Genomic DNA, 57,671 nt, shown 5'->3' with positions numbered 1-57,671 from the left:
CAGATGTCCCGCCATTTTTATCATCTGATATCTCACCAGATTATACGCCAGTAATACCCCCCACAGTTCCTGCTCCACAAGCTCCGGCTTTTTACTTCTCAGCGTCAGCCTGCTCAGCTGCATCGTCTGTTTTATCTCCCTGTATCCCAGTTCGATCTCCCAGCGATGACTGTACAGGTCTGCCATTTCTCCACCGGGGTAACGCATGGCGTCCGTCATCGACGTTAGCAGATGGACGACTTTTCCTTTGCGCGTCACGGTCAGCAAACGAGCTGTCATCTCATTTCCCAGACCCGGCCACTTTTTTCGTGCCTGTGGACTGGTTTTCAGCTTCACCAGATGGTCGCCTTTACCCAGTTTTCCGACCTCTTCATACTGAGCTCCCTTTCTGAGAGCAAGCATCCAGTGGCGGTGCTCTCCCGCCTGGCTCCAGGCATTTAACAGCCCCAGTGAGTAATAGCCTTTATCCATTAACGTCAGGGTGTTATCTCCGGTTTGCTCTATAAGTTGCTCAGCGAGCTCATTTTCGCTGTTTTTCATTGTGCCGAAGGCAGCTGCCGTCAGCAGATGGCTGGTCAGCTCCATCTGACAGACCATTTTTACCTGCGGGTAGAGTCCTGGTTTCCCGCCATGCGTCTGGCGGGGGAAGGCGATATCGTTTTCTGGCGTGTCCGGTGTTCGCCAGAACACACCATCGATGGCCAGCAGGGTCAGGCCGCACCAGTGCGGATGCGGCGTGGCGTTATGCCAGAGCTGCGCTGTTTGCGTGAACACGCGGCGGACGGCCTCGCTTCGCAGACGCTGACGGGCCTGGATCACAGCGCTGGGTGCGACAAAGGGACGACGGCCCGGCAGCATGATGTCCAGCCGATTAACGAGCTGATGGAGGGGTTCTTTACGTTCAAGGGCCATACCGACGATACACCAGACCATCATTTCCAGCGGCAGACGACGTTTGCGCAGGGTGACGGTGCCGGCTTCGGCAAGACAGCGGGAAATGAGTTCCGGGTTCAGATAATCACCCAGAGAAGTCAGCGGGTTACGCAGAGAATCGTAACGGGATACCAGATCAAGAGCCTGTCCAATGTGCATAAAAAAATCCGGAAACGGGTGAGCATTTCCGGATTCTTACACAGCCACTGGATCGGTCAACCGATCCTTAACTGACTGGCATTACAGCTCAGGTTGCCGTTTTTTTTTGCCTGAGTTTATTCTTAGAAAGGAAGAATAAAGCAGAAAAACCAAGAGTGGTCTCAGAACATCCTTTCATTAATGACATAGCCTCCCCCCTCTCTCAAGCACTTCCCGTCGATTCCTGCGGGCAGTTCACAAATTACGGTTTATTCACAGAAAGTGACAAAATAAGGGATGAAAATCACCCTTTTTGCCACAACTCGCGGTATGCTGAAACTATCCAAGACGGACATAGGCAGAGAGGTAAGTTTTATGATTATCAATATTACCAGCAAGCAAATGGACATTACTCCCGCAATACGTCGACATGTCGAAGACCGTCTTTCTAAACTGGATAAATGGCAAGCTCACCTGATCAACCCACACATCATTCTGTCAAAAGAACCTCAGGGTTTCGTTGCAGATGCAACAATCAGTACGCCAAACGGACCGTTGGTCGCCAGTGCCAAACATGAAGATATGTATGCCGCCGTCAATGAGCTCATCGCCAAACTTGAGCGTCAATTAAATAAGGTGCAGCATAAAGGGGAAGCCCGTCGAGCGGCAACAGGCGTCAAAGATGCCAACCTGCAAATTATTCAGGAAGAGTAATTTCACCTATTCCTGTTACCTGACGCGCCGTTAGGCGCGTCATTCAAAATCGCTCCCGGCAATTTGTATTGACAGGATGAAAAGTCAGCAGTTACCTTAGTTACCATGATTCCAATTTTGACGCATCTTCATTACATGACTGGATCAATATGACCCCTTCGCCGTTCTTCTTCGTATTCTTTTTTATCTTCCGCTGATTTAGGAGGCGATTCGTCACAAGAATAAGAATACGAAGACGAACAAAAAGCCTCCTGTTCTCAGGAGGCTTTTTTTATGGTAGGCAAACATCGTCTACCGTGTGGGGCCGACGCTATGCGTTGTTAAAAACCGATGGCAGCCATTCATGTCCATCACCCTGCTGGACGTCACTGGCGACGTTAAAAAACGCTCTGGCGTTTTTTCTCTTGGAAATTTTTATATAAGAAACGGAAAACAGGTAACAGCATAATGACTGATAATCCACTACTGGTATTACGCGAGCACATCAGCGAGCTGGACTTAAAACTGCTTGAGTTATTGGCTCAGAGACGTGAATTGTCGCTTGACGTCGCACGCAGTAAGCTGCACTCTCACCGCCCTATCCGTGATAAAGAACGCGAGCGTGATTTACTCGACAAACTGACCGCTGCCGGGGAAAAACATCACCTTGATGGTCACTACATCACCCGCTTGTTCCAGTTGATTATCGAAGACTCCGTACTGACGCAACAAGCACTTTTGCAGCATCATCTTAATCAGACATCTCATTCTGCCCGGATTGCTTTCCTCGGACCTAGAGGCTCATATTCTCATCTGGCTACGCGTCAATACGCCGCCCGGCACTTTGAACAGTTCATTGAATGCGGCTGCCAGAAATTTCAGGACATCTTCGATATGGTGGAAACGGGTCAGGCCGACTACGCCGTGCTGCCGATTGAAAATACCAGCTCGGGTTCCATTAACGATGTCTATGACCTGTTGCAGCATACCGGCCTATCCATTGTTGGCGAATTGAGCAATCCGATTAATCACTGTGTTTTAGTGGCAACCGAAACCAGTTTGGATCAAATTGAGACCGTTTATAGTCACCCCCAACCCTTTCAACAGTGCAGCCACTTTATCAGTCGCTTCCCCAACTGGAAAATCGAGTACTGTGAAAGTACCGCCGCCGCCATGGAAAAAGTGGCGGCGCTTAACTCGCCACAAGCCGCGGCACTCGGCAGCGAAGCCGGTGGCATGCTCTATCAGTTGAAAGTTCTGGAGCATAATCTGGCAAATCAATCGCAAAACATCACCCGCTTTATTGTTCTCGCTCGTAAATCTATTGACGTATCAGAGCAGGTTCCGGCCAAGACCACGCTGATTATGGCAACGGGTCAACAATCCGGGGCATTGGTTGAAGCCCTTCTGGTGCTGCGCGACCACGGTATTGTGATGACCAAGCTGGAGTCGCGTCCGATTAACGGTAATCCATGGGAAGAGATGTTTTATATTGATGTGCAGGCCAATCTGCGTAGCGAAGCGATGCAGAGCGCGTTGAAAGAATTGGCGTCTATAACGCGTTCTCTGAAAGTCCTGGGTTGCTATCCAAGCGAGAACGTGATTCCCGTGGACTTGAACGAATGAAAAAAACGCCACCCCGGCAAACAGCGGGATGGCGTCTTTATAAGTTAAAAGAACTTTGGGTGACTACTGTCGGATATCGTTAGCCTGACGTAGTAATGTCCGGCTTTCAGACTGGAACCGGTTTGCATAGTCACCAAACCAATGTTCAACTTTTTTGAAGCTGCTGATGAACTCGGCTTTATCAGCGTGCTCCAACAGTTTTATCGCCTCACCGAAACGTTTGTAATACCGTTTAATCAGCGCCAGATTGTTCTCAGAAGACATAATGATATCAGCGTACAACTGCGGATCCTGAGCGAACAATCGTCCCACCATAATCAATTCCAGACGATAGATCGGTGATGAAAGCGCCAGCAATTGCTCCAACTGTACATTCTCTTCCGCCAGATGCAGACCATACGCAAAAGTTGCGAAGTGGCGCAACGCCTGAATGAACATCATATTCTGATCGTGCTCCACGGCGCTGATGCGATGCAAACGCGCTCCCCACACCTGAATCTGCTCCAGCAGCCACTGGTAGGCTTCAGGCTGGCGGCCATCACAATAGACAACAACCTGCTTGGCCAGACTGCCGCTGTCAGGCCCGAACATCGGGTGTAACCCGAGCACAGGCCCCTGATGGACAGCCAACATAGCTTGCAGCGGTGCATTTTTTACCGATGCCAAATCAACAAGAATGCAATCATCCGGCAGCTTAGGCAGACGCGCGATCACATGTTCGGTGACATGAATCGGGACACTAACAATGACCAGTCCCGCATCAGACAACAAACTTTCCGCCTGAGGCCAATCGTCCCGCTCCAGAATCCTGACCTGATATCCAGACAACGTTAGCATCTTCTCAAACAACTTACCCATCTGACCACGCCCACCAATAATAACCACCGGGCGAAGTGACGGACATAACGTTTTGAATCCTTTGTCATTTTCACTGGAATAAGACTCTCGCATGACTCGGCGCAAGATATCCTCAATCAGGTCAGGCGGGACTCCCAGCAACGCCGCCTCTTTACGACGCGAGCTGAACATCGCCGCCTCACGGTCGGGAGCATAGATCGGCAAACCATACCGACTTTTGACCTCACCGACTTCCGCCACTAAACGTAACCGACGTGATAACAGCGTTAAAAGCTCTCTATCTACCTCGTCTATCCGATCACGCAATGCGGTCAGTTCAGCTACCATATCTTGTTACTCTCCTGAATGTTTTACTCTTGCGCCAAGTTCCTGATGTACTGAACGCAGCAATGCTTCTGTGCTTTCCCAACTGATGCAGGCATCCGTTACGGACACGCCATAGCGCATGTCGGAACGAGGCTGCTCGGAAGACTGGCTACCTTCATTGAGGTGGCTCTCCAGCATTAAACCAATAATAGAACGACTGCCAGCCTTAATCTGCTCAATGGCAGACTCAACCACAAGAGGTTGACGACGGTAATCTTTATTGGAGTTGCCATGGCTACAATCTATCATCAGGGCGGGTTTCAGTCCCGCTTCTTGCATCTGCTTTTCACACTCGGCAACATCTTGCGCACTGTAATTCGGCTTTTTACCACCACGCAAAATCACATGACCATCCGCATTACCCTGAGTCTGCAACAGACAGACCTGACCGGTCTGATTAATCCCCACAAAGCGGTGTGGCATGGCCGCGGCTCTCATCGCGTTGATCGCCGTTCCCAGACTGCCATCCGTTCCGTTTTTAAAGCCGACCGGCATTGACAGGCCAGACGCCATTTCACGATGCGTTTGCGATTCAGTCGTGCGCGCGCCAATCGCAGACCAACTGAATAAATCCCCTAGATATTGAGGACTATTCGGATCCAGAGCTTCGGTCGCCAGCGGCAAACCCATTTTCACCAGCTCAAGCAGTAGTCCGCGGGCGATATGCAGACCTGCTTCTACATCAAATGACCCATCCATGTAAGGATCGTTGATCAGGCCTTTCCAACCGACTGTGGTTCGTGGCTTTTCAAAATATACCCGCATGACAATGTACAACCTGTCACTCAATTCATCGGCAAGCGCCTGCAAACGACGGGCATATTCCAGCGCCGCGTCAGTATCATGAATAGAACAAGGTCCACAAACAATCAGCAGACGTTCGTCTCGGCCGTGAATAATATTGGCAATCGTTTCACGTGCCTGAGCTATTGCCACTTGTTCATTGTTACTGAGGGGAAACTTGTCTTTTAACTGTTCCGGGGTGATAAGTACCTGTTCTGCGCTGATATTAATGTTATTAAGTGAATCTTTCTGCATGATCATGTTCCTGACGACTCTGCTGATGTAAATGTGAATGACAAACGCAATCTACGCGTGATGTTTACACCATAACATGAGCCGTAAATATTTCAATACACATATGTAAATTTAAAATTACCATTAGGAAATCACGACGCCAAAACGAATTTACATCCACGCTCATGCATTCCAATCGCTCACACAAATAATGCTAGAATCATGACAACAAGGGGGAAAAATGCTGAAAGCAATAATCATTGACGACGAACAGCTGGCACGGGAAGAACTGTCTTTGCTGCTGGAGAACGAACCAGATATCACTATCATCGCTCAGTGCAGCAACGCCCTTGAGGCGATACCCGCGATTCATCGCTTGCAACCTGACGTGATCTTCCTTGATATCCAGATGCCTAAAATCAGTGGGCTCGAATTGGTTGCGATGCTGAACCCGGAAAACATCCCCTATGTAGTGTTTGTAACCGCGTATGATGAATATGCCGTTCGCGCTTTTGAAGAACATGCGTTCGATTATTTGCTCAAGCCGTTGGATGCCCAACGACTTTCCAAAACCCTGAATCGTCTACGTCGCGGCATTAGTGTAAATAAAAATTTACACATCATTGCAGCCCCCTATCTCCGTCATATTCCTTGCACCGGACATAACCGGATTTTTTTACTCAAAGTCGATGAGGTCGAATACGTTAGTTCTGAACTAAGCGGTGTGCATGTTGTGGGCGTAAGTCAGTCGGGTTACACACAGCTGTCCCTGAAGACACTGGAAGAAAAAACGTCTTTTGTACGGTGTCACCGGAAATACATGGTGAACACTGAACTTCTGAAAGAAATTCAACTGATGGAAAACGGCGCAGCAGAAGTGCTAACGCATACGGGAAAACATATCCCTGTCAGTCGGCGTTATTTAAAGCTGCTAAAGGAAAAATTGGGTATCGCCTAAAAGCGAAACGCTTTTATCATTGAACCATCTACTCATTAAAGGTTTCAAGATGAAATACAGTTACTTTTTAGCTGTAATTCTTTTTATGGTCGGTTGTCAAAGCAATCGCCCCTCCCTTCCTCCGAGGGAAGAAACCGTCTTCTGGTATCACGCGGGCTATAATGATGCCGTATCCGGTATGGTCGTTAAAGATAACGGCACGCTACAAGAGTGGTTTGGCAACCCCGAAGTTGACCGTGACGCCTATTTACGTGGCTACAGTGTGGGGCAGACAGCCCTCTGCCATACCGAAAACATGATAAAATGGGGAAGAGCAGGAAAAAATTTTCCTGCCAGTTGCGATGGCGCCGCTGATGCTGAGCAATTGCGAACCCAATGGCGCCAAAGCATGGAGTAGAGACCTGCGAGCATTAGTCACCGTACTTTTTCCTTGTTACCGTCTATACTACCTGGAGCAGCCAGAGTTTAGTGATAAAATTCAGAAATATGCTAACGATAACAGCATACCGGCATGCAACAATAACAAAACTCGAACCATTACTAATGGAGTAGTAATATGTCAGAATCAGGCCAACCTTCCTCCTCTGTATTTCTCTTTCATCGGGATAAGACGTCAGATGACGACATTGATAATCTGCTGGCATCAGAACGGGACAGGATACGTCAATCTGGCCCACTCCCTGGTGCCACGGTAGAGCAGCAGCTTGCCATACTGGAAGAGCTTACAACTTTTGATCTAGGCCGTTTTTTACTGAAACACCGCGTATTGAATGCTTACTGGACCCACTATTTGGTGACTTACCGCAGTGAAGACACTCAATTATCCGGTCAGCTTGAAACGTTACTTCTTGAGCAACTGCCAAGCGTGCTGGCAACCCGCGAAAGATTTGGCATTTTTCAGCAGCAGTTACAAAAACTGATGTCTACCGGTATTGTGATGGCATCAGTTCCCTGCGGGTTTATGGAGGATTTATTACTGCTTGACTACACACACCATCAGGATGTGGCGCTGATTGGCGTAGATCGGGACCCGCTAGCGCTGAAAGGCGCACTTCAACTGGCGAAATATCAAGGTCTGGAGAAACGATTGTCACTTCATTGCCATGACGCCTGGTTGCTCGATTTGGGAAAGCGTGTTGATGTGATAACCAGCAATGGCCTTAACATTTATGAGCCTGACGATGACCGTGTTACAGCATTGTACCGTGCTTTTTTTAATGGATTGAAACCTGGCGGTACGCTGGTGAGTAGCTTTATGACCCCCCCACCGCAACTCACCGCTGATTCCCCCTGGACAGATGCGGCTCCAGACATGCTTGCTCTTCAACACCTGCTTTTCACACGCATCCTTGATGCAAAATGGACAGCATTTCGCACATATTCACAAACACAGACCCAACTTGAAAAGGTGGGATTCAGCGACATTCAGTTTATCAACGATCGCATGAGAATGTTTCCAACCGTCGTTGCGCGCAAGCCCGACTAAACGTCTTCTGTTAATCCATTAGTTATCAATGGGTAGCCCTTATCGACCAGAGTAAACCCGTTACCATTGTGGTGTGTATCGCCGGTGCGAATGAACATTAAAAAACAATAAAGGGTTTAGTCATTGACTAAACCCTTTATTCATAACCACTTTCGGATGTTGCGAAAACGCGCTCTTAGTTAAGACGCTCTTTAATACGGGCAGACTTACCAGTGCGTTCACGCAGGTAGTACAGTTTGGCTTTACGTACGGCGCCACGACGCTTAACAGCAATGCTGTCAACGACAGGAGAATGTGTTTGGAAAACACGCTCTACACCTTCGCCGTTAGAAATCTTACGAACAGTGAATGCAGAATGCAGACCGCGGTTACGAATAGCGATAACCACGCCCTCGAATGCCTGCAGACGTTTTTTGCTACCTTCAACAACCCATACCTTCACTTCTACGGTATCACCCGGACGAAATGCAGGTACGTCCTGCTTCATCTGCTCTTCTTCAATTTGCTTAATAATGTTGCTCATAATATGTCTCTTACCCTAGGTAAACTGATATTTGTGTTCGCCTGGCGTACCAGAGCGACCACCTAATACTCAATGCTGCCCAGACTGATATTCACATTGGAACTCAGCCAGCAACGTTACTTGCTCGTCAGTCAGAGCTAGGCTTTTCAGAAGTTCAGGTCTTCTAAGCCAGGTTCGGCCCAGCGACTGCTTCAAACGCCAGCGACGAATCTCAGCATGATTTCCTGACAGTAACACTGCCGGGACATCCATGCCTGCCAACACCTCGGGACGAGTAAAGTGTGGGCAATCCAGCAATCCATCAGCAAAAGAATCCTCTTCTGCCGAAGAGTGATGACCCAGAACACCCGGTATAAAGCGGGAAACCGAATCAATCAGCACCATTGCTGGTAGCTCACCACCACTGAGTACGTAATCACCGATTGACCACTCTTCATCGATTTCGGTTTTAATTACGCGTTCATCAATCCCCTCGTACCGACCACAAACCAGAATCATTTTCTGATTAGCAGCGAGTTGACGCACGCCTTGCTGATCTAATTTTCGGCCCTGAGGTGATAAATAAATCACTCTGGCACCGTTGCCTGCCGCTGCTTTTGCTGCATGGATCGCATCCCGCAAAGGTTGCACCATCATCAGCATTCCAGGGCCGCCGCCATAAGGGCGATCGTCCACGGTGCGATGCCGATCGTAAGCGAAGTCTCGCGGACTCCAGTGCTGTACGCTCAGCAGGCCATTTTTAACTGCCCGGCCAGTGACTCCGTAATCAGTAATTGCGCGGAACATCTCTGGAAACAGGCTAATTACCCCAATCCACATTGTCTCGTTCCACTTAGTATACTGGTCAGCTGAGAGTTCAAAAACCAGGATCCCAATCTACTTCGATAGTCTGAGCAGAAAGGTCAACATGCTTGACAACCTGTTTAGTGAGGAACGGAACCAACCGCTCCTTGACCCCGAACGCATCTTTCAGATTGGCTTTTATTACCATCACATCGTTTGAACCGGTTTCCATCATATCAATGACTTTACCCAGTTGGTAACCCATTGAGGTCACGACCTGACAGCCAATAAGATCCTTCCAATAGTAATCACCTTCATCCAACTCAGGCAGTTGCGACGAATCTACGACAATCTCGCAATTAGTCAGTAGATTGGCCGCATCACGATCGTCGACGTCTTTAACCTTGATGATAAGATCTTGGTTATGATGTTTCCAGCTTTCAATCTCGACAAGCTGCCAACCACTTTTTGCCTGGATAAGCCAAGGTTGATAATCAAAAATGCTTTCGGCATCTTCGGTGGATGAAAACACTCTGAGCCAACCACGGATGCCGTAAGTCGATCCCATTTTCCCCAATACAATAGGGTTAGCAGGTGCTTTCGGACTAAGTTGCTTGCTCATTGCCACCACCGCAACAGATTATGCTGCTTTTTTAGCGTCTTTGATCAGCGAAGAAACGCGATCAGACACTGTTGCACCCAGACCAACCCAATGCTCAATGCGGTCCAGATCCAAACGCAGAGCTTCTGCCTGACCGGTTGCGATCGGGTTGAAGAAGCCTACGCGCTCAATGAAGCGACCATCGCGCGCATTGCGGCTATCGGTCACGACGACTTGATAGAACGGGCGTTTTTTCGCGCCGCCACGTGCCAAACGAATTGTTACCATAACATCCTCTTTAGTGAATAAAACAACCGGGCCCCATCGAGGAACGGGGCCCAGTGTGTCATATAAAAAGCCCCAAAATTTTACTCATTTTGGCGCAGAATGCAATCTAAAGCGTAAAAAGCCGATGATAGCGAATATTCACTGTCAGATTATCACGCTTAACGACCCGGAAATCCCGGCGGCATCATGCCTTTCATTCCTCGCATCATCTTAGCCAAACCGCCGCTCTTCATTTTCTTCATCATACGCTGCATATCATCAAACTGCTTCAGAAGGCGGTTGACGTCCTGGACCTGCATCCCCGATCCCATCGCAATACGTCGTTTCCGGGAACCTTTAATAATCTCAGGCTTGGCTCGCTCCTGACGCGTCATGGAGTTGATGATCGCTTCCATACGGACCAGAACTTTATCATCCATCTGGGACTTCACATTATCGGGCAATTGCCCCATTCCCGGCATTTTGCTCATCATGCTGGCCATACCACCCATATTGCGCATCTGTTTGAGCTGTTCCAAAAAATCGGTCAGATCAAAACCGTCGCCTTTCTTCAGCTTTTTCGCCAGCTTTTCTGCCTGAGATCGATCAACCTTACTCTCAATATCCTCGATCAGGGAAAGCATATCTCCCATCCCAAGAATGCGGGAAGCAACACGTTCAGGGTAGAAAGGTTCCAAGGCATCGTTTTTTTCACCTACGCCCAGGAATTTAATTGGCTTGCCAGTGATATGACGAATAGACAGTGCGGCACCGCCACGAGCATCACCATCTACCTTGGTCAGAACCACGCCGGTTAACGGCAGTGCTTCATTAAAGGCTTTTGCCGTGTTCGCCGCATCCTGACCGGTCATGGCATCGACAACAAACAGTGTTTCCACCGGTTCTATCGCCGCATGCACCTGCTTGATTTCATCCATCATAGCGTCATCGACATGGAGACGTCCGGCGGTGTCCACTAACAGCACATCATAGAATTTTAGTTTGGCGTGCTGCAAAGCACGACTAACTATGTCAATCGGTTTTTCCTGCGCCGTTGAGGGGAAGAAATCGATACCAACCGTTCCCGCCAGTGTTTCAAGTTGTTTAATTGCCGCAGGGCGATACACGTCCGCAGAAACAACCAGTACTTTTTTCTTCTGCTTTTCTTTGAGAAATTTACCCAGTTTACCGACGCTGGTTGTTTTACCCGCCCCTTGCAAACCGGCCATCAGGACCACTGCGGGCGGCTGTGCAGCAAGATTCAATTCCGCATTGCTCTCACCCATCGCACTGACGAGTTCATTTTTGACGATCTTGACAAACTCTTGGCCAGGGGTCAGGCTCTTATTGACCTCATGCCCCACCGAACGTTCTTTGACGCGGTTAACAAATTCGCGAACAACGGGTAAGGCAACGTCAGCCTCCAGTAATGCCATGCGAACTTCACGCAGCGTTTCTTTGATATTGTCTTCAGTCAACCGCCCGCGGCCGCTGATATTGCGCAATGTGCGCGATAGTCGATCGGTTAAATTTTCAAACATATCTCATGCCCAACGAATGACAAGCCGCCAGCGCGACGCGAATGGCACGGATTATAGCACGAAAGCGGTGGCGATCTCAGCGCTTCAGATGGAGAACAGAGTTGGTGCCTATGGAGACTAACGTTATACTGAATGTTCATTTTACTAGTTGATATTTAATAACCTACTTGTATGTCTGTTTTCGCTATTGTGGCTTTAGTCGCTTACACACTCAGCCTCGGACTGATTATCCCCAGTTTGCTGCGCAAGAACAGTGCATACCGTCGGCTGGCAATACTTTCGGCCAGTATTGCGCTTATTTGCCATGCGGTGGCGCTTTATCAACGCATTTTCGACGTCCAGACTGGCCAGAATCTTAGCCTGTTAAACATCGCTTCTCTCGTCAGTCTCATCATCTGTACCGTAATGACTCTCGTTGCCTCACGTAACCGTGGATGGTTTCTACTCCCAATCGTTTATACATTTGCATTAATTAACCTGGTTTTTGCCAGCTTTATGCCGGGAGAATTCATTACTCATTTGGAAGCGACGCCGGGGATGATGCTCCACATTGGCTTCGCGCTATTTTCTTACGCCACCTTGCTTATTGCCGCGCTTTACGCGCTACAGCTTGTCTGGCTGGACTATCTGCTGAAGAATAAAAAACTGGGATTTGCCGCCGATATGCCGCCGTTAATGGGGATTGAGCGAAAAATGTTCCACATCACTCAGGTCGGCGTCATCCTGTTAACCCTGACGCTCTGCACAGGCCTGTTCTACATGGATGATCTGATCAGCAATAAAGAAAATCTGCACAAAGCCGTGTTTTCCCTGTTTGCCTGGTTCATCTATATCCTGCTGCTCTGGGGTCATTATCATGAAGGGTGGCGCGGACGCCGGGTAGTCTGGTTCAGTCTGCTGGGCGCGCTGCTATTGACGCTTTCCTATTTCGGCAGCAGAGTCATACAGCATTTCGTCGCCGTTTAAACGCTGGACAAGTAGCCCCTATAACTGGGTATTGAATGACGGTAAAAAAAAGAGCCGACTTCAGGCTCTCTTTTTTATTCTAGCTTGCGTTGAACCAGGTATTTACTAGATATGGAGTTCCGCCAGTTTATCTTTCGGCAGCGCCAACTCGTCATTCTGGTTAATACCAATATCATGTTCCAGAATATGCCTTGCAATTTCCTGAGCTTCCGCCAAAGAATGCATCTCATAGGTTCCGCACTGATATTCATTGAGCTCAGGGATTTTCCGCTGGTCTGTCACTTTCATCACATCGGCCATGGCTGCTTTCCAAGCTTCGGCAACACGTTGCTCTTCTGGCGTACCAATCAGGCTCATGTAAAAACCGGTGCGACATCCCATAGGCGAAATATCGATAATCTCAACACCTTCGCCATTCAAGTGATCGCGCATGAAGCCAGCAAACAAATGCTCCAACGTATGAATGCCGCGCTCTGGCATCACTTCCAAGTTAGGGCGACAAAAGCGCAGGTCATAGACAGTGATGTTATCGCCATGAGGGGTTTTCATGGTTTTTGCAACCCTGACAGCAGGCGCTGACATACGGGTATGATCTACAGTAAAGCTATCGAGCAACGGCATAATGCCACCTCCTCATAGAAAATTTTATTTTTCCTCGTTTCCGGGAAACTTTTCTTTTTCATGCGGGTCTGAACTACTGAAAGACGCGCATTTATTATCATCCCTATTTAGATATGTTCATTTGGCCGCATTTATTGCGGCCTTTTCTTTTTCAGTGTGCAGCAAGATACGTTTCAAAGCTCATTGTATCTTCCGCCTCAATCTGCCGCTGACGAAGCCAGGAACGCTCACACTCCGCTATCAATCTCTCTTCTGTCAAGACTTGCAGCGGCTCACTGCTTAATATTTTACGGTATTCGTCCGCAAGATGAAGACCTACGCCACTACTATCTTCTTTTTTCATCAGTTCAAGCAACCGGCCAGAGAATGTACTTTCAGGATCATCAAACCCCGTGATCAGCTCACCACAAACCTGCTGATAGCAAGGTTGTATGTTCCCATCATCCAGCACTTCTGCAACGCGGCGTAAATCGGCAAACAATGCTTTTCCAACATCCGCAATGGGCTGTTGGACGCTGTCACATCCCATGCCAACTGTCTGTCCCGGCTTGCGACCTTCCAGGACTATCCGGCTCCAGTTTTTACGCGTACATGCCAACTCATCCGTGCTCATTTCAGGCGCATCAGCCAGAGCACACCAAATCAGGAACAAATCAAGAAATCGTACCTGACTGGCGCTAATACCCGTTGGTGAGAAAGGATTAATATCCAGCGATCTCACCTCAATGTATTCGATCCCTCCACGCAGCAGCGCATCGGAAGGCGACTCCCCTGCGCGGGTAACTCGCTTCGGTCTAACTGGTGCATAGAGTTCATTTTCGATCTGCAATACATTGGTGTTCAACTGCAAATATCGTCCTTCTTTCTTCACCCCCATCTGAGCGTACTCTTCAGAAGGCGTTTTTATCGCGCGCTTCAGCGCAGCAACATAGGTATTCAAGTCATTAAATGTAATGCCAAGATTACTTTGTGACTTATTAGTATAGCCCAAATCGCTCAGCCGCAGCGATGTCGCATACGGCAGATAACACATGCCTTTATCCGTACGCTCAAATGGCAACAACGTTTCCCGCCCTTGCAGGAAAGACGAACAAACGGCAGGAGAAGCCCCAAACAGATAGGGAATGACCCAGCCGAAACGGTAGTAATTGCGAATCAAACGAAAATAACCGGACGAAATCTTCTCTTTGCCACTTTCAACGTCGCTGATGCCCGCTCCAGCCTGCCAAAATGACAACGGCAACGAAAAATTGTAATGCACACCAGAAATTGTCTGCATCAGAGCGCCGTAGCGATTCTTTAGCCCTTCACGGTAAAGCGTTTTAAAACGCCCGATATTGGATGAACCATATTGCGCCAACTCAATATCCTGCTCCGCAGCGATAAAACACGGCATGCTCAATGGCCACATCCGCTCATCGCCCAAATTACGGGCAACATGGCGATGAATATCGCGCAAAAACGTCAGCAAATGGTCAATATCGTTATCAACCGGGGTAATAAATTCCAGCAATGCCTCAGCGAAATCCGTTGTAATCCACGGATGCGTTAACGCCGAACCTAACTTCTCAGGGTGACCTGTTGTGGCAAGATGTCCATTCGCCAATACGCGCAAAGTTTCACGCTCAATTCCACGCTGTATACCATTCACGGCATGTGGATGTTTTTCCAGCCAGAAAAGCGCCTTTGATATATCCGGGATCAAATCGACCTCCCGTTGTTAAAATGTAATGTTTGTAAGCATAATTGAAACTTGGCGCCACTCACCAGGCCTTATATCGACCCGCTAATGCCACCAGGCAATACCTTGTAAGGTTATCCCTGTCAGGACGATATAGCGCAACACCTTTCCGATACCAATGAAAACCGCCGCACGCATACATGGCATACGCAACCAACCCGCCAACACGCATAATAAATCGCCAACTACCGGAACCCAGCTAAATAATAGCGCAGCCGGACCATAGCGCTGTAGCCAGCCTATCGCCATTGTATATCCCGTCTGCTGTTTTGGCTGAGGCAGCAAGCGCCCAATAAAAATATTTGTTACCCCTCCCAGGGTATTGCCCACCGTTGCCATAATGATCAACAAGATGGGGCTGGCACTGTCAGAAACCAAGAGAGTCACAAGCAATACTTCCGAGCTTCCGGGCAAGAGTGTCGCACTCAGAAAACTACTCCAGAAGAGAGAGAATAAGGCCCAGAATTCAGTCACAGTTTACGGACATCTACGACTGCCATATTCGCACGCCTGGCAGCCTCAATACCATAATCAGCATCCTCAAACACGACACAATGCGCTGGTGCGACAGCGATAAGCTCGGCACAACGCAAAAAAGTATCGGGAAAAGGCTTGTGGTTGATGACATCGTCGGCACCGACGACTGCATCAAAATAGTTGCGCAACCCAAGATGTTTCAAAAGCCTGTCGGCCATACCATGAGTACTGCCTGTCCCAACCGCCATAGGACGACGTCCCTGATAATGTTTAACGATATCAATCAACGGCAGTGGTTTTACCGTATCCAGCAGCATTTCTGCCACAACCGCTGTTTTTTCATCAGCCAGCTTATACGGATCGATATTGGCCTGGTTACGGTCGATAATAAACTGGGCGATACGCCAGGTAGGTGATCCATTCAATGCTGTCATGACAGCCGCATCATATTTCATGTCGTACATCGCCAACACCTGCTCCCACGCCTTATGGTGTGTTGGTTCTGTATCGAGAATGGTGCCGTCCATATCAAAGATCAGCCCTTGATAACGATCGTACATCATGACTCCATATTCACTGAATAAAGAGGGCCTACTTTATCGCAAAGTAAAAACGTTGTCGCTCACTCAATAACCATTTAATAATCAGGTCATTATTGATGATATAATGGCTTATGTTCTACCGCATCTTGCCCAGAAAACGCAGCAAAAACCATGAGAGAACACAGAACACCGTTATGCTATTTCGATATCAAAGAAAACGATTCTATACATTCAGTAAGAAAACATGAAATAACGGAGTTCGTTTTTCAAAACCACAAGAATGGAAATTAAGAAGAGGATTGCTTTAAATCTTTTATGGTGCATCCGGGAGGATTCGAACCTCCGACCGCTCGGTTCGTAGCCGAGTACTCTATCCAGCTGAGCTACGGATGCAAATGGCGCAGAGATTGAGTTGCCTGATTGAGCGAGGCAAAAAACTTGCTGTAAAACTGATTGATATACCCCAAAATGGTGCATCCGGGAGGATTCGAACCTCCGACCGCTCGGTTCGTAGCCGAGTACTCTATCCAGCTGAGCTACGGATGCACAGATAATTCTTCGTACGGGTGCAGAGTTTGCTTGGCACTGCTAAAAAACCTGACATTTGAATGGTGCATCCGGGAGGATTCGAACCTCCGACCGCTCGGTTCGTAGCCGAGTACTCTATCCAGCTGAGCTACGGATGCAATCAAATGGCGGTGAGGGAGGGATTCGAACCCTCGATGCAGCTTTTGACCGCATACTCCCTTAGCAGGGGAGCGCCTTCAGCCTCTCGGCCACCTCACCTTACGCTACCTATAATCACTGTTAAGAAGTTCTCGTCAGTGCTCGCCGGTACTGCGTGGCGCACATATTACTTTCCAGGACTTATAAGTCAAATAATTTTTCCCAACTTATGTTTGTTTGCGCAATTCGCATCCAAGAAGAACGAATTCACGACAAAAAGTGCATTTTATCAACACAAAAACAGATGCTTATCCTGCGATAGAAAAGATAATTAAAGAAGGAAGAGCGTGGTGATAAATAGACGAAGGGAAAACGGGAAAACAATAGCGTCTCGTGTCAGCGAGACGCATTGCCAATCAATACGAAGTCGGCTGAGATTTCTCTGCCTGAATTCGTTGATAGATCTCTTCTCGGTGGACAGAAACCTCTTTGGGCGCATTAACACCAATCCGCACCTGGTTACCTTTTACCCCAAGCACGGTAACCGTTACCTCATCGCCGATCATGAGGGTTTCGCCAACTCGACGAGTCAAAATAAGCATTCTTTGCTCCTTGAAAGATTATAAAGAGTCGGGTCTCTCTGTCTCCCCGTCATTATCCATCATGTGCCGTGAAAACGTAAACCTAGACGATGGTATAACCACCCCACCATCACGCTCCTAGTTTGTCGCTACTGTTAGTTTAGTCGATATAAGTAGCTTGTGTGACCTGCTCCCCGTTGATTAATACACACCGATGTTAGTAATGTCTTCATAAGTCACATGAGGACGTCACCATGAAGAAGCGTTTTTCCGACGAACAGATCATCAGTATCCTCCGCGAGGCCGAAGCCGGGGTTTCTGCCCGGGAACTCTGCCGCAAGCATGCTATTTCAGACGCCACCTTTTACACATGGCGCAAGAAGTTTGGCGGCATGGAAGTCCCCGAAGTAAAGCGACTCAAGTCCCTTGAAGAGGAGAACGCCCGTCTCAAGAAGCTACTCGCTGAAGCCATGCTGGATAAGGAGGCGCTTCAGGTGGCTCTGGGCCGAAAGTTCTGACGACAGACCAGAAGCGGGAAGCCGTGGAAGTCATGTGTGAGACAACGGGTCTGTCGCAACGTCGTGCCTGCAGGCTGGCAGGCCTGTCCCTGTCAACCTGCCGTTATTCGGCCCAGCGTCCGGCTGCTGACGCGCAGCTATCCCTGCGCATCACTGAGATTGCATTTGAACGCCGCCGCTTTGGTTACCGGCGTATATGGCAGCTTCTGCGGCGTGAAGGTCTTTGCGTTAATCACAAGCGGGTTTACCGCATCTATCACCTTAATGGCCTGAGCGTAAAACGCAGACGGCGTCGTAAAGGGCTGGCGACTGAGCGGCTTCCGCTCCTGCGCCCGGATGCACCGAACCTGACCTGGTCAATGGATTTTGTCATGGATGCACTCTGCAGCGGTCGCCGGATTAAGTGCCTTACCTGTGTGGATGATTTCACGAAGGAGTGCCTGACGATCACCACAGCATTCGGGATTACAGGCGTGCAAGTGACACGCATTCTGGACAGCATTGCGCTGTTTCGTGGCTACCCTGCGACGATAAGAACCGATCAGGGCCCGGAGTTTACCTGCCGCGCTCTCGATCAATGGGCCTTTGAGCATGGTGTTGAGTTGCGATTAATCCAGCCAGGTAAGCCAACTCAGAACGGATTTATTGAGAGCTTTAACGGTCGCTTTCGGGATGAGTGCCTGAATGAGCACTGGTTCAGCGATATTCTTCATGCCCGGAAAATTATCAATGACTGGCGGCAGGACTATAACGAGTGCAGACCTCATTCCTCGCTGAACTACCAGACACCGTCTGAATTTGCAGCAGGCTGGAGAAATGGAAAATTAGAAGGTAAACAAACCGATATTACTAACTGATCGTTGTATCTAACACTGGGGGCAGGTCATGTGCCTTTGTTATCACAACAAGATACTCAGCACATCCGGCTTCAGAATTTCCAAAGGCGACATACTGTTCATCTTGCTTGCCGGATACCTTTCCAACAAGACAAAAACGCCATAACCAATTTTTCAGCCATGGCGTTTTGTTGGGTAACACGAATGTTAATTTACAGCTTGTCGGTAACCCAGGCTTCGACACTGGCTAATGCGCTAGGTAGCGCCACCGCGTCAGTACCGCCCGCCTGAGCCATATCTGGACGGCCGCCGCCTTTGCCGCCGACCTGCTGGGCGACGAATCCTACCAACTCTCCAGCTTTCACGCGGTCGGTCAGATCTTTCGTCACGCCAGAGATCAGGCTGACTTTACCCTCTGCCGTCGTTGCTAACACAATGATGGCCGACCCTAACTGATTTTTCAGGTCATCCACCATGGAGCGAAGCAACTTGGCCTCCACATTATCCAACTGAGTGACCAACAGTTTAGTGCCGTTGATTTCTTTCGCTTTACCCGAAAGAGAAGAACTTTCCTGTGCAGCGTGTTGAGCTTTCAGTTGTTGAAGCTCTTTTTCCAGTGTACGAGTCCGCTCTATGACAGAACGGACTTTGTCACCCAAATTGTTGCTATCGCCTTTGAGAAGCTGAGCGATGTCCTGCAAAACATCACTTTGGCGATGTAACGCGGACAAGGCCTTTTCACCCGTCACAGCTTCAATGCGCCGAACACCAGCAGCAGTACCGGATTCGGAAACGATCTGGAACAAACCGATGTCGCCCGTACGATTGGCGTGCGTTCCACCGCAGAGTTCGATAGAGAAATCACCCATGATCAACACACGAACATGGGCGTCATATTTCTCGCCGAAAAGCGCCATCGCACCCTTATCTTTCGCATCAGACAGCGCCATAACATCGGTTTGTACCGCGAGATTACGACGAATCTGTGTATTGACGATATCTTCGACCTGACGGATCTGCTCAGGTTTCATCGCTTCGGTATGAGAGAAATCGAAACGCAGATAGCTGTCGTTAACCAACGAGCCTCTCTGCGCGACATGATTGCCTAAGACCTGACGCAGTGCAGCATGCAGCAAGTGAGTGGCGGAGTGATTCAAACGAATACGGTCACGCCGCTCACTATCAACAATAGCATCTACGCTATCATTAATACGCAGAGTCCCCAGAGTCAGCTTGCCAATATGACCGATAGCCTTACCATATTTCTGGGTATCCTGAACAGCAAAGCTCGCATTGGCGCTTTTTAATTCACCTTTGTCACCAACCTGCCCACCAGATTCACCATAAAATGGGGTTTCACCAAGAATAACAACGGCCTCTTCGCCCGCTTCAATCTGATCTACCGCTTTGCCATCGTGATAGATCGCAATAACGGTGGATTGCTGGCGTGTCTGCTCATAACCACAAAATGGGGTTGATGCATCCACGCGAACAACATTGTTGTAATCGACACCAAAGCCACTGGCTTCACGGGCACGCTGACGCTGAGCTTCCATCGCTAGGTCAAATCCTTTCTCATCAACCTTCAAACCGCGTTCACGACACACATCAGCCGTGAGATCGATGGGGAAACCATAGGTATCATAAAGTTTGAAAGCCGTTTCGCCGTCCAGCGTGTCACCGGACAGTTTTTTGATCTCATCATCCAGCAATGACAAACCACGCTCCAACGTCCGGGCAAACTGCTCTTCTTCCGTTTTGAGCGCTAGCTCAACCTGCGACTGCTGTTTTTTTAGTTCAGTCGCCGCAGAACCCATGACCTCGATTAGCGGTGCGACCAGCTTATAGAAAAATGCTTCCGTCGCCCCCAGCATATTGCCATGACGAACAGCGCGGCGAATAATACGACGCAGAACGTAGCCACGGTTTTCATTGGAAGGTATTACGCCATCGGCGATCAGGAAAGCACAGGAGCGAATATGGTCGGCAATAACACGTAACGATTTATTGTCCAGGTCAGTCGTACAGACTGTTTTGGCTACCGCAGCAATCAGCGTCTTGAATAAATCGATCTCATAGTTCGAGTTCACATGCTGCAACACAGCAGAAACTCGCTCTAACCCCATTCCGGTATCAACAGAAGGCTTGGGCAACGGCAGCATCGTACCGTCAGCCTGACGGTTAAACTGCATGAAAACGAGATTCCAGATCTCAATATAACGATCGCCGTCTTCATCATGGCTTCCTGGCGGGCCGCCGGCGACATGGTCGCCATGATCGTAGAAAATTTCAGAACACGGACCACAAGGGCCGGTGTCGCCCATCTGCCAGAAATTATCTGACGCAAAGGGTTCGCCCTTATTGTCTCCAATGCGAATGATGCGCTCATGTGGGATGCCGATTTCATTTGCCCAAATATCATAGGCCTCGTCATCCGTGGCGTATATCGTTACCCACAATTTCTCTTTTGGCAGGTTAAACCACTTTGGTGCGGTCAACAGTTCCCATGCGTAATGGATTGCATCCTGTTTAAAGTAATCGCCAAAACTGAAATTACCCAACATTTCGAAGAAAGTATGATGGCGCGCGGTATAACCAACATTTTCCAAGTCGTTATGTTTACCACCCGCCCGCACGCAGCGCTGCGAAGTCGTCGCTCTTAGATAGCCACGTTTATCCAGTCCCAGAAACACGTCTTTGAACTGATTCATACCCGCATTAGTGAATAACAGGGTTGGGTCGTTATTCGGCACCAGGGAACTGCTATCAACAACCTGATGTCCCTTACTGTGGAAAAAATCGAGAAACGCTTGACGGATCTCAGCGGTGCTCTTGCTCATAATTGTCCTGGAGTCAAACTAAAAGAACAGATCGCGGGCAAGGTTAGTGCAGCATGCTGGCGCTACCGTGCAACTCACGAACAAAAAGTGGGAATAAGATAAATTTTCTTCGATGGGAAGTAAAATCCCGTATGCATCAATCTGAAAAATTCGCATAAACGAATTGGATTTCTTCATGAAAAAAACCACGATATAGCAAATATCGCTGCAATTTTACTTTTTCTTTCCATTCTACAGGTAGAGGATACCCGAATTTTCGTTCTGCTACCGACTTTGCCAGCTCACACCAGTCAATATCACATTCATTAAAAGCGGCGACAATCGTTCCTTTGTCGATACCTTTTTGGCCTAATTCCGTTCTGATACGCTGTGCGCCATATCCCTTACGGCTGCGACTGCGGATATAACGATGGGCAAAACGTTCATCATCCAGCCAGCCATGTTCGGTACAGTAGAGTATGGCTGATTCGATTTCTTCGACAGAAATGTTTCCGGTTACATCATCTGAACCGGTTTCTGTCGGTGCAAATTTACGCAGATACGCCGCAAGCTTGCGGCGTATCTCAGCTTCACTATGTTCGCGAACAGCAAGCACGTTCATTGCATAACGTAATGGTTTACTCACTCACCAATCCGTAAGCAACGTTATGCCACATGAGTCTCCGCACATTAAAACTCTTCGCGCCCTTCCCCCGCCACTTCTTCATCGTAATTCTCGCCGACAGCTGCAGGAGAGGATTCATTACCTTTATGCAGCAGCATTCCACGCAGTTTCTTATCCAGTTCAGCAGCAACGGCAGGGTTTTCTCTCAGGAAATTGCAGGCATTCGCTTTGCCCTGGCCGATCTTTTCACCGTTATAACTGTACCAAGCTCCCGCTTTTTCAATCAGCTTGTGCTTAACGCCCAAATCAACCAGTTCACCGTGAATGTTGATCCCCTCACCGTACAAAATCTGGAATTCAGCCTGTTTGAAAGGCGCCGCCACTTTGTTTTTAACCACTTTCACACGGGTTTCGCTACCGACAACTTCCTCACCCTCTTTGATGGAACCAATACGGCGAATATCCAGACGCACGGAAGCATAGAATTTCAGCGCATTACCGCCTGTAGTGGTTTCAGGGTTGCCGAACATGACACCAATCTTCATACGAATCTGGTTGATGAAAATCAACAGCGTATTGGCCTGTTTCAGGTTACCCGCGAGTTTACGCATTGCCTGACTCATCATCCGAGCGGCAAGCCCCATATGCGAATCACCGATTTCACCTTCAATTTCCGCTTTAGGCGTTAGCGCAGCAACCGAGTCGACAATGATGACATCCACTGCGCCAGAACGTGTCAGCGCATCACAAATTTCCAGCGCCTGCTCGCCGGTATCCGGCTGAGAACACAGCAGGTTATCAATATCAACACCAAGCTTTTTAGCGTAAATCGGGTCCAGCGCATGCTCGGCATCAATAAACGCACAAGTTTTACCTTCACGCTGGGCCGCGGCGATAACCTGCAAAGTCAGCGTGGTTTTACCTGATGACTCCGGGCCATAAATCTCAACGATACGGCCCATCGGCAGCCCCCCCGCTCCCAATGCGATGTCCAGAGACAGAGAACCGGTAGAAATTGTTTCAACATCCATTGAGCGATCTTCGCCCAAACGCATGATAGAACCTTTACCAAATTGTTTTTCGATCTGGCCCAGCGCTGCCGCCAGAGCCTTTTGTTTGTTCTCATCAATAGCCATTTCTACTCCTGTCACGCGGCGTAAAGCTGTCTCTACGCGGTCGCTTAATCATGGATTGTCGAATTAATCACTGACATTATACTGTATACACATACAGCATCAAGGTTATTTTTGCAGAAACTCATCCAACAACGTTTGTAATGCAAAGCGCACCGATTGCAAGCGCACGTCATTTCGGTCTCCGCTGAACAACACCTTACGGGTGACGGTGAATCCCTGACTGTCGGTAAAACCGAACCAGACTGTCCCGACGGGCTTTTCAGCAGAGCCTCCATCAGGGCCGGCAATACCACTGACCGAGACGGCAAAATCCGCTCTGGCTGCGCGTAATGCCCCCGCCGCCATCTCCCCAACCACTTCGGCACTCACCGCACCATATTGGGAAAGCGTGCTTTCATTAACGCGCACCAAATCCTGTTTAGCCTGATTACTGTACGTCACAAAACCATAATCAAACCACTCAGAGCTGCCAGCAACATCGGTGATAACTTTCGCCAACCACCCGCCTGTACAGGACTCCGCACAAGTAACCTTTGCACCACGCGCCTTGAGGCGATCGCCAACCAGACTGCTTAACTGTGAAATGTCAGTTTCCGTCATTGCCGAATCATCTTAATGAGGAGGGAATGAATAAGGGTAACACTTTTCCTTATAAAAGCGGGTTTGACGCCTGATGTGCGATGCCCACCGCAAAGGAAAAAAGACGTTACATAAAATTGAGCCTGTTGATGCTTAGCCTTTTTATAAAAACAGCAACGCAATGTCTAAGCGCCCCAGACGACTCCCTGCAAGACACAAACAGAAGTACCTGACTCCACCTAATGTGTCTTCTGACTTTGCTTCATCGCCAATATCAGTCAGAATGCATGAAAAATGCCCTTTAGGGCTAAAAATCCATAGGGAGGATTTCTGGTGCGCCCCTCTTTTCTTAAAAATATTGGCATCAAAAACGGAAAAGATTCAGATGAAATTCGCAGCAGCATCACGATTGATCGTTCTGCGGAAACGCTGTTTGCGCTCTGGCGCAAACCGGAAACGTTGCCAGTGTTGATGAATCATTTTGCGACCATCGACATTCTAAATAACACCGATTCGCGCTGGCGTGTTAACACGCCGTTTGGCGCCCTCATTGAATGGCAGGCACGGATCGTTGATGAAAAAAGTGGTGAGTACATCCACTGGCGCTCCCTCGAAGGCGCTCGTATTCCCAATGAAGGCCGACTGTCGTTCAAATCCGCGCCGTCAGGCACAGGCACCGAAGTCACGCTGATGATCCGCTTCGATCCCCCCGGCGGTTTTCTGGGGAAAAAAATCAGCCAGATGTTCGATATATTGTCCAAGGATATGCTGACAAAAACGCTTCAACGCTTCAAAAATCTAGCTGAAAATGACGGTTCCGCTTGAAAAGGTACAGCATGGCGCCACCTTTTCCCTCATGGATGAACATCTTTAATATTGCATGGTTTTCTATCTTTCAGAGGAATTCAAATGCTGGAATTGATTCAAACTATCGGTCTTGGTTTAGTCCTTATTTTACCTCTCGCGAACCCCCTCACAACTATCGCCGTGTTCTTGGGACTGACCAAAGACATGAGTCAGGGCGAACAGAATCGACAAATATTTCAGACTTCATTGTACGTTTTTATCATCATGACCGTCGCATTCTATGGCGGTCAGTTAGTGATGAATACTTTCGGTATTTCGATTCCTGGCTTGCGCATTGCCGGGGGATTGATCGTGGCGTTTATCGGCTTTAGCATGCTTTTTCCCCAGCAAAAACCAGAGCACATCCCTGAAGTCAAGAGCAAGACGGATGAAATAAATGACAGCCGCGTGGCCAATACAGTCAATATCGCTTTCGTCCCTCTGGCAATGCCCAGCACGGCCGGTCCGGGGACAATAGCCCTTATCATCAGTACTGCTTCACAAATCAAAAGTGGTGTCGACCTTACGCCCTGGGTTGTTATGGTCGCGCCCATACTGACCTTTATGCTGGTGAGTTTTATCTTGTGGCTGACGCTGAAGAGTTCTCATCTGATTATTAAATTGGTAGGAAAAGGCGGCATCGAAGCAATTTCGCGACTAATGGGTTTTCTACTGGTATGCATGGGTGTTCAGTTCATTATCAATGGCACGTTGGAGATCGTGAAAAACTATCATTGAATTAAAGCTTGCGCCTCTGAAACCTTTTATTTCAAATAATCATATGATTATCTAAGCGTGTCACTCGTTACCATTAAGGCAATACGAGTCTTCTTTTTTTATAAGATCACAGTGTTTATTTCAACATATTACAGGCACAAAGACTGATTTATTACTTTATCCGTTATTTTCGAATTTAAGATAAAAAAATCCCGCACAAGGCGGGAAAGGTCATTCTAATGACAAGGGTGATTAACACAACATTCACAGGGAGGTAATGTATTGACAAGGAGTAAATAAAATATAACAAGGAAAGTGTATAGTATTGTCATCGACAGGTAAGGTTAATCGAACGGATGTAAAACAACATTAGTAATATTTGATTTCCAGCACATCTCTATTTAATTATTTTCACTGAAGTAAGTCGGGGCGCCATCTGAAAAGCGGGTGGGTAAGTAATATAACCCTCGCCCTACCATAAAATAATCGGCAAAAAACTTGCCTTATCTCTGTCACTCACCAAGGCTTAAGTATTGAACCTGAAATCTGACAAACTCTGCTACGCAGAGAAGGAGAAAAAGAGATGAGCACCTTTACTACACAAGATGGCACACAGATTTATTTCAAAGACTGGGGCGCGGGCAAACCTATTCTTTTTAGTCACGGCTGGCCGCTTGATGCCGATATGTGGGACTACCAACTCAATTATTTCGCTGAACGCGGTTACCGCAGCATTGCATTCGACCGCCGTGGTTTTGGGCGTTCCGGGCAGCCTTGGGCAGGCTACAATTACGATACCTTTGCTGATGATATCAACCAGTTAATCCATCATTTAAACCTTCAGGATGTCACACTGGTTGGTTTTTCAATGGGCGGCGGTGATGTAACGCGCTATATCTCCCGCTACGGGACAAAATATATTGATGGCCTGGCACTGCTTGGCTCCGTTACGCCGATTTTTATCAAAACGGACGATCATCCCGAGGGCGTTGAAAAAAGCGTATTTGATGATATCAGGCACGGGCTGCGTAAAGATCGCGCCCAGTTTATCAGCGACTTTACAACCGCCTTCTATGGCCTGAACAAAGGAACTGACGTGTCACAGGGCGTGCTGACTCAAACACTGAATATTGCGCTACTGGCGTCACTGAAAGGCACAATAGATTGTGTTACCGCCTTTTCCGAAACGGATTTCCGCCCTGACATAGCAAAGATCGATGTTCCGACGCTGATCATCCACGGCGATGCCGATCAGGTTGTTCCATTTGAAGCCACCGGTAAGCTTGCGGCGGACATGATCAAACAAGCACAATTGAAAATCTACGAAGGCGCGCCTCACGGCTTTGCCGCCACTCATTCCGACCAGTTGAATCAAGATTTGCATGCATTCCTGAAAAGCCTTTGAATTCATGCCCCGGCGAACACCGCAGGCTCTGATATTGTTTGCCGGAAACCATGTGAGCCGCCTTTTATGCTTTTTCACCGTTAACTAAACTTTTTAAGTTACATAATAATGAAAACAGCACGAAGAAATAAATTTCAAAGTCCACAGAGGGTGTTAAGACAATGAATACTTCACTCTGAATGCATCGGCCACGCTAATTTCAGGGTTAGATAGCATGCTATTTATCGTATGTTCAGCCGTGTATTATTCAGGATCAATATAACTTATCGGCAGACAGAACAATCAAGGCTCTTAGCTTTTACAATACTGCACCGAAGCAGATAAGACATCCTGTATCATTTCGCTTCGCGTAATGACCATAAAAATCAGCATCACGCGTGGGCGCAATAACACTGACGGCTTCTTGACGGCATTCGATTTAACAGCGCACCACTGGATAACATCCCCTCTGAGCGCGGCATTAAATGCTGAAACATCACCATGCCGTCTTCATAACGAGTATAGGCAATGTTAAATGCCGTTTCATACTCAATGCGCGGTATCCGTCGTGACATAGCGCGCAGTCAAACATCATCATTCGATGCTAAGCATCAGAGTCGCTATCCGAAACGTTCAGATTCAGTGCCCCGTTCCTATCGCGGGAAATATAGGTCGGAATACCTTTCGCAATATTGTTCCTAATCGCTGCCTTTATATTGATAGACGCGCTCGCCGCTCTGGTTTGCCAGAAAGGTCCGCGCTGCTGACTGTCGGAAAACTGGAGCGCTTCGGCACAGGTGCCGCAGGTGCGCTTGGTGCCTACGATACGGTCAGATTCCAGCATTCTGCCCGTGGCATTTTCAAACGCCCGTTTTATCCGATGCTCGGCGTGCAGGTCAATTTGCTGCCCGCCTTCATTGAAGTGAAAATTTTCCGAAGATACCCGAAAACGTCTCGCGACGATGGCTTCAAGCACGGGTTGCGCGTCCGGGGGCCAAACTGAACGGTCATTAAGCATTTTCTCAAGCCGCATTGCATGGCGCAGCCATCGATCATTAGTATCCGGATTGCTTTTTGCTGCCTGAAGTTGTTTTTGCAGTTCCCCTTGCAACCCATTCTCGTTCAACAACATTCTCATTTTACGATTTGTGCCGCGCGCATTTGAAGAAATCCATATTTCGTCGCTCACACGGTCATAGTACGCCTGAACTTCCATTCCGCTGGTAAAAGCGTTCAGCATTACTGAACTCAGCCAGCGCAGTACCTGACGCTCTCGCTCACCGGCATAGGAACGCGGCGCTTTGATGAGCGACGCGCTATTGGCGTACGCCGATTCCAGTGCGCGTGGCCCGCCAGATAAGCGTCCGACCGAACCGGTGATGAGATGGGTGACATCAACTGTTTTCTCCTTATACTGCTGCGAGACCGTGATCCGATGCACCTGCCGTCCCGGTACGACATTTGAAGACCGGTTGTCCGCCGATGCTTCTCGTGGTTGACGCTGATTCACCAGGATATTGCGCCGCTTACTTGGTACTTCGTCAGCAGCAGCCTCCATCTTACGCTTGGGACCGATAAGACGCAGCGACCGTATCGCTTCACGTTCAGAGTAATCGCTGTCAACCACCCGCAAGCGGGCTGGTTCGCCGTCCGATTTACGCCGCAGCACCGTAATAGGCTGTGAACTGCCTATTGGCGTAATAGTGTGACGGGTAATACCAAATCGTCTATCCGCCATATCGCCGGGATTTTTATCGCACAGTTCATTCAAGTGCCGGATAAACACCATCGAGTCAACCGCATCGCCCATCGATTGCGTACGCCGAAAACGCGCCCACTCGTCAGCCAGTCGAGGCGCGAGATGTTTTTTCCATAAGTTTAGCTGATATCTATCTCTGCGCTCTTTGCGCGGCCCCGATAACACCTTTGATGCAGAGTTGCGGCGTGAATCGGCCATCTGGTCGAGAGTTTCTTCTAACGAGGTTTGCGAAGCTAATCGGATATCCGCCAGGCCGCCAGACGCATCAAGCCTACGCAGAACCTGCACTGCGTTCGGCGTACCGGGCACCCGGATCGTGAACAATCGGATGTCCGCCACGTCGGTTTTCTGACCTGAACCACGCTTTTCCTCCTCGATAGTCAATTTGTACAAGGTATCGAGAAAATGGCTGCCCGTTACATCGAGTTTGCCCGGCAACTTCCGGTAAGCGGCGTATAATGGCTGAAACTCTTGCCTACGTTTGTTGCTAATCCATAGATCGCTTAGATGCGGATGATTCGTTGATTTGCCACGCGCCGCAGCCGCTAAGCCATAAGACTGGAATGCACTTTTTTCCATCTGCGCCATCAGTCCGCGTAACTCTTTTTCATCGTCTGGCCGACTCAGCCGACGAAGATCGCGTAATTCGCCACCGGTATCACGACGCAGCACATAAACGTTGTCCTCACTTCCCGGTACGAAAACAGAATAGAGCCGAATATCGTCACGCTCCGTGGGCAGTCGCACGTTATTAAGCGGCTGAGCGGCATCTGTTAGTTGACGGATCACTTTTAGGAAGGCCGGCCCGGATAAGGAGCGGTTATAGGCCGATAACAAACCGCCAAACTCTTCGCGCCGCTGCTGACTGTCATGCCACAGATCTTTTTCTACATTCGACTTAGCATTCTTCCGAGTTGAACTGCTTTGCGCCTCGCCCGCCTCTACACCTAGCGGTGGCCCGTTAGTTCCCTGTGGTGCTTCCGACAGGTTCCGAATCGACAACCGTTTTTTATACGGGCGATCCTCATCGCGTAATTGGGATGTGCCAAACTCCACGACAGAATGCACTGTCGTCTGTTGCGCAGCAAGGCGCTGCGCCGCCGATCTTGTCAATCGTCTTGTCTGGTTACCCGATGTGCTTTGCCGTCCCTCGCCTGATGGTCCGCCAACGTCCAATAGCCCTATTCTTGATCCTACCCTCATACACATGACTCATTTGAATTCGCGAAACCGCCTGTAAGTGTTGAGTGTTCCGACACAGTAAAACGTTGCATAACATGACGACATTGTGATGAATGAGAGTCCTCCGCCCCAACAACATTTCCGAAATTCGTCAATGGCAGAATCCGTAAAAGAGAGTATCGTCTCAATGCGGTAGCAACGTGTCCGCAACGAGAAATATTTTTGCGAGTTTTTCCAGCTCCGGGGCAAGCATGTACGAAAGCACCACCAATATGTGTAGCGAATACGTCCTGCTCTGCCGTCAAACCTTTAACCTTTGATTAGTTATGCTCGAGCGCTTACATGAAGCAAAAAACCGGAATAAAAGAAGGAAGAAATGGTATAACTTATTGATTTAATGGTAATAAAATGAACAATGCCTGTTGTTTATTTTATTGATTGTATTACTTAATACTCTGTTTCATCTTGATGATACACCCAATGGAGTTTGCGTCCTGTTTACGAGAGCATTTTGTAGCCGACTTAATACTTCATCCTGAACGCTTCGGCTATCATCCCGATCTTGTGCATAGGGTTATTGTTACGCGCCATTTTATGCGCTTCGGGTTTCAGGATGATAATCAGCAGGCATGGGGACCCATCGCACCTTGGCAGTATACCAAATGAGCCTGATCGCTGGTTCGTTTGAACTGACGTTAAAACTTAGGAAAAGGGGCATCCGCATCGGCAAGGTGAATGTGAGCCACCTGCTCTTCTTTTACCAAAGGATAGGCACGGTCATCCATCATAGGGTGCATCACGACCAAAGGTATCTGGCAACACACCGTCCTTTTTATAGGACAGAAAATCCGCCGCCAAATCATCAAGCTCTTGCTGGCTCAATTGTTGACGGATCAGCGTTGACTTGAAAATGCTGATGCTCATTCCGTGACTCGCTCAGAATCCTTGCCAGAGGCGTTTTGTAGCAGTTTCTGCCCATTATGCGCAATATCACTTAACGTTCAGCCGACGGCCTGAAATGTACAACGGTATGAACCCTGACCTGCTTCTCTTCTAAAAGATCGATCAGCTCTTCAAACACTTTTGCACTGACCATGTAGCCAGCGGGTCGGTTGTTAGAGAGAACGGCAACCGGTTCATCAATAAAATACTTCGCTGGGTTTTTTCTCAACTCTTTAATATTGATAAATTTTTTATGCGAGAATGCGTTCCATAGATTACCTGAAAGCGTCTTTTATTACATACATCATAATGCACATCAAAGCATATATCGAAGTGGTAGTGTTCAAGCATCTCAGAACCAAAAGGCCGAGCATCTCGAACAGCCCGGCTGAGGCTGCAACAGCGGGCTGATCTTCTTGATGCTAACCGGGATGGGATGGTTTGGCGGTTTGAGTTTGGGCAGAAGGGATAATCAGCCACATTGATTTCTTTTCTGATCGCATTTGGGCTTTGCTTCGTTTGCTTCATCGTCTGGGCAAATTTGCGAGCCGTTTCGCGTGCCTGATCAATATTGGCAAAATCAGATACATTTCCAATCGCGGCTCTGATAACTTCCTGTGGTGCTTTGCCTCCGGTAGCTGTTCTTTGACCGGTATCCATACGGTGCTGGATGATGTAGGTTTTTTCGTGGCGCTGTACACCAAAGCCTATGGGTGAACCACGCTGGTTATCGGTGATAACATAGGGTTTTCGCCCTGGGTTGGGAACGTAGATGATATGCCCTTCGGGATCGAAGGCTGGCTTCACATCAACAGATAACTTATTAATTAGAATAGATTAATTGAGTGTCGCTTTCATCAATGCAATCCAAATGTATATCACTCAGGCAGGATGGATATCACATCTTATCTAGTATACAAATTTATGGAGTCAGGTGGGTTTTTAACGATTTTATAAGCGGCCACCTGAGTTAACAGATAGAGTAAAAATCGAGTAAAATCAATATGAATGAAGCCACAGACAAGGACTTCACCGCCCACACGCCGATGATGCAGCAGTACTTTAAGCTGAAGACACAACATCCTGAAATTCTGCTGTTTTACCGTATGGGTGATTTTTATGAGCTGTTCTATGACGATGCCAAACGGGCATCTCAGCTTCTGGATATTTCCCTGACCAAACGCGGCGCCTCTGCCGGTGAGCCTATTCCTATGGCGGGCGTTCCCCATCACTCCGTCGAGAATTATCTTGCAAAACTGGTGCAGTTGGGCGAATCGGTCGCCATTTGCGAGCAGATCGGCGACCCTGCCACCAGCAAAGGACCGGTAGAACGCAAAGTGGTGCGCATCGTGACGCCCGGCACCATCAGTGACGAAGCGCTGTTGCAGGAAAAACAGGACAACCTGTTAGCCGCCATTTGGCAGGATGAGCGTGGGTTTGGCTATGCGACGTTGGATATCAGTTCCGGTCGTTTTCGCGTCACCGAACCCGCCGACCGTGAAACGATGGCGGCCGAACTGCAACGAACTAATCCGGCTGAACTCCTTTATCCCGAATCGTTTGAATCCATGCCGTTGATCGAGCAGCGTCACGGGTTGCGCCGCCGTCCGTTGTGGGAATTTGAACTGGATACCGCCCGTCAGCAGCTCAATCTTCAATTTGGTACGCGCGATCTCACCGGATTCGGCGTTGAGCAGGCGAAGCTGGCGCTGCGCGCAGCAGGTTGCCTGCTGCAATACGCCAAAGATACTCAGCGCACCTCACTGCCGCATATCCGTGGCATCACCATGGAGCGTCAGCAGGATGGCATCATCATGGATGCCGCCACACGGCGTAATCTGGAACTGACTCAGAATCTGTCCGGCGGAACGGAAAATACCTTAGCGGCGGTGCTCGATTGCACCGTGACGCCGATGGGTAGCAGGATGTTGAAACGCTGGCTCCATACGCCCAGCCGGGATATTGCCGCGTTAACGCAGCGTCAGCAGGCCATCAGCACGCTACAAGCGATCATCCCGACATTGCAGCCTTCTCTGCGTCAGGTGGGGGATCTGGAGCGTGTTCTGGCGCGTCTGGCGCTTCGTACCGCCCGACCGCGCGACCTGGCGCGCATGCGTCATGCTTTCCAGTATTTACCCGATATCCGTGCGCAGTTGGCTCCGTTGGAAACGGACGCTACCCGCCAGTTAGCCAGCCAGATTGGGCAATTCGATGAGCTGCGGGATCTGCTTGAACGCGCCATTGTCGAGACGCCGCCGGTGCTGGTTCGTGACGGCGGCGTGATTGCGCCAGGTTACCATGCCGAACTGGATGAGTGGCGAGCGCTGGCCGACGGCGCCAGTGATTATCTCGACAGGCTCGAAATCCGCGAGCGGGAAAAACTGGGGCTGGATACGCTCAAAGTCGGTTTTAACGGCGTACATGGCTACTACATTCAGGTCAGCCGCGGCCAAAGCCATCTGGTTCCCATACATTATGTACGTCGACAGACGCTGAAAAATGCCGAACGCTATATCATTCCTGAACTGAAAGAATACGAAGACAAGGTGCTGACCTCCAAAGGCAAGGCGCTGGCATTGGAGAAAGCCCTCTATGATGAGCTGTTCGATCTGCTGCTGCCCCATCTGGCCGAACTCCAGCAAAGCGCGGCGGCGCTCGCCGAACTGGATGTGCTGACGAATCTGGCGGAGCGGGCGGAAACGCTGAACTACGTATGTCCGGCACTCAGCGATAAACCCGGCATCAGGATTGTCGGCGGCCGCCATCCCGTGGTGGAACAGGTTCTCAGCGAGCCTTTTATCTCCAATCCGCTATCACTTTCCCCTCAGCGCCGTATGCTGATTGTTACCGGTCCAAATATGGGCGGAAAAAGTACCTATATGCGTCAGGCGGCGCTGATCGTCCTGATGGCGCATATTGGTTGCTTCGTTCCCGCCGATCAAGCCGTTATCGGCCCGGTGGATCGCATTTTCACCCGCGTCGGCGCGGCGGACGATCTGGCCTCCGGTCGTTCAACCTTTATGGTGGAAATGACGGAAACCGCCAATATCCTGCATAACGCAACGGAACACAGTCTGGTCCTGATGGACGAGATCGGCCGAGGAACCTCAACCTATGATGGTTTATCGTTAGCCTGGGCCTGTGCCGAAAATCTGGCTAATCGCATCAAAGCCATGACGCTATTCGCCACCCACTACTTCGAGCTGACCAACCTGCCTGAAAAAATGGAAGGCGTGGTCAATGTGCATCTGGATGCGAGGGAACATGGCGACACGATCGCCTTTATGCACAGCGTTCAGGACGGCGCCGCCAGCAAAAGCTATGGGTTGGCGGTAGCGGCATTGGCGGGCGTGCCGAAAGAGGTTATTAAACGGGCGCGCCAAAAGCTCAAAGAGCTGGAAACGTTATCCAACAACGCCTCTGCCAGCCATATTGATGGCGCACAGTTGGCATTGCTGGGGAATGAAGAACCGTCGCCTGCGCTGGAAGCATTAGAGTCGATTGATCCAGACGCGTTAACGCCGCGTCAAGCATTGGACTGGCTGTATCGGTTGAAGAGAATGATGTAAGCGGGACGATTTCAAAAAGGCGCTGAGCCTCTCAGCGCCTTTATCATTTCACAGACTTATTCCACCCGTAGATCACCGCGCCCTTACGTATCCATTTCCACGCTATTTCGCCCGCCTTTTCATCATCCCGGCTATTTCCGGGCAAGTTGCCAGTCGGCAAAAGTGATTTCCAGACTATTCTTATCATCTGACAACCAGATCGTGCCCTCCTGCAACGTCGCCTGTAGCGTCATGTTACGCTGGGCCAGCGCAGCAAGCTGGGTCAGTTGGCAATCGTCGAGAAAACGAACGGTCAGGTTTTTATACCCGGCGATTTTATCGGCAATGTTTTGCCGCCACACCTGCCCGGCGCGGTCGCTGTAGGCATACAGAACGACAGAGCGGGATTGGTTGCAGGCTTTTTTCAAGCGTCTTTCATCCGGCAAACCCAGCTCAATCCACAACTCCAGTTCCATTGTGTCATTACGCAACCAGATTTCCGGCTCATCGTCGGCGCTTAAGCCTTTGGTGAAACGCAAATTTTCATCCGCATGGCAGATCCAGGCCAGCAAACGCAGCATCATCCGCTGCTCTGTTTCCGAAGGGTGTTGGGCGATAGTGAGGCTGGCGTCATGGAAAAAATGGCGATCCATGTCCGCGATATTAATCGTTGCCTTGTAAACCGTTGCTTTTAATGCCATCTGTTACCTCATATTTATCCAACCACAGTGTACTTGAGTTCGTACTATCCTCACAGTAAAGGTGACGCTTACCGCGTAACGGATGGATTGGGGGAACGGAGGAGTACTGATATCCTGATGGTGCCTATGCTATAGTCGTCTAATTAAATAGAGCTTATCTTCGTAGGCATACAATATCCGTACATTCAAAGTGATGATGCGTGAATGTCTACCGGGTTGAGCTTTCAAGGGAGGATATAGTGCAACAATACTGTGAATTAGTACGCCGCTTATACGCAGAGATCGGCAGCGGCGATCTGGGCTATATACCCGACACGCTGGGTTGTGTGTTGAAAACCCTGGATGAAATTGCCGCGAATACGGCATTGCCATCCTCTGTCAGGGAACAGGCGGCCTATGCCGCCGCTAACTTATTGGTGAGCGATTATGTCAATGAGTAACGAATATCAACCCATCAACTGTGATGATTACGACAACCTGGAAGCAACCTGTCAGCAGAATTTAACGCTGACGCTGGAACTCCGCAGCGGTGAGATCGTTACCGGTAAAGCCCGTGATATGATCTCACGTAAGCATGTGGAATACCTGGTGGTTGAAGATGCGGGTTCAACACGCGAACTGCGGCTCGATCACATTGTCAGCTTCAGCCATCCTGAAATAGGAAAAGTCGTCGTCAGCGAATCTTGACGCCCGGCATGCTTTTCTTCAAAACGGACAACCTGTGACACTCCTCCGGTTGTCCGTTTTCATTTCAGCCTTCGGTATGAGCCGCTTCGCTTTTACGCCAGGCAATATGCCAGCAAGGTTCATTTTCTTGCGCCTGACCTTCGCGCGTAACAAACCAGCCAAGCGCCGCGATCGGTTGCTCACCATAAAACACCAGCGGTGTCCTGTCGCGCCACCAGGGGGGCACGCCAAGTTCCTGCCATAGTTTCTTGATGTGTCGCCCATGCGACCGGCCAACAATGCGGATCGTTCCCCTGGCGTAAAAACGGATGCTGACTGGCTCCTCTGCACGCGGCGGGCGAATGGCGGTTCCGTCCTCTGCCAGCGCCAACGATCCCAGACCTTCCGGCAACAGCAGCGCCCCAGATAACGGCTGCCACGGCAAAACACAGGTTTTCAGTGACGACATTTGCGGCAACACATAGAGATGCTGGCGAAAACGCCGGATTTGCCATTGACCGAGCTGTAACACAGGCTCCGCATCCTGACGGCTAGCCGCCACCTCATGCCATAAACGGTGTAATTGATCCCGTGTCGGCATCGGCACGCCACGTTCCGCCAGCCAACGACGCAATAATGCAAAGCGACGCGCCGGGCTTAGCGCCAACACCCCCGCAATACTCAGCGCGCCATCAGGCCGGCACAACGACTGTAGCGATTCGGCCAACAGTTCATCCAGCAGTAGCTCCTGCTCGGCGCATAGCTGCGCGCTGCGCGCCACGGCCGCAGAGAAATGCGGCCAGCGCTGCGTCAGCAGCGGCAGCACCCGGCAGCGCAAAAAATTCCGGTCAAAGCGCTCATCCTGATTGCTGCTGTCTTCAATCCAGCTCAGTTGATGCTGCACGGCATACTGCGCCAGTTGCTGACGTGAAAACCCCAGCAGCGGCCGTAATAACGTATGCCCGCCAACCGTCGCGCGAGCGGCCATGGAGGAAAGCCCGGCCGGTCCGCTGCCGCGCTTGAGCGCCAGCAAAAAAGTTTCACTCTGGTCGTCAAGGTGCTGCGCCGTCAGCAAGACCTCATCACTTTGCAAATGGGCCAGCAAAGCCTGATAACGCGCATCCCTCGCCGCCGCTTCAACTCCGCCGTTTTGCGTCTCAACCGTCACGGGCAGCGAAGCAAAAGGCACCTGCCACAGTTGGCAGGCGCGTCGGCAATGTTCCGCCCAGTTATCCGCCTGCGCATTCAGACCGTGATGCACATAGGCGGCCCGGATAACTCCGCCACGGCGCTGGCGCAAGGCGGCCAGAAGATGCAGCAACACACTGGAGTCCAACCCACCGCTATACGCCAGCAGGATGTGCCGATGACCCGCGGTACTTTCAGCCACCGCGTCGAGCAAGGTTTCCGCGATGTTCACGGCTTAAGCCTCATACAGTTCCAGGGGCAATCCATCGGGATCGCAGAAAAAAGTAAACCGTCGTTGCGTTTCAGGATCGATGCGCACCGGTTCGCAACTCACACCGGCATGGGTCAGCGAAGCAACAGCCTGCTCAACGTTCTCGACGGCAAACGCAAGATGTCGCAGACCGCACGCCTCAGGCTGGCTGACCCGCGGCGGCGGAGAAGGGAACGAAAATAGCTCTATCAGATAACATTCATTTAACGCCAAATCCCCTTTCCAGGAGTCCCGCTCTGCCCGATAGACCTCATTAATCAGGGTAAACCCGAGAATATCGCAATAGAATCTTTTGCTGCGCGAATAATCGGCAACAATGATAGCAATATGGTGAACACCGCCCAGCTTTAACATAACGCGACCCTATTCTGTCCCACGGATTGATCTATATCATTTGATGCTAAAGATTTTATCATTCTCTTCACTCGAAACGATTCACCTCACAGACCCCCCTATCCCGACTGCTGATACAGTTCACGTTTTAATCCCAGGCTCAGCAATAACAATCTAAATCAATAAAAAGGAGTCGGTATGTTTGACCCACAGATGTTTTTTTTGGGTAGTTCCCCGTTAATTGTCTTGATCTTGATGATCCTATGGTTGAAAACACCTGTGCACTATTCCGTTCTGGTTGCACTGGGCTTGACGCTGATTATTGCCGGTTGGTACTGGCAGTCATCGCCATCAGACCTGCTGCTGTCATCACTGTACGGCGCAACCAAAGGACTGTGGCCGATTGTAATCGTGATACTCGGCGCAATCTACAGCTACAACCTGATGCAGAAAACCGGCGCCATGGAAGTACTAAAAAACACGCTGGCCACCATCAGCGACGATCCCCGCATTCAGGTTTTACTGATTGCCTGGTGTTTCGGCGGGTTTCTGGAGGCCGCCGCGGGGTTCGGCACCGCCGTCGCCATTCCAATCAGCCTGCTGATTGCGTTGGGTTTCAATCCGCTTAAGGCCGCCATTGCCTCGCTGGTGGCCAATACCGTGCCAACCGCTTTTGGCGCCGTGGGTATTCCGGTAACGATTCTGGCGCAGCAAACCGGCCTGCCGGTAACGGAGCTTGGCGGCATGGTGATCATTCAGCTTGCGCTATTCAATCTGCTGCTGCCGTTTGTCATTATCGCCATTACCAATGGCGGTATTCGTGCGCTGCGCGGCGTGGTATTTATCACGCTGATGTGCGGGATCGCCTCGCTGGTGCCACAGTATCTGGTCGCGGCATACATTGGCGCCGAACTGCCCGCTTTCGCCGGCAGCCTGGTCAGCATCGCCGTCGTCATGTGGCTGGCCAAACGCCGGCCTCCCGTTCAGGCCGCCGAACAAGCGCCGCCAAAGACGACATACCGCCGCGGTGAGATGTTACGAGCGGGTTCGATATACCTGCTGACCTTTATCTTTATCCTGCTGTGTTCTCCGCTGTTTCCCGCGCTGAAGCAGACCGTCGGCCTGATTGCCTCACAGTTCCCTTTGGCGCTGAGCACCGGGCAGACGCTGCTGCTGAAAATCGAATGGCTGGGCACCCCCGGCGTACTGATTATTCTCGCCACGTTGACCGGCGGCGCGATTCAGGGCGCGCGGCCAGGCGCCATGCTTGACGTCCTGTGGCGCACCGTCGTGCAACTAAAAAACGCCATCATCGCCATTTGCGCTATCGTCGCCATGGCAACGGTGATGGACACCAGCGGCATGATCGGCGATGTCGCCAACTCGCTGGTGGCGATCACCGGACGCGGCTACGTCTTCATTGCACCGCTGATTGGCGCGCTGGGTACTTTCGTCACCGGCAGCGACACCAACTCCAACGTGTTGTTCGGCAAGCTGCAAACCACCGCGGCGCAACAAATAGGCACCGATCCGCTCCTGCTGGCGGCGGCCAACACCTCTGGCGCAACGGGCGGGAAAATGATCTCGCCGCAGAGCATCTCGATAGCCGTATCAGCAACACGCCTGGAAGGGCAGAGCAGCGCCATTATGTCCGGCGTGTTGCGCTATTGTCTGATCTACATCGTCATTCTCGGGTTTAAGGTCAGCGCCCTGTACTATTTTTTTTATTAGGCCGCCAAACAACATAAGCACTTTGAATTAGATAAAAATACAGCCAAAAAACTTATCAGCCCGGCTAACGTTTAACTGTTGTCAATGGAGCAAACGTCAATGAATATCAATTTTTATGTCACCTGCCTTGGTGATGTCTTAAAGGCCAAGATGGCGCGTGACACGGTGCTGCTGCTTGAGCAGTTGGGCTGTAACGTATTTTTTCCCGAAAAGCAGGGCTGCTGCGGCCAGCCCGCGCTGAACAGCGGCTATGTCGAGGACGCGAAACCCGCCATGAAGTCCCTGATCATGGCGCTGGAAGAAAATGATTATCCGATTGTGTCCCCGGCCGGCTCCTGTACCTATGCCATCAAAAGCTATGCTGGCTACCTGAGCGATGAACCAGCGTGGGCGCAGCGCGCGCAGGCCGTGTCCGCACGAATGCAGGATCTTACCTCGTTTATCGTCGATGTTCTGGGCGTGGTCAATGTGGGCGCTCGCCTGCCCGGTAAGGCGGTATACCACCCATCCTGTAGCCTGTCCCGTAAGCTGGGCGTCACCGATGCGCCGCTTACGCTGCTAAACCATGTAGAAGAACTTGAACTGATGCCGTTTGAACACCAGGAAACCTGCTGCGGTTTCGGCGGCACCTTTTCGGTCAAGATGGCCGAAATCTCCGGTGAAATGGTCAAGGAAAAAGTGCGGCATCTGACGGCGCCGCAGCCGGACTATCTGATTAGCGCCGACGTCAGTTGCCTGATAAATATCGGCGGCAGGCTAAGCCGGGAAAACCATTCCGTCAAGGTGATGCATATCGCCGAAGTATTGATGAGCCGATAAGGGGGCCGCTGATGTATTTGAAAACCAGTAAAGTCGATTTCAGGCCGCGCATCAATGCGGAAATGCAGGACAATATCATGCGTCGCAATGTTTCCATGGCGCAGGAGCGCATCGGCGGCAACCGGCAAAAGATGGTGGAAGAACTGGGTAACTGGGAACAATGGCGCGATCAGGCGGAACAAATCCGTAATCACGTACTGGAAAACCTGGATGCCTATCTGTACCAGTTGACAGAAAAAGTGAACGAAAATGGCGGACACGTCTTTTTTGCCCGCACCTGCGAACAGGCCACCGACTATATTCTGAAGGTCGCGCAAGCCAAGCAAGCCAAAAAGGTGGTGAAGTCAAAATCCATGGTCACGGAAGAGATTGGCATGAACCAGGTGCTCCAGCAGGCGGGCATCACGGTGGTGGAAACCGATCTGGGCGAATATATTCTCCAGTTGGATGAAGATCCGCCGTCACATATCGTCGTCCCCGCTATTCATAAAGACCGCCACCAAATCCAGCGCATATTGAAAGAACGCTTAGGCTACAGCGGCCCGGAAACCCCGGAAGCGATGACCCTATTTATCCGCCGGAAGATCCGTCAGGATTTTCTGACCGCGGAGATTGGTATTACCGGCTGTAATTTCGCCGTCGCCGAAACGGGGTCGGTCTGTCTGGTGACAAATGAAGGCAATGGGCGGCTATGCACCACCCTGCCGAAAACCCATATCGCGGTGATGGGCATGGAGCGTATTGCGCCCACTTTCGCCGAAGTCGACGTCTTGATCACCATGCTATGCCGCAGCGCGGTAGGCGCCCGCCTAACCGGTTACAATACGTGGCTGACCGGCCCGCGTCGGGAAGACGACATTGACGGCCCGGAGGAATTTCATCTGGTCATCATCGATAACGGACGCTCTCAGGTGTTGGGGTCCGAATTCCGCTCGGTCCTGCGCTGCATCCGCTGCGGCGCCTGCATCAATACCTGTCCGGCCTATCGTCACATCGGCGGACACGGTTACGGTTCAATCTATCCCGGCCCTATCGGTTCCGTACTGTCGCCGTTGTTGGGCGGCTACAAGGATTTTAAAGATCTGCCTTACGCCTGTTCACTCTGTACCGCCTGTAACCAGGTGTGTCCGGTGAAAATCCCGCTGGCGCAGTTGCTGCTCAAACACCGTCGCGTCATGGCGGAACAGGGGCTCACGCCCAAAACGGAGCAACGAAGCATAAAACTCTTCAACTACGCCAACGCCCATCCCGGTTTATGGAAAGTGGGCATGGTGATGGGCGCCAAAGCCGCCGGGTGGATGATTAAGGATGGTAAAGCGCCATTTAATATTGGGGCGCTGGGTGCATGGACGCAGGCGCGCGACTTGCCGGAAGCAGATGGCGAAAGCTTTCGCAGCTGGTTTAAACGTCATCAGTCCGAGGGGAAAAAATAATGCTTAATCAACAAAACCGTGACGACTTTTTAGCGGAAATTGCCACACAACTTGGCCGGGAAGTGCGTCATAGACCCGTTTGCGCCATCACAGAGACGACGTTGCTGGCGCAAACGCGCCTGACGGAGCTGTCGCCGGATCAACGCTGTCAGGCATTTGTCGATTTCGCCCGAACCACCCTCAAGGCCAACTGTGTAGTGACATCGGCAGAGGCGTTACAGGAAAATCTGTTGGCGCTGTGCGAAGAGTACGGCCAAACGCCCGTGATCGTGAGCGGTGACGCGCGTCTGGAAGAACTGGGCATTACGCAGACTTTGCAACAGCATTACAACGCGCATATCTGGCACCCTGCGGCCCAGGAGGAGAATATTCGCCTTGCCGAACAAGCGAAGATTGGCGTGGTCTACGCTGAAGCGGGGCTGACGGAATCTGGCGGCGTGGTGCTGTTTTCCGCGCCAGAGCGCGGTTGCTCGATCAGTCTGCTGCCTGAGTCCTCTATCTTTGTGTTGCGCAAAAGCAACATCCTGCCGCGTGTGGCGCAGTTGGCGCAGCGATTACACTCTATGGCGCAAAACGGTGAACGTATGCCCGCCTGCATCAATCTGATTGCCGGTCCCAGTTCCACGGCGGACATTGAATTGATTAAAGTTATCGGCGTACATGGGCCGGTGAACGCGGCCTATCTGATTATTGAAGACTGCTGATGTAACACAACCAGTACCCATGAAAAAGCCCGCCATCCAGTTGTTGGATGACGGGCCTGTGTCAATCATTGCCGCGGTAACGGCGGACTATCAGCAGTAGCCGTAATTCATCAGGCGCTGATACCGACGGTTAAGCAGTTCTTCTTCGCTCAGACCGTCCAGAGCATGTAGATCGGTCAGTAATTGCGCTTTCAACGACTCCGCCATCGCTGCAACGTTACGATGCGCCGATCCCAACGGTTCAGGGATAACACTATCAATCATTTTCAGTTCTTTCAGACGCGGGGCGGTAATGCCCATCGCTTCAGCAGCCAGTGGCGCTTTGTCCGCGCTCTTCCACAGGATAGAAGCGCAGCCTTCCGGGGAAATAACGGAATAGGTGCTGTATTGCAGCATATTGACTTTATCGCCAACGCCTATGGCCAGCGCGCCGCCTGAACCTCCTTCGCCAATAACGGTACAGACAATCGGCACGCGCAATGTCGACATTTCACGCAGGTTACGGGCAATCGCCTCGGACTGGCCGCGCTCTTCTGCGCCGACGCCGGGATAAGCACCCGGCGTATCAATAAAAGTGAGGATCGGCATCTTGAAACGTTCAGCCATTTCCATCAGGCGCAGCGCTTTGCGATAGCCTTCCGGCGCGGGCATTCCAAAGTTTCGACGGATTTTTTCTTTGGTTTCACGCCCTTTCTGATGACCAATAATCATCACCGGACGACCATCCAGACGCGCAATCCCACCGACAATCGCTTTATCATCGGCATAGGCGCGATCGCCCGCCAACTCATCAAAGTCGGTAAAAATATGTTTGATGTAATCAAGCGTATACGGACGCTGCGGATGACGCGCCAACTGCGCGATCTGCCAGGCGCCCAGATCGGAGAAAATTTTACGCGTCAGTTCAACGCTCTTTTCACGTAGCCGCTGGACTTCTTCGTCCAGATTAATATCTAATTTTTCGTCTTGACGGCTGACTGCGGTCAGCGAGTCAATTTTCGCTTCCAACTCTGCAATCGGCTGCTCAAAATCAAGAAAATTCAGACTCATAGTATTCCCATATTAGTCAAATTCCAGTTCCACCTGCTCATTACCCACGAGTGCGCGCAGCTCATTGAGCAACGTATCGGTCGGCGTGATTCGCCACGCGGCGCCGAAGCGCAACCTTGCGCGCGCATCTTCCCGCTGGTAATAGAGATGCACTGGGATCGTCCCCGAACGATGGGGTTCCAACGATTGGCGGAGACGGTTTAATAGCTGGTCATCAATTTGCCTATCGGTCAGCGAGATAGCAAGCCCGCGCGCATATTTTTCCCGCGCTTCGCTGATGTCCATCAATTCGCGGACGGTCATTTTAAGCCCGCCGCTAAAGTCATCAAAGCTGACCTGTCCGCTGGCGATCAGGATACGGTCTTTTTCCAACAAATGCTGATATTTTTCCAGCGCATCGGTAAAGAGCATAATTTCAAGGCGGCCTGAACGATCGTCCAGCGTACAAACGCCAATGCGGTTTCCCCGCTTGGTCACCATGACGCGGGCGGCCAATACCAGCCCGACGGCCGTGGTCATTTTTCCCCGCTCCGTCGGGTGCATATCTTTCAAACGCAAGCCGCTGGCATAGCGTTCGATTTCCTTAAGATACTGGGTGATCGGGTGGCCGGTCAGATAGAGCCCCAGCGTCTCCCGCTCACCGTCCAGCACCACCTGCTCCGGCCACGGCGGAACCGTGCTGTAGGATTGTTCAACCTGCTCCGGCGCGTCCGCCAGCACGCCAAACATGTCGACCTGGCCGATCGCCTCCGCTTTGGCATGCTGATCGGCAGCCTTCAGCGCGTCGCCCAATGAATTCATCAGCGCGGCACGGTGTGGACCCAGGCGATCAAACGCCCCGGACATGATCAGCTTTTCCAGTACCCTGCGGTTCAGCTTCTTGATATCCGTCCGGGCGCAGAGATCAAACAGTTCCTTGAAATAACCATCCTGATTACGCGCCTCGATAATGGCTTCAATCGGGCCTTCACCCACGCCTTTGATCGCCCCGATACCGTAAACGATTTCACCGTCATCGTTAACGTGGAAATGGTAAAGCCCGCTGTTAATATCCGGCGGCAGGATTTTTAACCCCATCCGCCAGCATTCGTCAACCAGTCCCACCACTTTATCGGTATTGTCCATATCGGCGGTCATCACCGCCGCCATGAATTCGGCGGGATAATGCGCTTTCAGCCATAGCGTCTGATAGGAAACCAGCGCATAGGCCGCGGAGTGTGATTTGTTAAAGCCATAACCGGCGAATTTCTCCACCAGATCGAAGATTTTGACCGCCAGCTCACCGTCAATGCCCCGTGATTTGGCGCCTTCTTCAAAACCGCCGCGCTGCTTGGCCATTTCGACCGGGTTCTTTTTACCCATCGCCCGGCGCAACATGTCTGCCCCGCCCAGCGTATATCCCGCCAGAACCTGAGCAATCTGCATCACCTGTTCCTGATACAAAATAATGCCATAGGTCGGTTCCAGCACCGGTTTAAGCGACTCATGCTGCCATTCGATATCAGGATAGGAGATGGCCTCACGGCCATGCTTGCGGTCGATAAAATTATCCACCATGCCGGACTGTAGCGGGCCAGGGCGGAACAACGCCACCAACGCAATCATATCTTCAAAGCAGTCAGGCTTCAGGCGCTTAATCAAATCTTTCATGCCGCGCGATTCAAGCTGGAATACCGCAGTGGTTTCCGAGCGTTGCAGCATGTCGAAACTCTTCTTGTCATCGAGTGGGATCGCGGCGATATCTATCGGCTCCAGCCCTTGCTTCGCCCGCCGCGCGTTGATCATTTCCAACGCCCAATCGATGATGGTCAGCGTTCTCAGGCCGAGGAAGTCGAACTTCACCAGCCCGGCATATTCAACGTCGCTTTTATCAAACTGGGTAACCGGATGGTTACCTTCCGCATCGCAGTACAGCGGTGCGAAATCGGTGATTTTGGTTGGCGATATCACCACCCCGCCGGCGTGTTTACCGGCATTACGCGTTACGCCCTCCAGCTTGCGCGCCATATCAATCAGGGCCCGGACTTCCTCGTCGGCCTCATAAATTTCAGGCAGTTGGGGTTCGGCGGCGAAGGCTTTTTCCAACGTCATGCCCGGATCGGGCGGCACCAGCTTGGAAATACGATCGACAAAACCATAGGGATGGCCCAGTACGCGGCCCACGTCGCGAATAACCGCTTTCGCCGCCATCGTACCAAAGGTAATAATCTGTGAAACCGCGTCACGACCATACATTTCCGCAACGTGCTCAATCACCAAATCGCGTTTTTCCATACAGAAATCGACGTCAAAGTCAGGCATGGACACGCGTTCCGGGTTAAGAAAACGTTCAAACAGCAGGTCGAACTCCAGCGGGTCCAGGTCGGTAATTTTCAGCGCATAGGCCACCAGCGATCCCGCGCCAGAACCCCGTCCCGGCCCCACTGGAACGTTGTTGTCTTTGGACCACTGGATAAACTCCATCACGATCAGGAAGTAACCGGGGAACCCCATCTGGTTGATAACACCGAGTTCAATGTCCAGACGCTCATCATATCCAGGACGTTTTTGCGCCCGAATTTCCGGGTCGGGAAACAGAAATTCTAGACGCTCCTCCAACCCCTCTTTTGAACGTTTAACCAGATAGTCTTCCGTGCTCATATCCCCGGTCGGGAATTTGGGCAGGAAGTATTCGCCCAAGCGGATAGTCACGTTACAACGTTTGGCAATTTCGACGCTGTTGATCAGCGCTTCGGGGATGTCGGCAAATAGCTCGCACATTTCATCTTCAGTGCGCATATATTGCTGCGCGCTGTAGTTGCGGGGACGTTTAGGATCGTCGAGCGTATAACCGTCGTGGATGGCGACCCGGATTTCGTGCGCATCAAAATCATCTTCACTGATGAAACGCACATCGTTGGTGGCGACCACCGGAAGACCGTGCTTCGTCGCCAGTTCGACCGCCGCATGCAGATAGCTTTCTTCGTCGGGCCGACCTGTGCGGATCAGCTCCAGATAATAACGATCGGGGAAGTGTTGCTGATAAAACGCCAGACAGTGCTCGGCCTGCGTCTGATTGCCACGCAACATAAACCTGCCGACATCGCCGTGACGACCGCCCGACAACAGAATCAGACCGTGCTGATGTTCAATAAGCCAGTCGCGATCGAGGGTTGGACCGGCAGCGCCATAGCCCCGTTGATAAGCGCGTGAAATCAGCAGAGTTAAATTCTGGTATCCCTCATTGTCCATCGCCAGTAGCGTGAGATGCGCCAGTTCATCGCCCAGATCTCCATTCGCGACGAACACATCGGCGCCGATAATGGGTTTAATACCCGCCCCGTGCGCGCCACCATAAAATTTCACCAGCCCGCACAGGTTGGTGAAATCGGTAATCGCCAGAGCCGGCATCCCCAGCGCCGCCGCTTTTTTTACCAGCGGCCCGACTTTAGCCAGCCCATCGATCATGGAATAGTCACTGTGAACACGTAGGTGAACAAAACGTGGTTCGGCCATCGCCAGATCCCAAAATTTATCAGTAGGTCGACGCAACAGTCAGTTTACCATCGCGTCGATAGTTAATGGTGCACGCGTCTTACGCCAGTCCTAATGCCCGTTTTACCGGCGCGAAACTCCGGCGGTGGAGCTCGGTTGCGCCTAAAGCCGCCAGTTTCTCTAAATGAAACGCGGTTGGATAACCTTTATGCTGTGCAAAACCGTACGCGGGAAAGCGTTTATCCAGTTCCACCATCTCGCGGTCGCGGGTGACTTTCGCCATGATCGACGCCGCACTGATTTCCGCCACCAGACTATCCCCTTTTACCACTGCCTGGGCAGGCATGGCGAGCGCGGGACAGCGATTACCGTCGATCAGCACAAATTCAGGGGTGAGGGTCAGTGCAGCCACCGCTCGCTGCATCGCCAACATGGTGGCGTGAAAAATATTCAACCGGTCGATCTCTTCAGGCTCGGCCCGTCCCAGACTCCAGGAGAGCGCTTTCTCTTCGATTTCAGCATAGAGCGCCAATCGGCGCTTTTCACTCAGTTGTTTTGAGTCAGCCAAACCGCTAATCGGCCGGGATGGGTCAAGAATAACCGCCGCGGTAACAACCGCGCCGACCAACGGACCGCGTCCCACTTCATCAACACCCGCAATAAAACGCGCCTGCGGGTAGATAAACATTCCACTCATGATTTCACTAATTCCAGTACGGCCTGAGCCGCCTGCTCATCCGCGTTACAGCGAATCTGTCGGTGCAGCGCCAAAAATGTGGTTTGCAGCTCGGCGGTCTTGCCCGCATCCGTCAACCAGGGCAGCAGCGCCTGCGCCAGTTTATCCGGCGTACAGTCGGTCTGAAGCAATTCGGTAACCAGTTCGCGCCCGGCCAGCAGATTGGGCAGCGATACCCACGGCGTTTTTACCAGCCTCTGCGCCAGCCAGAATGTAAAGGGCTTCATGCGATACCCCACCACCATCGGACATTTTGCCAGCATACACTCCAGCGCGGCAGTTCCTGACGCCAGTAACGCGGCATCGCTGGCAATCATCGCTTCACGCGCCTGACCGTCCAGAATACGCACCGCTAAATCAGGCGCAACACTGTTTTTTATCCGTCCAAACTGTTCACGACGCTTACTGTTGACCAGCGGCACCACGATTTCCAGCGCGGGAAATCGCTGGCGCAGCAGCGCTGCCGTATGAAGAAAATCCGCGCTCAGCATTTCAATTTCCGCGCCGCGACTGCCCGGCAACAAGGCCAGACACAACGCATCCGGCGCTATTCCCAATGCGGCTCGCGCCGCCATTTTGTCTGGATGCAGAGGCATAGCATCCGCCATAGTATGACCGATAAAACGGCAGGGAACATTGAAACGATCGTAAAACGCTTTTTCAAAAGGAAGAAATGCCAGCACCAGATTGGTCGCTTTACCTATTTTGAAAACGCGCTTTTGCCGCCACGCCCACACGGACGGGCTGACATAATGGAGAGTATTAATTCCACGCTGTTTCAGGCGGCCTTCCAGCGTAATATTAAAATCAGGGGCGTCAATCCCGACGAAAATATCAGGCTTGAGCTCGGTGAAGCGCCGGGTCAAGTCCCGACGAATTTTGAGCAAACGAGGCAGTCGCTCAAGTACCTCAACGATACCCATAACGGCCAACTCTTCCATTTCATACCAGGCTTCACAACCTTCCGCCTGCATACGAGGCCCGGCAACGCCGACAAAACGCGCATCCGGCGCCTGAACTTTCAGCGCGCGAATCAGACCTGCGCCAAGAATATCGCCGGAGGTTTCTCCGGCGACCAATCCGATAATCAAAGGACGTTTTGACATAGATTAACGGATGATTCCGCGGGTAGAGCGTGAGAAGAAATTGATAAACGCCTGAACAGCCGGATGTTGCACCGCCAGCGCTTCGATCTCCGGTTTTACCTCATCCAGCGTTTTACCGCTGCGGTAAATCAGTTTGTAGGCATTGCGGATGGCATGCAGGGTTTCTTTCTCAAAACCACGGCGCTTCAGCCCTTCAATATTCAGACCAAACGGCGTGGCGTGGTTACCTTGAGCGATCACGTAAGGCGGAACATCCTGTGCTACACCAGAACAACCGCCAACCATGACGTGCGCGCCGATAATACAGAACTGATGCACCGCCGTCATGCCGCCGATGATGGCAAAATCATCAACGGAAACGTGGCCGCCCAGCGTGGCGTTATTAGCAAAAATACAACGGTTGCCAATAACGCAGTCATGCGCGATATGCGTATTGATCATCAGCAGGTTATCGCTGCCGACTTTAGTCAACCCACCGCCTTGCTCAGTGCCGCGGTGAATCGTGACGCTTTCACGAATACGGTTACGATCGCCGATCTCAACGCGAGTCGGCTCTCCCGCATACTTCAGATCCTGATTCACTTCGCCAATTGAGGTGAATTGATAGATTTCATTATCGCGGCCAATCTTGGTGATGCCATTAACCACAACGTGCGATTTCAACACCGTACCCGCCCCGATCTCAACCTGAGCGCCGATATAGCAGAATGGGCCGATATGAACGCCGGCGCCGATAATGGCGCCATCTTCAACAATGGAACTGGGGTGAATAAAGGCGGTTTGATCAATCACGTTATCAGGCCTCCCGACGACGAGCACACATCATTGACGCTTCACAGGCCACTTCACCATCAACTTTGGCGACACCTTTAAAGCGTGCAACACCACGACGCTCTTTGATAAATTCAACCTCCAGGATCATTTGATCCCCTGGCTGTACGGGACGCTTAAAGCGCGCCTCATCCACAGCCGCAAAATAATACAGCTCGCCTGGCTCCAGTTTACCCACGCTTTTAAACGCCAGAATACCTGTCGCCTGAGCCATGGCTTCCAGAATCAACACGCCGGGAAAAATGGGTTTTCCCGGAAAATGACCTTGAAAGAAAGGTTCATTGAAAGACACGTTTTTCACCGCCCGTAAAAATTTTCCTTCTTCAAAGTCCAAAACACGATCAACCAACAAAAACGGGAACCGGTGCGGTAATAATTCTAAAATCTCTTCAATATTCAGAGTATGAGTGTCAGTGGTCAAAATACTCTTCCTGTCCATAAAATTGATGCCATCAACAATACGGCCTGCTCAGAACCTAAAAGGGAAGGATCTTCAGGCAGGCCGCAAATTAGGATTCGTACGCTGGTACGCGAACAGTACTAATAAAAAAACCGCTCGCTCGCCACGGACGTTTGGGTTACATCCGGATTATACGTTTCTCATCCAGTATGTTTACATCCTATGAAACAAAACGCCAGCAGCTAATCATTATCGACTTTTCTTTCAACGGCTTTTAACCGTTTGCTTATATCATCAATATTCATCACCAGCGCTGCGGTCTTACGCCAAACTTTATTGGGTTGCAACGGAATGCCTGAAGAGTATACCCCAGGTTTTGTGATTGGTCTCATGACCATTCCCATTCCCGTCACCGTGACTTTATCGCAGATTTCCATATGCCCGTTAATCACGCTGGCGCCGCCAATCATGCAATAGCGGCCGATTTTCAGACTGCCCGCCATGATGACGCCACCCGCCACCGCGGTATTGTCGCCAATCACAACGTTGTGCGCAATCTGGCATTGGTTATCAATAATTACGCCGTTACCGATGACGGTATCATCTAACGCGCCGCGGTCGATCGTGGTGCTCGCCCCAATCTCAACCCGATCGCCAATTCTGACCGTGCCCAGTTGCGGGATTTTGATCCAGTTGCCGCGATCGTTCGCATAGCCAAAACCGTCTGAACCGATTACTGCGCCAGACTGAATCAGGCACTGCTCACCCAGTTCAACATTATGATATATCGTGACATTCGCCCAAAGCCGGGTGCCAGCGCCAATGCGGACATTTTTACCGATAAAGCAACCGGCGCCGACGATCACGCCGTCACCCAGTTGCACGCCGGACTCAATCACCGCGTTGGCGCCGACCGAAACCTGCTTGCCTAATGAAGCATCCGCCGCAATTACCGCGCTGGAAGCAATATCCGTCGCGGGCTGTGGCGTGGTATCCATCAACTGCGCCATACGCGCATAAGTCAGATAGGGATTTTTCACCACCAGCGCGGCAACCTGACAGTAAGGTAAATCCGCTTCCGTCAGCACGACGGCGGAGGCCGGAGTTTCGGCCAATTGCTCACGATAACGGCTGTCAGACAGAAACGTAATCTGCCCTGCTTTTGCCGATTGCATGGAAGCAACACCGGTGATGACGAGATCACCATCACCGTGTAATTGTGCATCCAACTGTTGGGCTAACGCGTCCAGTCGAATTGAATACATGTATTATTTAACCTGTTTCAGCACATCGGCAGTAATGTCTTTTGCATTGGCTGCATACGCTACCGCGTTAGCGTCAATCACAACATCATAACCTTCTTTGCTGGCAACCGTTTTTACCGCATCCTGAATACGGGTCAGGATTTTATTGCGCTCTTCCATCTGGCGACGACGGTTGTCTTGATCAAAAGCCTGCGCTTTCGTAGAGAACTGCTCGCGCTGCGCTATGACGTCTTTTTCCATTTTGTTGCGATCGCTTGCTTTCATGGTAGAGCCATCACGTTGCAACTTTTGCATTTTGGTCTGCAACTCTTTTTCCATTGATTGCAATTCAGTAGCACGGCCTCTGAATTCATTTTCCAACTGCTTGGCTACCGTTTCACGCTGCGGTAACTGCTGGAAAATACTGGATACGTTAACAACCGCGATCTTGTCAGCAGCCTGAACGCTTGCAGATGCAGCCAATGCTAAACCGAGGCCTGCGGCACATAACCACTTTTTCACTATAAACTCCTCAACCTAACCTAATTTGTGTCTTCACACATTCAATTTGCATAACGTCATAGCAATATCTGGATCTTAAACTATGTCCGCCATACGATTTGTCTTGCATACGACCTGCCGTCGTCACATTACCAGGTTTTGCCAATATTAAACTGGAACTGCTCCGACTTATCTCCATCGTATTTTTTAACCGGTTGGGCATAGGAGAAGACCAGTGGCCCAAGCGGAGACATCCATTGCAGGGCGATACCACTGGAAACCCGGAAATTACTCGCCTTGCTGTAATCAGGGACGCCTGCGTCAGCGGTTGCCGAGGTGTTTTCCCAATTGGTATCCCAGACCGTCCCCCCATCCACGAAGAATGAAGTACGAATCGAATTGGCATATTTGTCACTGACAAACGGCGTCGGCACGATCAGTTCGGCACTCAGAACCGCCATCGCGTTACCGCCCACGGCATCATCCAGATTGTCTTTATCAATCGGACAGTTGGCATAAGAAGACTCACCGCCGTTACAGAGATAATAGGCGGCTTTAGGACCGATGGTATTCGACTGGAAGCCGCGCACCGTACTCGAACCACCCGCATAGAAGTTATCGTAGAACGGTACTTCTTTACCGCTCAGCCCATCGGCATAGCCCGCACGACTTCGTCCCATAATAACCCATTGACCGCTATCGCTTAACGGGTAATACGTCGCCGAGTCAAACGTCAGCTTGTAGTATTCGTTATCCGAGCCTGGGATCGTCACTTTAGCATTGGCCGAAGCGCGGGTTCCTCTGGTCGGGAAATAGCCCCGATCAAGACTGTTGTAAGACCAGCCGGTATTCAGGAAGAAATCATTCGCTTTGAAATCCGAGCTGGACTTGTCATTCGCCCCCACGATATCTGGATTAACGCCGACGGAATCCAGATAGCGCCACATGGCTACCTGAGGCTTCATATCCGACAGGTCGTTATGAACATAGTCGATGCCGAGACGTAACGAGTTGTTCTCGTTGATCGGGAAACCTAACGTGCTGCCGATACCATAGCTGGCGTTGGTGTAATCAGAGAGGTCCGCATCATACGCTTCAAACTTGTTGTAGAAGATACGACCACCGAGGCTAACGCCATCAACGGTAAAATACGGATCGGTCAGCGACAGTTCAACATAGCTTTGGTAGTCGTTTTTCGTGCCGCTGATACCGACAGAGTTACCCGTTCCCAGCCAGTTATCCTGCTGGACGCCCGCCTGGAAGCTAACGCCGCTTTCTGTGCCGAAGCCTACGCCGAAGTTGAATGTCCCGGTGTTACGCTCTTTGACCTTATAGGTCACATCAACCTGATCGGCAGTACCCGGCACGCGTTGTGTCTCCACATCGACGCTTTCAAAGTATCCCAGACGATTAAGGCGCTCTTTACCCTGTTCAACCAGATCGTTACCTAACCAGCCCCCTTCCATCTGGCGCATTTCGCGGCGCAGTACAGAGTCTTTGGAGGTATCGTTGCCTTCAAAACGTACTCGGCGGACATAGAAACGGTTACCGGCATCAACGTTGATATTCAGCTTCACGCTCTTATCGGCATCATTGATTTCCGGCTGAGTGACCACGCGCGGATAAGCGTACCCATAGCGGCCAAGAAGCTTTTTAATGTCCTCTTCCATACGAGTCACTTTGGTGCCGTTATACAACTCGCCGGGCTCAATTTTAGTCAGTCCTTCAATCTCGGCAGAATGACCGGCCAGATTACCTTTAACGATCACGCCAGAAAGCTTGTATTGATCGCCTTCCGTCATATTGATGGTGATGTAAATGCCTTTTTTATCCGGCGTCAGGCTTACCTGCGTTGAATCAATGTTGAAGCGGGCATAGCCGCGATCCAGATAAAAACTACGCAGTGTTTCCAAATCGCCGGACAATTTCTGTTTCTGGTATTTGCGATCGCCGACCACGTTCCACCACGGTACTTCATCGCGCAGTTGGAAACGGGAAATCAGTTCATCAGAGCTGAAGGCTTTATTACCGACGATATTGATTTGCTGAATCTTGGCGGACACGCCTTCCGTGAACACCAGCTTCAGGTCGGCGCGGTTACGGGGCAACGGCGTGACAACGGCTTTGACCGACGCACTGTATTTACCCACGCTGTAGTAGAAATCCTCCAGTCCTTTTTCGATGCTGGAAAGCGTCGTGCGGTCAAGCGCTTCCCCCACCCGCACGCCGGAAGCTTCCAAATTCTCTTTCAACATGTCGTCTTTTACCGACTTGTTGCCGGAAAACGTGATGCTGGCGATTGTCGGACGCTCCTTAACCTGAACGATCAGCGTTTCGCCGTCGCGCATCACGCGGACATCTTCAAAATTTCCGGTCGCGAATAAAGCACGGATGGTATTACCGATGTCATCATCATTGACGGTATCGCCAACGCGGACTGGCATACTGAGTAATGCCGCACCGACGGCAACCCGTTGCAGGCCCTCGAAATGAATGTCCTTCACTACGAACCCGTCTGCACCGTATACGGTGGCGCTGCTGAACAGCAGCGACGCTATGAGCAACTTTTTCATCGCCATCGTTGTTATGCGTTTTTCCTAACCTAATCCCACGCCTAGAGACGAGAGAAATCATTGAAAAGTGCGAGTCCCATTAACAACATCAGCAACACAGTACCAATGCGATAACTAAAGTCCTGCACACGCTCAGAAACCGGCCTGCCCTTCAGCTTTTCAATCGCAAGAAAGAGCAGGTGTCCACCATCCAGTACCGGCAGAGGGAACAGATTGATGATCCCCAGATTGACGCTGATTAAGGCCAGAAACATCAGGTAATAAACCAATCCGAAATCCGCTGACATTCCCGCGCCCTGAGCAATCGAAAGCGGACCACTCAGATTATTCAGCTTAACATCACCCGTAACCAGCTTGCCCAACATACTGACGGTCAATTTCATCAGTTGCCAGGTTTTATCTGTTGCCTGATAGATGGCGCTAAACGGTCCGTACTGACGAACCGTTCTGAATTCTTCAGGCAGCGGCGCCACACTCGGCAACACGCCCGCAAGCCCTTCAACCCTGCCATTACCGACAAACTTGCTGTCAGGCGTCAGCGTCAAAGGCAGCGTTACGCCGTTCCTTTCGATGTCCAGGGCAATACTTCGCCCCGGATTATCACGCACGGCAGCGACAAATTCACGCCAGTGCGTCAAAACCTGTCCGCCGACTTTAACGATCCTGTCCCCGGCTTGCAAACCCGCTTTTTCTGCCGCGGATCCCGGTTGAACCTGAGTCAACACCGCCTCAATCTGCGGTCCGCGAGGAACCATGCCCAGAGACATAACCGGGTCCTGCTTATCGGGCTCAAATTGCCAGTCACGCAAATCCAGCGTTTTCTGCACTGTCTGACTGGAGCCTAAAGGCGCGACGTTGATCACGACTTCCCGGCTGCCAATATTGCCAATCAACGCCAGACGCGCCGTATCCCAGTCAGGCGTTTCGATACCGTCAACCGACTTTAGTTCAATTCCTGCTGACATTTCCGCCTGAGAAGCGATGGAGTTGGGCAATATTTCACCAACCACCGGCCGTACGCCAGGTACACCGATAATGAATACCAGCCAATACGTAATAATGGCAAAAAGGAAATTGGCAATAGGCCCTGCGCTGACGATAGCGGCACGCTGCCAGACAGTCTTACTATTAAATGATTGATGGCGGAACTCCGGCGCGACGGTATTGACACGCTCATCAAGCATTTTGACATAGCCCCCAAGCGGGATTAGCGCAATGACATACTCCGTGCCCGATCGATCACGACGACGCCATAAGGCCCGACCAAAGCCGACAGAAAAACGCTCAACCTTAACGCCGCACCGACGAGCAATCCAGAAGTGACCAAATTCATGCACGGTAATCAGCACACCCAGTGCGATGATAAACGCGGCCAAACTCCAGAGGAAATTCATCATACTCTACCGTTTCATCCTAAACAGCTTTAAATATCAACAGCATCAGACAGGAAAAGACCGGTACTGCTGCTGTCAGGCTATCAATACGATCCAGCACGCCACCATGTCCGGGGATCAAATGACTGCTGTCTTTAATACCGGCTTCGCGCTTGAACATGCTTTCGGTCAAATCGCCCACCACCGAAGCCAGCGCAGCCACAATAGAACAGACCAATAATGTCGATGATGCCACGCTCAGCGGAGCATAGCGACTAAACAGCAGGGAAATCACGGCTGATGTGACCAACCCGCCGGCAAAACCTTCCCAGGTTTTCCCAGGAGAGACTTTTGGCGCCAGCTTACGTCTGCCAAACCGTTTGCCAAACAGGTAGGCGCCGCTGTCCGCTCCCCATACCAGCAGCATGACGTACAACAGCCACCATGCACCGCTAAAAGGATTCACGTCATAGTTATATTGGCGAAGCGCAACCATTCCCCAAAAAAAAGGAACAATCGTCATAATCCCGAATAGCAGTCGCAGAACTCGCGAGTGCCGCCACAGCGATGCTGAAGCGGGATAGAACAGAACCAGACACAGCGCGACACACCACCAGCCCAAAGAGATCCAGAGCACAGCGCTGATTTGCAGAACATGAATCGAATAGTGGTATGCCGGAAGGGTTAATAGCATCAGCGCCAATAAAAAACCACACAAGATGGCCAACCATAGGCGCTGATTATAGGAAGAAAAACCTGACAGCGGCCCCCATTCCCAGGCTGCCAACATACATACGGCCAACGTGACCAGCGTAAATCCCAATGGGGACAACAAAAACAATGCCGCGATAACAATTGGAATTAAGATCAAAGCAGTAATCAGGCGATACTTCAGCAAAAGTTCCCCCTAGGACGCATTCGCATCGATAGGTGTTGTTCCCCCGAAGCGGCGCTCGCGTTGTGCAAATGCATTCAGCGCACCTTCAAAGACTTGTTCATCGAAATCAGGCCAAAGGACATCGGTAAAGTAAAGCTCGGCGTAAGCAATTTGCCACAATAAAAAATTACTTATGCGATGTTCTCCACCGGTTCTGATCACCAAATCGACCGGGACCAGCTCATTCAGGCAAATATATTGGCATAATGCATCTTCATCAATGCTGTCAGGACGTAACGTTCCTTCCTGTACCTGCTCTGCAAGCCGCCTTACTCCCTGAATGATATCCCAACGGCCGCCATAATTCGCAGCAATATTCAGCGTCAGGCCCTGATTATTTTTTGTCAGCTCCTCCGAGTGACGGATACGCGCTTGTAAACGCGGGCTAAAACGGCTGATATCACCAATGATGCGTAGGCGGATATTGTGTTTATGCAAGCTTCTCACTTCACTATCCAACGCACGGACAAACAGTTCCATCAGCCCCGTAACTTCCTGAGCGGGACGGTTCCAGTTCTCACTGCTGAACGCATAGAGCGTTAACGCGTCGAGTTCATGAGTAACGGCAAAACTCACCGCCCGACGCACAGATTTTACGCCAGCCTGATGGCCAAATATCCGCAGTTTTCCCTTGCTTTTCGCCCAACGGCCATTCCCATCCATGATAATAGCGACGTGCCGCGGCTTGGCAAACGACAGATTATCAGCATTTTTTTGATTATCGGACGGCATAACGCGTACTTATTTCCTCAAGTAAGAAATACAACAGTCCTTCCGTAACATCAGAATCCATTAGCGTAAAAAAAGCCGTGAACGATCACGGCTTAACTTCACCGTCGGCACGAAACACGTCGCGGAGCCGACCATTGAGTGGCGCAGACTATACCACCTCAACCGCACCTGAACAAATCGTGCCTTCTGAATACATTATTTAACGACCGCAATGCATCAGCGCCTGCGTCGCGGCCTGCCTTGCCCAGAGATCGATAGAAAGAACTTCATCAACACATGTCGGCTCAGACAATGTAAGTTGCTCAATCACATGCTGATTAACCGCTGCAATATCCGTAAACCGAATCTGTGTTTGTAAAAATGCGGCAACAGCGATTTCATTGGCGGCATTTAGCGCAGTGGTCGCCGCTTGACCGTGATTACAGGCGTCTATCGCCAATTGTAAACACGGGTAGCGCGCGTAATCCGGTGCGGAAAACGTCAGTGCGCCCAGTTGGCAAAAGTCCAATGCTTTGGCGCCTGATGTGACCCGCTCAGGGTAAGCCATTGCGTGGGCAATCGGTGTTCGCATATCCGGCGAACCTAGCTGCGCC

General features: G+C 50.8%; 52 protein-coding genes, 4 tRNA genes, 2 pseudogenes and 1 other annotated feature (2 of these 59 cut by a window edge). Of the genes and pseudogenes, 17 read left to right on the top strand and 41 right to left on the bottom strand.

Features of this window, described 5'->3' with window-relative positions; all coding sequences use genetic code 11:
* A pseudogene (locus tag EH207_RS04035) lies at positions 1-1,092 on the bottom strand (IS4 family transposase); it reaches 237 nt to the left of the window's first position.
* A 354-nt stretch (positions 1,093-1,446) separates the two neighbouring features.
* Here EH207_RS04035 and raiA point away from each other — a divergent pair.
* On the top strand, positions 1,447-1,785 hold the full coding sequence (gene raiA, locus EH207_RS04030) for a ribosome-associated translation inhibitor RaiA (RefSeq protein ID WP_137712843.1): 339 nt from the start codon (positions 1,447-1,449) through the stop codon (positions 1,783-1,785).
* A 148-nt stretch (positions 1,786-1,933) separates the two neighbouring features.
* Positions 1,934-2,060 (top strand) — a sequence feature (Phe leader region).
* A 172-nt stretch (positions 2,061-2,232) separates the two neighbouring features.
* Complete coding sequence (gene pheA, locus EH207_RS04025) at positions 2,233-3,390, top strand: bifunctional chorismate mutase/prephenate dehydratase (RefSeq protein WP_137712842.1); 1,158 nt, start codon at positions 2,233-2,235, stop codon at positions 3,388-3,390.
* 63 nt (positions 3,391-3,453) lie between these two features.
* On the opposite strand, the gene tyrA is transcribed toward pheA, so the two are convergent.
* Both tyrA and EH207_RS04015 read right to left on the bottom strand, forming a co-directional pair.
* Entirely contained in the window at positions 3,454-4,575 is a 1,122-nt protein-coding gene (gene tyrA, locus EH207_RS04020; RefSeq protein ID WP_137712841.1) for a bifunctional chorismate mutase/prephenate dehydrogenase, read from the bottom strand.
* Between the two features lie 6 nt (positions 4,576-4,581).
* The gene (locus EH207_RS04015) at positions 4,582-5,652 is read right to left on the bottom strand and encodes a 3-deoxy-7-phosphoheptulonate synthase (RefSeq protein ID WP_137712840.1); all 1,071 of its coding nucleotides are present in this window, start codon (positions 5,650-5,652) and stop codon (positions 4,582-4,584) included.
* Between the two features lie 220 nt (positions 5,653-5,872).
* Here EH207_RS04015 and btsR point away from each other — a divergent pair, with 220 nt between their 5' ends.
* The 3 genes from btsR to EH207_RS04000 all read left to right on the top strand — a co-directional run bounded on the left by btsR (position 5,873) and on the right by EH207_RS04000 (position 8,075).
* A complete protein-coding gene (gene btsR, locus EH207_RS04010) occupies positions 5,873-6,589 on the top strand; it encodes a two-component system response regulator BtsR (RefSeq protein WP_137712839.1) in 717 nt (238 codons plus the stop codon).
* Positions 6,590-6,638: 49 nt separating this feature from the next.
* Positions 6,639-6,986 carry a DUF2799 domain-containing protein gene (locus tag EH207_RS04005; protein ID WP_137712838.1) on the top strand — a complete coding sequence of 116 codons (348 nt, stop codon included), beginning with the start codon at positions 6,639-6,641 and terminating at the stop codon, positions 6,984-6,986.
* A 159-nt stretch (positions 6,987-7,145) separates the two neighbouring features.
* Positions 7,146-8,075: a class I SAM-dependent methyltransferase gene (locus tag EH207_RS04000; protein WP_137712837.1), complete on the top strand. Its 930-nt coding sequence runs from the start codon at positions 7,146-7,148 to the stop codon at positions 8,073-8,075.
* A 175-nt stretch (positions 8,076-8,250) separates the two neighbouring features.
* Here EH207_RS04000 and rplS read toward each other — a convergent pair whose 3' ends face one another.
* The 5 genes from rplS to ffh form a co-directional block, all read right to left on the bottom strand.
* Positions 8,251-8,598 (bottom strand): 50S ribosomal protein L19, encoded by a 348-nt coding sequence (gene rplS / locus EH207_RS03995; RefSeq protein WP_137712836.1) that lies wholly within the window; start codon positions 8,596-8,598, stop codon positions 8,251-8,253.
* A 69-nt stretch (positions 8,599-8,667) separates the two neighbouring features.
* Positions 8,668-9,417: a tRNA (guanosine(37)-N1)-methyltransferase TrmD gene (gene trmD, locus EH207_RS03990; RefSeq protein WP_137712835.1), complete on the bottom strand. Its 750-nt coding sequence runs from the start codon at positions 9,415-9,417 to the stop codon at positions 8,668-8,670.
* 37 nt (positions 9,418-9,454) lie between these two features.
* Positions 9,455-10,003, bottom strand: coding sequence for a ribosome maturation factor RimM (gene rimM, locus EH207_RS03985; protein WP_137712834.1), 549 nt, complete (start codon positions 10,001-10,003; stop codon positions 9,455-9,457).
* Between the two features lie 18 nt (positions 10,004-10,021).
* Complete coding sequence (gene rpsP, locus EH207_RS03980; protein ID WP_009111755.1) at positions 10,022-10,270, bottom strand: 30S ribosomal protein S16; 249 nt, start codon at positions 10,268-10,270, stop codon at positions 10,022-10,024.
* A gap of 158 nt (positions 10,271-10,428) precedes the next feature.
* Complete coding sequence (gene ffh, locus EH207_RS03975; RefSeq protein WP_137712833.1) at positions 10,429-11,790, bottom strand: signal recognition particle protein; 1,362 nt, start codon at positions 11,788-11,790, stop codon at positions 10,429-10,431.
* A 171-nt stretch (positions 11,791-11,961) separates the two neighbouring features.
* On the opposite strand from ffh, the gene EH207_RS03970 reads away from it, so the two are divergent.
* Positions 11,962-12,756, top strand: coding sequence for a cytochrome C assembly family protein (locus EH207_RS03970; RefSeq protein WP_137712832.1), 795 nt, complete (start codon positions 11,962-11,964; stop codon positions 12,754-12,756).
* A gap of 105 nt (positions 12,757-12,861) precedes the next feature.
* Here EH207_RS03970 and luxS read toward each other — a convergent pair whose 3' ends face one another.
* The 9 genes from luxS to csrA form a co-directional block, all read right to left on the bottom strand.
* Positions 12,862-13,377: an S-ribosylhomocysteine lyase gene (gene luxS, locus EH207_RS03965; protein ID WP_137712831.1), complete on the bottom strand. Its 516-nt coding sequence runs from the start codon at positions 13,375-13,377 to the stop codon at positions 12,862-12,864.
* Positions 13,378-13,528: 151 nt separating this feature from the next.
* On the bottom strand, positions 13,529-15,082 hold the full coding sequence (gshA, locus tag EH207_RS03960) for a glutamate--cysteine ligase (protein WP_137712830.1): 1,554 nt from the start codon (positions 15,080-15,082) through the stop codon (positions 13,529-13,531).
* Between the two features lie 81 nt (positions 15,083-15,163).
* Positions 15,164-15,592 carry a YqaA family protein gene (locus EH207_RS03955; protein WP_137712829.1) on the bottom strand — a complete coding sequence of 143 codons (429 nt, stop codon included), beginning with the start codon at positions 15,590-15,592 and terminating at the stop codon, positions 15,164-15,166.
* Positions 15,589-16,155: a fructose-1-phosphate/6-phosphogluconate phosphatase gene (gene yqaB / locus EH207_RS03950; protein WP_137715256.1), complete on the bottom strand. Its 567-nt coding sequence runs from the start codon at positions 16,153-16,155 to the stop codon at positions 15,589-15,591. Before yqaB ends, EH207_RS03955 begins: the two co-directional genes overlap by 4 nt.
* Positions 16,156-16,453: 298 nt before the next feature.
* Positions 16,454-16,530: transfer RNA gene (locus EH207_RS03945), tRNA-Arg, on the bottom strand.
* A gap of 76 nt (positions 16,531-16,606) precedes the next feature.
* Positions 16,607-16,683 (bottom strand) — tRNA-Arg (locus tag EH207_RS03940).
* 63 nt (positions 16,684-16,746) lie between these two features.
* Positions 16,747-16,823, bottom strand: a tRNA-Arg gene (locus EH207_RS03935).
* A 7-nt stretch (positions 16,824-16,830) separates the two neighbouring features.
* A tRNA-Ser gene (locus EH207_RS03930) sits at positions 16,831-16,923 on the bottom strand.
* Positions 16,924-17,219: 296 nt separating this feature from the next.
* Positions 17,220-17,405, bottom strand: a complete 186-nt coding sequence (csrA, locus tag EH207_RS03925; protein ID WP_005972168.1) for a carbon storage regulator CsrA — start codon at positions 17,403-17,405, stop codon at positions 17,220-17,222.
* Between the two features lie 233 nt (positions 17,406-17,638).
* Here csrA and EH207_RS03920 point away from each other — a divergent pair.
* A protein-coding gene (locus EH207_RS03920) for an IS3 family transposase (protein WP_137712505.1) occupies positions 17,639-18,759 on the top strand; the annotation gives its coding sequence in 2 pieces (ribosomal slippage) (positions 17,639-17,897 and positions 17,897-18,759; 1,122 coding nt in all).
* A gap of 191 nt (positions 18,760-18,950) precedes the next feature.
* On the opposite strand, the gene alaS is transcribed toward EH207_RS03920, so the two are convergent.
* From alaS to pncC, 4 genes are all read right to left on the bottom strand, one after another.
* Positions 18,951-21,578: an alanine--tRNA ligase gene (alaS, locus tag EH207_RS03915; RefSeq protein WP_137712828.1), complete on the bottom strand. Its 2,628-nt coding sequence runs from the start codon at positions 21,576-21,578 to the stop codon at positions 18,951-18,953.
* Between the two features lie 136 nt (positions 21,579-21,714).
* Entirely contained in the window at positions 21,715-22,203 is a 489-nt protein-coding gene (gene recX, locus EH207_RS03910; protein WP_137712827.1) for a recombination regulator RecX, read from the bottom strand.
* A 44-nt stretch (positions 22,204-22,247) separates the two neighbouring features.
* On the bottom strand, positions 22,248-23,318 hold the full coding sequence (recA, locus tag EH207_RS03905; protein ID WP_137712826.1) for a recombinase RecA: 1,071 nt from the start codon (positions 23,316-23,318) through the stop codon (positions 22,248-22,250).
* Positions 23,319-23,423: 105 nt separating this feature from the next.
* A complete protein-coding gene (pncC, locus tag EH207_RS03900; RefSeq protein ID WP_137712825.1) occupies positions 23,424-23,918 on the bottom strand; it encodes a nicotinamide-nucleotide amidase in 495 nt (164 codons plus the stop codon).
* A 312-nt stretch (positions 23,919-24,230) separates the two neighbouring features.
* Here pncC and EH207_RS03895 point away from each other — a divergent pair, with 312 nt between their 5' ends.
* From EH207_RS03895 to EH207_RS03885, 3 genes are all read left to right on the top strand, one after another.
* On the top strand, positions 24,231-24,722 hold the full coding sequence (locus EH207_RS03895) for an SRPBCC family protein (RefSeq protein WP_137712824.1): 492 nt from the start codon (positions 24,231-24,233) through the stop codon (positions 24,720-24,722).
* A gap of 84 nt (positions 24,723-24,806) precedes the next feature.
* The gene (locus EH207_RS03890; protein ID WP_137712823.1) at positions 24,807-25,481 is read left to right on the top strand and encodes a MarC family NAAT transporter; all 675 of its coding nucleotides are present in this window, start codon (positions 24,807-24,809) and stop codon (positions 25,479-25,481) included.
* Positions 25,482-26,043: 562 nt separating this feature from the next.
* A complete protein-coding gene (locus EH207_RS03885; protein WP_137712822.1) occupies positions 26,044-26,865 on the top strand; it encodes an alpha/beta fold hydrolase in 822 nt (273 codons plus the stop codon).
* Positions 26,866-27,448: 583 nt separating this feature from the next.
* Here EH207_RS03885 and EH207_RS03880 read toward each other — a convergent pair.
* The 4 genes and pseudogenes from EH207_RS03880 to yafN form a co-directional block, all read right to left on the bottom strand.
* Positions 27,449-29,806 carry a hypothetical protein gene (locus EH207_RS03880; protein ID WP_137712821.1) on the bottom strand — a complete coding sequence of 786 codons (2,358 nt, stop codon included), beginning with the start codon at positions 29,804-29,806 and terminating at the stop codon, positions 27,449-27,451.
* A 501-nt stretch (positions 29,807-30,307) separates the two neighbouring features.
* Complete coding sequence (locus tag EH207_RS18570; protein ID WP_377805043.1) at positions 30,308-30,439, bottom strand: type II toxin-antitoxin system YafO family toxin; 132 nt, start codon at positions 30,437-30,439, stop codon at positions 30,308-30,310.
* 123 nt (positions 30,440-30,562) lie between these two features.
* Positions 30,563-30,709 carry a hypothetical protein gene (locus EH207_RS18565; protein ID WP_377804900.1) on the bottom strand — a complete coding sequence of 49 codons (147 nt, stop codon included), beginning with the start codon at positions 30,707-30,709 and terminating at the stop codon, positions 30,563-30,565.
* Positions 30,706-30,999 (bottom strand): annotated as a pseudogene (gene yafN, locus EH207_RS18535) (type I toxin-antitoxin system antitoxin YafN). The gene EH207_RS18565 and the pseudogene yafN overlap by 4 nt, the downstream one beginning before the upstream one ends.
* Before the next feature lie 732 nt (positions 31,000-31,731).
* On the opposite strand from yafN, the gene mutS reads away from it, so the two are divergent.
* Entirely contained in the window at positions 31,732-34,296 is a 2,565-nt protein-coding gene (mutS, locus tag EH207_RS03865) for a DNA mismatch repair protein MutS (protein WP_137712820.1), read from the top strand.
* 131 nt (positions 34,297-34,427) lie between these two features.
* Here the strand turns inward: mutS and EH207_RS03860 are convergent, their stop codons facing one another.
* Positions 34,428-34,976 carry a YaeQ family protein gene (locus tag EH207_RS03860; RefSeq protein ID WP_137712819.1) on the bottom strand — a complete coding sequence of 183 codons (549 nt, stop codon included), beginning with the start codon at positions 34,974-34,976 and terminating at the stop codon, positions 34,428-34,430.
* A 239-nt stretch (positions 34,977-35,215) separates the two neighbouring features.
* On the opposite strand from EH207_RS03860, the gene EH207_RS03855 reads away from it, so the two are divergent.
* Complete coding sequence (locus tag EH207_RS03855) at positions 35,216-35,416, top strand: YaeP family protein (RefSeq protein WP_137712818.1); 201 nt, start codon at positions 35,216-35,218, stop codon at positions 35,414-35,416.
* Positions 35,403-35,663: a Rho-binding antiterminator gene (gene rof, locus EH207_RS03850; protein ID WP_137712817.1), complete on the top strand. Its 261-nt coding sequence runs from the start codon at positions 35,403-35,405 to the stop codon at positions 35,661-35,663. The genes EH207_RS03855 and rof overlap by 14 nt, the downstream gene beginning before the upstream one ends.
* Positions 35,664-35,727: 64 nt before the next feature.
* Here rof and tilS read toward each other — a convergent pair whose 3' ends face one another.
* A complete protein-coding gene (tilS, locus tag EH207_RS03845) occupies positions 35,728-37,056 on the bottom strand; it encodes a tRNA lysidine(34) synthetase TilS (RefSeq protein WP_246048957.1) in 1,329 nt (442 codons plus the stop codon).
* A 9-nt stretch (positions 37,057-37,065) separates the two neighbouring features.
* Positions 37,066-37,455, bottom strand: a complete 390-nt coding sequence (locus EH207_RS03840) for a VOC family protein (RefSeq protein ID WP_137712815.1) — start codon at positions 37,453-37,455, stop codon at positions 37,066-37,068.
* 177 nt (positions 37,456-37,632) lie between these two features.
* Here EH207_RS03840 and EH207_RS03835 point away from each other — a divergent pair, with 177 nt between their 5' ends.
* The 4 genes from EH207_RS03835 (at position 37,633) to EH207_RS03820 (ending at position 42,121) form a co-directional block, all read left to right on the top strand.
* Positions 37,633-39,165, top strand: a complete 1,533-nt coding sequence (locus tag EH207_RS03835) for an L-lactate permease (protein WP_137712814.1) — start codon at positions 37,633-37,635, stop codon at positions 39,163-39,165.
* Positions 39,166-39,264: 99 nt separating this feature from the next.
* Positions 39,265-39,984 carry a (Fe-S)-binding protein gene (locus EH207_RS03830; protein ID WP_137712813.1) on the top strand — a complete coding sequence of 240 codons (720 nt, stop codon included), beginning with the start codon at positions 39,265-39,267 and terminating at the stop codon, positions 39,982-39,984.
* Between the two features lie 11 nt (positions 39,985-39,995).
* A complete protein-coding gene (locus EH207_RS03825) occupies positions 39,996-41,417 on the top strand; it encodes a LutB/LldF family L-lactate oxidation iron-sulfur protein (protein ID WP_137712812.1) in 1,422 nt (473 codons plus the stop codon).
* Positions 41,417-42,121 (top strand): LutC/YkgG family protein, encoded by a 705-nt coding sequence (locus EH207_RS03820; RefSeq protein WP_137712811.1) that lies wholly within the window; start codon positions 41,417-41,419, stop codon positions 42,119-42,121. The genes EH207_RS03825 and EH207_RS03820 overlap by 1 nt, the downstream gene beginning before the upstream one ends.
* 90 nt (positions 42,122-42,211) lie before the next feature.
* Here the strand turns inward: EH207_RS03820 and accA are convergent, their stop codons facing one another.
* The 13 genes from accA to ispC form a co-directional block, all read right to left on the bottom strand.
* Positions 42,212-43,171, bottom strand: coding sequence for an acetyl-CoA carboxylase carboxyl transferase subunit alpha (gene accA, locus EH207_RS03815; RefSeq protein ID WP_137712810.1), 960 nt, complete (start codon positions 43,169-43,171; stop codon positions 42,212-42,214).
* Positions 43,172-43,183: 12 nt separating this feature from the next.
* Positions 43,184-46,666 carry a DNA polymerase III subunit alpha gene (dnaE, locus tag EH207_RS03810; protein WP_137712809.1) on the bottom strand — a complete coding sequence of 1,161 codons (3,483 nt, stop codon included), beginning with the start codon at positions 46,664-46,666 and terminating at the stop codon, positions 43,184-43,186.
* Positions 46,667-46,745: 79 nt separating this feature from the next.
* Complete coding sequence (gene rnhB, locus EH207_RS03805; protein ID WP_137712808.1) at positions 46,746-47,342, bottom strand: ribonuclease HII; 597 nt, start codon at positions 47,340-47,342, stop codon at positions 46,746-46,748.
* Positions 47,339-48,487: a lipid-A-disaccharide synthase gene (lpxB, locus tag EH207_RS03800; protein WP_137712807.1), complete on the bottom strand. Its 1,149-nt coding sequence runs from the start codon at positions 48,485-48,487 to the stop codon at positions 47,339-47,341. The genes rnhB and lpxB overlap by 4 nt, the downstream gene beginning before the upstream one ends.
* Positions 48,488-48,490: 3 nt before the next feature.
* Positions 48,491-49,279 carry an acyl-ACP--UDP-N-acetylglucosamine O-acyltransferase gene (gene lpxA, locus EH207_RS03795; protein WP_137712806.1) on the bottom strand — a complete coding sequence of 263 codons (789 nt, stop codon included), beginning with the start codon at positions 49,277-49,279 and terminating at the stop codon, positions 48,491-48,493.
* Positions 49,280-49,283: 4 nt separating this feature from the next.
* Complete coding sequence (gene fabZ, locus EH207_RS03790; protein WP_175413635.1) at positions 49,284-49,757, bottom strand: 3-hydroxyacyl-ACP dehydratase FabZ; 474 nt, start codon at positions 49,755-49,757, stop codon at positions 49,284-49,286.
* A gap of 203 nt (positions 49,758-49,960) precedes the next feature.
* Entirely contained in the window at positions 49,961-50,983 is a 1,023-nt protein-coding gene (gene lpxD, locus EH207_RS03785; RefSeq protein WP_137712804.1) for a UDP-3-O-(3-hydroxymyristoyl)glucosamine N-acyltransferase, read from the bottom strand.
* 3 nt (positions 50,984-50,986) lie between these two features.
* The gene (gene skp, locus EH207_RS03780; RefSeq protein WP_137712803.1) at positions 50,987-51,484 is read right to left on the bottom strand and encodes a molecular chaperone Skp; all 498 of its coding nucleotides are present in this window, start codon (positions 51,482-51,484) and stop codon (positions 50,987-50,989) included.
* A gap of 128 nt (positions 51,485-51,612) precedes the next feature.
* Positions 51,613-54,042: an outer membrane protein assembly factor BamA gene (gene bamA, locus EH207_RS03775; protein WP_137712802.1), complete on the bottom strand. Its 2,430-nt coding sequence runs from the start codon at positions 54,040-54,042 to the stop codon at positions 51,613-51,615.
* A 35-nt stretch (positions 54,043-54,077) separates the two neighbouring features.
* A complete protein-coding gene (gene rseP / locus EH207_RS03770; RefSeq protein WP_137712801.1) occupies positions 54,078-55,433 on the bottom strand; it encodes a sigma E protease regulator RseP in 1,356 nt (451 codons plus the stop codon).
* A gap of 16 nt (positions 55,434-55,449) precedes the next feature.
* Positions 55,450-56,307 (bottom strand): phosphatidate cytidylyltransferase, encoded by an 858-nt coding sequence (gene cdsA / locus EH207_RS03765; protein ID WP_137712800.1) that lies wholly within the window; start codon positions 56,305-56,307, stop codon positions 55,450-55,452.
* Positions 56,308-56,316: 9 nt separating this feature from the next.
* Positions 56,317-57,078, bottom strand: coding sequence for a (2E,6E)-farnesyl-diphosphate-specific ditrans,polycis-undecaprenyl-diphosphate synthase (ispU, locus tag EH207_RS03760; RefSeq protein ID WP_137712799.1), 762 nt, complete (start codon positions 57,076-57,078; stop codon positions 56,317-56,319).
* Positions 57,079-57,277: 199 nt separating this feature from the next.
* Positions 57,278-57,671 carry the final stretch of a 1-deoxy-D-xylulose-5-phosphate reductoisomerase gene (gene ispC / locus EH207_RS03755; protein ID WP_137712798.1) on the bottom strand. The gene runs 803 nt beyond the window's last position, so only the last 394 of its 1,197 coding nucleotides appear in the window; its start codon lies off the right edge, out of view; the stop codon is at positions 57,278-57,280.

The organism is Brenneria rubrifaciens (assembly GCF_005484945.1).
Classification (GTDB): domain Bacteria; phylum Pseudomonadota; class Gammaproteobacteria; order Enterobacterales; family Enterobacteriaceae; genus Brenneria; species Brenneria rubrifaciens.
This window is presented reverse-complemented; position numbering and strand designations above follow the sequence as displayed.

Bases quoted from the DNA above. Each gene is read 5' to 3' on its own strand.
- luxS (WP_137712831.1), bottom strand. From the start codon at position 13,377: ATGCCGTTGCTCGATAGCTTTACTGTAGATCATACCCGTATGTCAGCG.
- alaS (WP_137712828.1), bottom strand. From the start codon at position 21,578: ATGAGCAAGAGCACCGCTGAGATCCGTCAAGCGTTTCTCGATTTTTTC.
- pncC (WP_137712825.1), bottom strand. From the start codon at position 23,918: ATGACGGAAACTGACATTTCACAGTTAAGCAGTCTGGTTGGCGATCGC.
- bamA (WP_137712802.1), bottom strand. From the start codon at position 54,042: ATGGCGATGAAAAAGTTGCTCATAGCGTCGCTGCTGTTCAGCAGCGCC.
- raiA (WP_137712843.1), top strand. From the start codon at position 1,447: ATGATTATCAATATTACCAGCAAGCAAATGGACATTACTCCCGCAATA.
- rseP (WP_137712801.1), bottom strand. From the start codon at position 55,433: ATGATGAATTTCCTCTGGAGTTTGGCCGCGTTTATCATCGCACTGGGT.
- EH207_RS04015 (WP_137712840.1), bottom strand. From the start codon at position 5,652: ATGCAGAAAGATTCACTTAATAACATTAATATCAGCGCAGAACAGGTA.
- EH207_RS03970 (WP_137712832.1), top strand. From the start codon at position 11,962: ATGTCTGTTTTCGCTATTGTGGCTTTAGTCGCTTACACACTCAGCCTC.
- rpsP (WP_009111755.1), bottom strand. From the start codon at position 10,270: ATGGTAACAATTCGTTTGGCACGTGGCGGCGCGAAAAAACGCCCGTTC.
- btsR (WP_137712839.1), top strand. From the start codon at position 5,873: ATGCTGAAAGCAATAATCATTGACGACGAACAGCTGGCACGGGAAGAA.
- EH207_RS03885 (WP_137712822.1), top strand. From the start codon at position 26,044: ATGAGCACCTTTACTACACAAGATGGCACACAGATTTATTTCAAAGAC.
- rnhB (WP_137712808.1), bottom strand. From the start codon at position 47,342: ATGAGTGGAATGTTTATCTACCCGCAGGCGCGTTTTATTGCGGGTGTT.
- EH207_RS03835 (WP_137712814.1), top strand. From the start codon at position 37,633: ATGTTTGACCCACAGATGTTTTTTTTGGGTAGTTCCCCGTTAATTGTC.
- rof (WP_137712817.1), top strand. From the start codon at position 35,403: ATGTCAATGAGTAACGAATATCAACCCATCAACTGTGATGATTACGAC.
- EH207_RS04005 (WP_137712838.1), top strand. From the start codon at position 6,639: ATGAAATACAGTTACTTTTTAGCTGTAATTCTTTTTATGGTCGGTTGT.
- EH207_RS18565 (WP_377804900.1), bottom strand. From the start codon at position 30,709: ATGAGCATCAGCATTTTCAAGTCAACGCTGATCCGTCAACAATTGAGC.
- dnaE (WP_137712809.1), bottom strand. From the start codon at position 46,666: ATGGCCGAACCACGTTTTGTTCACCTACGTGTTCACAGTGACTATTCC.
- tyrA (WP_137712841.1), bottom strand. From the start codon at position 4,575: ATGGTAGCTGAACTGACCGCATTGCGTGATCGGATAGACGAGGTAGAT.
- lpxD (WP_137712804.1), bottom strand. From the start codon at position 50,983: ATGTATTCAATTCGACTGGACGCGTTAGCCCAACAGTTGGATGCACAA.
- recA (WP_137712826.1), bottom strand. From the start codon at position 23,318: ATGGCTATTGATGAGAACAAACAAAAGGCTCTGGCGGCAGCGCTGGGC.
- EH207_RS03890 (WP_137712823.1), top strand. From the start codon at position 24,807: ATGCTGGAATTGATTCAAACTATCGGTCTTGGTTTAGTCCTTATTTTA.
- pheA (WP_137712842.1), top strand. From the start codon at position 2,233: ATGACTGATAATCCACTACTGGTATTACGCGAGCACATCAGCGAGCTG.
- EH207_RS03880 (WP_137712821.1), bottom strand. From the start codon at position 29,806: ATGAGGGTAGGATCAAGAATAGGGCTATTGGACGTTGGCGGACCATCA.
- trmD (WP_137712835.1), bottom strand. From the start codon at position 9,417: ATGTGGATTGGGGTAATTAGCCTGTTTCCAGAGATGTTCCGCGCAATT.
- EH207_RS03820 (WP_137712811.1), top strand. From the start codon at position 41,417: ATGCTTAATCAACAAAACCGTGACGACTTTTTAGCGGAAATTGCCACA.
- ispU (WP_137712799.1), bottom strand. From the start codon at position 57,078: ATGCCGTCCGATAATCAAAAAAATGCTGATAATCTGTCGTTTGCCAAG.
- accA (WP_137712810.1), bottom strand. From the start codon at position 43,171: ATGAGTCTGAATTTTCTTGATTTTGAGCAGCCGATTGCAGAGTTGGAA.
- yqaB (WP_137715256.1), bottom strand. From the start codon at position 16,155: ATGTACGATCGTTATCAAGGGCTGATCTTTGATATGGACGGCACCATT.
- mutS (WP_137712820.1), top strand. From the start codon at position 31,732: ATGAATGAAGCCACAGACAAGGACTTCACCGCCCACACGCCGATGATG.
- EH207_RS03860 (WP_137712819.1), bottom strand. From the start codon at position 34,976: ATGGCATTAAAAGCAACGGTTTACAAGGCAACGATTAATATCGCGGAC.
- ffh (WP_137712833.1), bottom strand. From the start codon at position 11,790: ATGTTTGAAAATTTAACCGATCGACTATCGCGCACATTGCGCAATATC.
- EH207_RS03840 (WP_137712815.1), bottom strand. From the start codon at position 37,455: ATGTTAAAGCTGGGCGGTGTTCACCATATTGCTATCATTGTTGCCGAT.
- lpxB (WP_137712807.1), bottom strand. From the start codon at position 48,487: ATGTCAAAACGTCCTTTGATTATCGGATTGGTCGCCGGAGAAACCTCC.
- EH207_RS03825 (WP_137712812.1), top strand. From the start codon at position 39,996: ATGTATTTGAAAACCAGTAAAGTCGATTTCAGGCCGCGCATCAATGCG.
- EH207_RS03830 (WP_137712813.1), top strand. From the start codon at position 39,265: ATGAATATCAATTTTTATGTCACCTGCCTTGGTGATGTCTTAAAGGCC.
- fabZ (WP_175413635.1), bottom strand. From the start codon at position 49,757: ATGGACAGGAAGAGTATTTTGACCACTGACACTCATACTCTGAATATT.
- EH207_RS04000 (WP_137712837.1), top strand. From the start codon at position 7,146: ATGTCAGAATCAGGCCAACCTTCCTCCTCTGTATTTCTCTTTCATCGG.
- rimM (WP_137712834.1), bottom strand. From the start codon at position 10,003: ATGAGCAAGCAACTTAGTCCGAAAGCACCTGCTAACCCTATTGTATTG.
- csrA (WP_005972168.1), bottom strand. From the start codon at position 17,405: ATGCTTATTTTGACTCGTCGAGTTGGCGAAACCCTCATGATCGGCGAT.
- rplS (WP_137712836.1), bottom strand. From the start codon at position 8,598: ATGAGCAACATTATTAAGCAAATTGAAGAAGAGCAGATGAAGCAGGAC.